Source organism: Citrobacter sp. MGH105 (assembly GCF_001037485.2).
GTDB lineage: Bacteria > Pseudomonadota > Gammaproteobacteria > Enterobacterales > Enterobacteriaceae > Citrobacter > Citrobacter portucalensis.
Map to the genome: position 1 here is coordinate 3,960,029 of NZ_CP073048.1, position 57,671 is coordinate 4,017,699.

At 52.7% G+C, this 57,671-nt stretch carries 49 protein-coding genes (2 of these 49 running past the window's edge); 23 read left to right on the forward strand and 26 right to left on the reverse strand.

The window, feature by feature from the left end:
• The 6 genes from SK35_RS19150 to fbpC all read left to right on the forward strand — a co-directional run.
• Positions 1-164: the end of a response regulator transcription factor gene (locus tag SK35_RS19150; RefSeq protein WP_048214815.1), read on the forward strand. Its footprint begins 466 nt before the window's first position; only the last 164 of its 630 coding nucleotides appear in the window; the start codon falls outside the window, past its left edge; it ends in the stop codon at positions 162-164.
• Positions 164-1,705 carry an MASE1 domain-containing sensor histidine kinase gene (locus SK35_RS19155; RefSeq protein WP_048214816.1) on the forward strand — a complete coding sequence of 514 codons (1,542 nt, stop codon included), beginning with the start codon at positions 164-166 and terminating at the stop codon, positions 1,703-1,705. The genes SK35_RS19150 and SK35_RS19155 overlap by 1 nt, the downstream gene beginning before the upstream one ends.
• Positions 1,706-1,790: 85 nt before the next feature.
• Entirely contained in the window at positions 1,791-3,095 is a 1,305-nt protein-coding gene (gene uhpC / locus SK35_RS19160) for an MFS transporter family glucose-6-phosphate receptor UhpC (protein WP_003830933.1), read from the forward strand.
• Positions 3,092-4,123, forward strand: coding sequence for an ABC transporter substrate-binding protein (locus SK35_RS19165; RefSeq protein ID WP_003830932.1), 1,032 nt, complete (start codon positions 3,092-3,094; stop codon positions 4,121-4,123). The genes uhpC and SK35_RS19165 overlap by 4 nt, the downstream gene beginning before the upstream one ends.
• A gap of 68 nt (positions 4,124-4,191) precedes the next feature.
• Complete coding sequence (locus SK35_RS19170; protein WP_032942495.1) at positions 4,192-6,270, forward strand: ABC transporter permease; 2,079 nt, start codon at positions 4,192-4,194, stop codon at positions 6,268-6,270.
• Positions 6,271-6,281: 11 nt separating this feature from the next.
• Positions 6,282-7,328, forward strand: coding sequence for a ferric ABC transporter ATP-binding protein (gene fbpC, locus SK35_RS19175; RefSeq protein ID WP_048214817.1), 1,047 nt, complete (start codon positions 6,282-6,284; stop codon positions 7,326-7,328).
• A gap of 108 nt (positions 7,329-7,436) precedes the next feature.
• Here fbpC and mmuM read toward each other — a convergent pair whose 3' ends face one another.
• The 9 genes from mmuM to SK35_RS19220 all read right to left on the reverse strand — a co-directional run bounded on the left by mmuM (position 7,437) and on the right by SK35_RS19220 (position 17,596).
• Positions 7,437-8,369, reverse strand: a complete 933-nt coding sequence (gene mmuM / locus SK35_RS19180) for a homocysteine S-methyltransferase (RefSeq protein ID WP_048214818.1) — start codon at positions 8,367-8,369, stop codon at positions 7,437-7,439.
• On the reverse strand, positions 8,356-9,759 hold the full coding sequence (gene mmuP / locus SK35_RS19185) for an S-methylmethionine permease (RefSeq protein ID WP_048216352.1): 1,404 nt from the start codon (positions 9,757-9,759) through the stop codon (positions 8,356-8,358). Before mmuP ends, mmuM begins: the two co-directional genes overlap by 14 nt.
• 274 nt (positions 9,760-10,033) lie before the next feature.
• On the reverse strand, positions 10,034-11,245 hold the full coding sequence (gene mhpT / locus SK35_RS19190; protein ID WP_048214819.1) for a 3-(3-hydroxy-phenyl)propionate transporter MhpT: 1,212 nt from the start codon (positions 11,243-11,245) through the stop codon (positions 10,034-10,036).
• 69 nt (positions 11,246-11,314) lie between these two features.
• Complete coding sequence (gene mhpE / locus SK35_RS19195) at positions 11,315-12,328, reverse strand: 4-hydroxy-2-oxovalerate aldolase (RefSeq protein ID WP_001013515.1); 1,014 nt, start codon at positions 12,326-12,328, stop codon at positions 11,315-11,317.
• A complete protein-coding gene (gene mhpF, locus SK35_RS19200) occupies positions 12,325-13,275 on the reverse strand; it encodes an acetaldehyde dehydrogenase (RefSeq protein ID WP_048214820.1) in 951 nt (316 codons plus the stop codon). The genes mhpE and mhpF overlap by 4 nt, the downstream gene beginning before the upstream one ends.
• The gene (gene mhpD / locus SK35_RS19205; protein ID WP_048214821.1) at positions 13,272-14,081 is read right to left on the reverse strand and encodes a 2-keto-4-pentenoate hydratase; all 810 of its coding nucleotides are present in this window, start codon (positions 14,079-14,081) and stop codon (positions 13,272-13,274) included. Before mhpD ends, mhpF begins: the two co-directional genes overlap by 4 nt.
• Positions 14,082-14,090: 9 nt before the next feature.
• The gene (gene mhpC / locus SK35_RS19210; protein ID WP_048214822.1) at positions 14,091-14,957 is read right to left on the reverse strand and encodes a 2-hydroxy-6-oxonona-2,4-dienedioate hydrolase; all 867 of its coding nucleotides are present in this window, start codon (positions 14,955-14,957) and stop codon (positions 14,091-14,093) included.
• Between the two features lie 28 nt (positions 14,958-14,985).
• Complete coding sequence (gene mhpB, locus SK35_RS19215) at positions 14,986-15,930, reverse strand: 2,3-dihydroxyphenylpropionate/2,3-dihydroxicinnamic acid 1,2-dioxygenase (RefSeq protein WP_048214823.1); 945 nt, start codon at positions 15,928-15,930, stop codon at positions 14,986-14,988.
• A gap of 1 nt (position 15,931) precedes the next feature.
• A complete protein-coding gene (locus SK35_RS19220; protein WP_048214824.1) occupies positions 15,932-17,596 on the reverse strand; it encodes a bifunctional 3-(3-hydroxy-phenyl)propionate/3-hydroxycinnamic acid hydroxylase in 1,665 nt (554 codons plus the stop codon).
• Positions 17,597-17,787: 191 nt separating this feature from the next.
• On the opposite strand from SK35_RS19220, the gene SK35_RS19225 reads away from it, so the two are divergent.
• Entirely contained in the window at positions 17,788-18,600 is an 813-nt protein-coding gene (locus tag SK35_RS19225; protein ID WP_003838640.1) for a DNA-binding transcriptional regulator, read from the forward strand.
• Positions 18,601-18,735: 135 nt separating this feature from the next.
• Entirely contained in the window at positions 18,736-19,038 is a 303-nt protein-coding gene (locus tag SK35_RS19230) for a putative quinol monooxygenase (RefSeq protein ID WP_003830918.1), read from the forward strand.
• Between the two features lie 235 nt (positions 19,039-19,273).
• Here the strand turns inward: SK35_RS19230 and SK35_RS19235 are convergent, their stop codons facing one another.
• The 3 genes from SK35_RS19235 to SK35_RS19245 form a co-directional block, all read right to left on the reverse strand.
• Positions 19,274-19,831: a hypothetical protein gene (locus SK35_RS19235; protein ID WP_251365181.1), complete on the reverse strand. Its 558-nt coding sequence runs from the start codon at positions 19,829-19,831 to the stop codon at positions 19,274-19,276.
• A gap of 239 nt (positions 19,832-20,070) precedes the next feature.
• The gene (locus tag SK35_RS19240) at positions 20,071-20,547 is read right to left on the reverse strand and encodes a cold-shock protein (protein WP_003830914.1); all 477 of its coding nucleotides are present in this window, start codon (positions 20,545-20,547) and stop codon (positions 20,071-20,073) included.
• A gap of 86 nt (positions 20,548-20,633) precedes the next feature.
• Positions 20,634-20,879 carry a YmjA family protein gene (locus SK35_RS19245; RefSeq protein ID WP_003021350.1) on the reverse strand — a complete coding sequence of 82 codons (246 nt, stop codon included), beginning with the start codon at positions 20,877-20,879 and terminating at the stop codon, positions 20,634-20,636.
• A gap of 383 nt (positions 20,880-21,262) precedes the next feature.
• On the opposite strand from SK35_RS19245, the gene SK35_RS19250 reads away from it, so the two are divergent.
• Positions 21,263-22,039 (forward strand): MBL fold metallo-hydrolase, encoded by a 777-nt coding sequence (locus SK35_RS19250; RefSeq protein WP_048214825.1) that lies wholly within the window; start codon positions 21,263-21,265, stop codon positions 22,037-22,039.
• Positions 22,040-22,057: 18 nt separating this feature from the next.
• On the forward strand, positions 22,058-23,008 hold the full coding sequence (locus SK35_RS19255; protein WP_048214826.1) for a GlxA family transcriptional regulator: 951 nt from the start codon (positions 22,058-22,060) through the stop codon (positions 23,006-23,008).
• Here SK35_RS19255 and SK35_RS19260 read toward each other — a convergent pair.
• Complete coding sequence (locus SK35_RS19260; RefSeq protein ID WP_231912267.1) at positions 23,005-23,613, reverse strand: class I SAM-dependent DNA methyltransferase; 609 nt, start codon at positions 23,611-23,613, stop codon at positions 23,005-23,007. The genes SK35_RS19255 and SK35_RS19260 overlap by 4 nt on opposite strands.
• A 165-nt stretch (positions 23,614-23,778) precedes the next feature.
• On the opposite strand from SK35_RS19260, the gene SK35_RS19265 reads away from it, so the two are divergent.
• From SK35_RS19265 to SK35_RS19275, 3 genes are all read left to right on the forward strand, one after another.
• Positions 23,779-24,861 carry a LacI family DNA-binding transcriptional regulator gene (locus SK35_RS19265; RefSeq protein WP_048214828.1) on the forward strand — a complete coding sequence of 361 codons (1,083 nt, stop codon included), beginning with the start codon at positions 23,779-23,781 and terminating at the stop codon, positions 24,859-24,861.
• A gap of 121 nt (positions 24,862-24,982) precedes the next feature.
• On the forward strand, positions 24,983-28,069 hold the full coding sequence (locus SK35_RS19270; protein ID WP_048214829.1) for a beta-galactosidase: 3,087 nt from the start codon (positions 24,983-24,985) through the stop codon (positions 28,067-28,069).
• Positions 28,070-28,117: 48 nt separating this feature from the next.
• Positions 28,118-29,371 carry an MFS transporter gene (locus SK35_RS19275; RefSeq protein WP_048214830.1) on the forward strand — a complete coding sequence of 418 codons (1,254 nt, stop codon included), beginning with the start codon at positions 28,118-28,120 and terminating at the stop codon, positions 29,369-29,371.
• A gap of 94 nt (positions 29,372-29,465) precedes the next feature.
• Here SK35_RS19275 and prpE read toward each other — a convergent pair whose 3' ends face one another.
• The 4 genes from prpE to prpB all read right to left on the reverse strand — a co-directional run bounded on the left by prpE (position 29,466) and on the right by prpB (position 35,015).
• Positions 29,466-31,352 (reverse strand): propionate--CoA ligase, encoded by a 1,887-nt coding sequence (prpE, locus tag SK35_RS19280; protein ID WP_048214831.1) that lies wholly within the window; start codon positions 31,350-31,352, stop codon positions 29,466-29,468.
• Positions 31,353-31,392: 40 nt separating this feature from the next.
• The gene (locus SK35_RS19285) at positions 31,393-32,844 is read right to left on the reverse strand and encodes a bifunctional 2-methylcitrate dehydratase/aconitate hydratase (RefSeq protein WP_048214832.1); all 1,452 of its coding nucleotides are present in this window, start codon (positions 32,842-32,844) and stop codon (positions 31,393-31,395) included.
• Positions 32,845-32,883: 39 nt separating this feature from the next.
• A complete protein-coding gene (gene prpC, locus SK35_RS19290; RefSeq protein ID WP_048214833.1) occupies positions 32,884-34,053 on the reverse strand; it encodes a bifunctional 2-methylcitrate synthase/citrate synthase in 1,170 nt (389 codons plus the stop codon).
• Positions 34,054-34,133: 80 nt separating this feature from the next.
• Positions 34,134-35,015 (reverse strand): methylisocitrate lyase, encoded by an 882-nt coding sequence (gene prpB / locus SK35_RS19295; RefSeq protein ID WP_048214834.1) that lies wholly within the window; start codon positions 35,013-35,015, stop codon positions 34,134-34,136.
• A 253-nt stretch (positions 35,016-35,268) separates the two neighbouring features.
• Between prpB and prpR the strand changes: the two genes are divergently transcribed.
• Positions 35,269-36,879, forward strand: a complete 1,611-nt coding sequence (gene prpR / locus SK35_RS19300) for a propionate catabolism operon regulatory protein PrpR (protein ID WP_048214835.1) — start codon at positions 35,269-35,271, stop codon at positions 36,877-36,879.
• A 32-nt stretch (positions 36,880-36,911) separates the two neighbouring features.
• Here the strand turns inward: prpR and yahO are convergent, their stop codons facing one another.
• Positions 36,912-37,187 carry a DUF1471 family periplasmic protein YahO gene (gene yahO, locus SK35_RS19305; RefSeq protein WP_048214836.1) on the reverse strand — a complete coding sequence of 92 codons (276 nt, stop codon included), beginning with the start codon at positions 37,185-37,187 and terminating at the stop codon, positions 36,912-36,914.
• 325 nt (positions 37,188-37,512) lie between these two features.
• On the opposite strand from yahO, the gene SK35_RS19310 reads away from it, so the two are divergent.
• The 4 genes from SK35_RS19310 to SK35_RS19325 all read left to right on the forward strand — a co-directional run bounded on the left by SK35_RS19310 (position 37,513) and on the right by SK35_RS19325 (position 41,621).
• Positions 37,513-38,145: a LysE family transporter gene (locus SK35_RS19310; RefSeq protein ID WP_048214837.1), complete on the forward strand. Its 633-nt coding sequence runs from the start codon at positions 37,513-37,515 to the stop codon at positions 38,143-38,145.
• A gap of 79 nt (positions 38,146-38,224) precedes the next feature.
• Positions 38,225-39,613, forward strand: a complete 1,389-nt coding sequence (locus SK35_RS19315; protein WP_048214838.1) for a diguanylate cyclase — start codon at positions 38,225-38,227, stop codon at positions 39,611-39,613.
• 220 nt (positions 39,614-39,833) lie between these two features.
• On the forward strand, positions 39,834-40,928 hold the full coding sequence (locus SK35_RS19320) for a 4Fe-4S binding protein (RefSeq protein WP_048214839.1): 1,095 nt from the start codon (positions 39,834-39,836) through the stop codon (positions 40,926-40,928).
• Positions 40,929-41,111: 183 nt separating this feature from the next.
• Positions 41,112-41,621 carry a hypothetical protein gene (locus SK35_RS19325; RefSeq protein WP_230319986.1) on the forward strand — a complete coding sequence of 170 codons (510 nt, stop codon included), beginning with the start codon at positions 41,112-41,114 and terminating at the stop codon, positions 41,619-41,621.
• Positions 41,622-42,416: 795 nt separating this feature from the next.
• Here the strand turns inward: SK35_RS19325 and foxA are convergent.
• The 3 genes from foxA to SK35_RS19340 all read right to left on the reverse strand — a co-directional run bounded on the left by foxA (position 42,417) and on the right by SK35_RS19340 (position 46,659).
• Positions 42,417-44,525: a ferrioxamine B receptor FoxA gene (gene foxA, locus SK35_RS19330; RefSeq protein WP_156174771.1), complete on the reverse strand. Its 2,109-nt coding sequence runs from the start codon at positions 44,523-44,525 to the stop codon at positions 42,417-42,419.
• Positions 44,526-44,646: 121 nt separating this feature from the next.
• Positions 44,647-45,630 carry a helix-turn-helix transcriptional regulator gene (locus SK35_RS19335; RefSeq protein WP_048214842.1) on the reverse strand — a complete coding sequence of 328 codons (984 nt, stop codon included), beginning with the start codon at positions 45,628-45,630 and terminating at the stop codon, positions 44,647-44,649.
• A gap of 123 nt (positions 45,631-45,753) precedes the next feature.
• A complete protein-coding gene (locus SK35_RS19340) occupies positions 45,754-46,659 on the reverse strand; it encodes a LysR substrate-binding domain-containing protein (RefSeq protein WP_048214843.1) in 906 nt (301 codons plus the stop codon).
• 109 nt (positions 46,660-46,768) lie between these two features.
• On the opposite strand from SK35_RS19340, the gene SK35_RS19345 reads away from it, so the two are divergent.
• A complete protein-coding gene (locus SK35_RS19345) occupies positions 46,769-47,398 on the forward strand; it encodes a LysE family translocator (protein WP_048214844.1) in 630 nt (209 codons plus the stop codon).
• Between the two features lie 101 nt (positions 47,399-47,499).
• Here the strand turns inward: SK35_RS19345 and SK35_RS19350 are convergent, their stop codons facing one another.
• The 4 genes from SK35_RS19350 to pepT all read right to left on the reverse strand — a co-directional run bounded on the left by SK35_RS19350 (position 47,500) and on the right by pepT (position 51,401).
• Complete coding sequence (locus SK35_RS19350; protein ID WP_020996594.1) at positions 47,500-47,736, reverse strand: hypothetical protein; 237 nt, start codon at positions 47,734-47,736, stop codon at positions 47,500-47,502.
• Positions 47,737-47,834: 98 nt separating this feature from the next.
• On the reverse strand, positions 47,835-48,338 hold the full coding sequence (locus SK35_RS19355) for a DUF2913 family protein (RefSeq protein ID WP_048214845.1): 504 nt from the start codon (positions 48,336-48,338) through the stop codon (positions 47,835-47,837).
• A gap of 448 nt (positions 48,339-48,786) precedes the next feature.
• Positions 48,787-50,148 (reverse strand): C4-dicarboxylate transporter DcuC, encoded by a 1,362-nt coding sequence (gene dcuC, locus SK35_RS19360; RefSeq protein ID WP_003830889.1) that lies wholly within the window; start codon positions 50,146-50,148, stop codon positions 48,787-48,789.
• Positions 50,145-51,401 (reverse strand): peptidase T, encoded by a 1,257-nt coding sequence (gene pepT, locus SK35_RS19365; protein WP_048214846.1) that lies wholly within the window; start codon positions 51,399-51,401, stop codon positions 50,145-50,147. Before pepT ends, dcuC begins: the two co-directional genes overlap by 4 nt.
• Before the next feature lie 1,321 nt (positions 51,402-52,722).
• Here pepT and SK35_RS19370 point away from each other — a divergent pair.
• On the forward strand, positions 52,723-52,980 hold the full coding sequence (locus SK35_RS19370; protein ID WP_003021255.1) for a YjhX family toxin: 258 nt from the start codon (positions 52,723-52,725) through the stop codon (positions 52,978-52,980).
• Between the two features lie 10 nt (positions 52,981-52,990).
• Positions 52,991-53,737, forward strand: a complete 747-nt coding sequence (locus SK35_RS19375) for an SAM-dependent methyltransferase (protein WP_048214847.1) — start codon at positions 52,991-52,993, stop codon at positions 53,735-53,737.
• Between the two features lie 56 nt (positions 53,738-53,793).
• On the opposite strand, the gene SK35_RS19380 is transcribed toward SK35_RS19375, so the two are convergent.
• Entirely contained in the window at positions 53,794-54,357 is a 564-nt protein-coding gene (locus SK35_RS19380; RefSeq protein WP_048214848.1) for a DJ-1/PfpI family protein, read from the reverse strand.
• A gap of 402 nt (positions 54,358-54,759) precedes the next feature.
• On the opposite strand from SK35_RS19380, the gene SK35_RS19385 reads away from it, so the two are divergent.
• On the forward strand, positions 54,760-55,872 hold the full coding sequence (locus SK35_RS19385; RefSeq protein WP_048214849.1) for an agmatine deiminase family protein: 1,113 nt from the start codon (positions 54,760-54,762) through the stop codon (positions 55,870-55,872).
• A gap of 504 nt (positions 55,873-56,376) precedes the next feature.
• Positions 56,377-57,671 carry the 5' portion of an EAL domain-containing protein gene (locus SK35_RS19390; protein WP_048214850.1) on the forward strand. 928 nt of this gene lie beyond the right edge of the window, so only the first 1,295 of its 2,223 coding nucleotides appear in the window; it begins with the start codon at positions 56,377-56,379; its stop codon lies beyond the right edge, outside the window.

A 57,671-nucleotide genomic window follows, 5' to 3' on the forward strand; every position in this document is an offset into this window, starting at 1 on the left:
TGTTGGTCAAAGGCGACAGCGTAAAAGAGATCGCCTTCAAGCTCGACCTCAGCCACAAGACGGTGCACGTTCATCGAGCGAACGTGCTGGGCAAACTGCAATGCCACAGCACCATCGATCTGGTGCATTTTGCCCTCGACCACCAGCTATTGACGGGGCATTAATGTCGCGTAACCTTCGGCATTGGGTTATTTCTCTGTTTATTCTGCTGGCCTGGGGATCGGGCTGGCTGATGCTGTGGACGCTGGGGTTTTACCTGACCCACAACGGCCAGCAGGCGGCGCTATTTCTGCCACACGGCGTCTATCTCGCGCTGTTAATTCTGCTTTCTCGCCGTTACTGGCCCGCGCTGATACTACCGCCGGTACTGATGCTGTTCTGGCTGCACAGCGAGCAATTATTGAATGGCTATATCCTGCTGGCTGCGCCGTTAATTAGCCTGATTCCAGCGAGCATCGGCCAGTCATACTGGCACCGCTTTCCCCTTTACTGGCAACGCTTAACGCTGCTGCTGGCCGCCGTAACGCTCACCTCATTGCTCAATACTGCCCTGCTTTCACCGTTTATCCAGAGCCCGGCAACGCTGATTGGCCTGGCGTCGTTTACCGGCGGCGTGTTGCTGACGCCGTTTGTCTATCTGATCTATGAATTTCTGCGCCAACAGCACCGCTATCATCTGCTCGGGCTGGATACCACCAATCCCCCGCTGCGCACTTCGCTTATCATCTGGTGTAGCCTGTTTTTTATTATTGGCATCGGTACTCAGATGGTGCTGTCGCCAGAGATCGAGCGCTTGTTGCTGATCGTGGTGTTCTTACCGAACGTGGTGATGGCGTGGAAATTTGGCTGGCAGGGCGGCGTGTTGTCCGGATTGCTCGGCAGTATGATGATCACCATCGCCCGGCAAATCGGTGTCGGGTTCAGTAATTTACTGGAGCTGGAGATTTTCCTCGCCACCCAGGCTCTGCTGGGTATAGGGCTGGGGATCGCCATCAGCCGCCAGCAGCATTTGGCGCAAAACCTGCACCATTATCGCCAGCGTCTGGAAACCGAATTGGCGGCGCGTCGCGCGCTGACCGAACAGCTGATCCGCACCGAAGAAAACACGCGCAAAAGCCTGGCGCGGGAACTGCACGACGAAATTGGTCAGAACATCACCGCCATTCAAATTCAGTCGCAACTGGTCAAACGCGCACCGGGTCGTGAGCAAACGCTTGATGCTGCGAATCAAATCAACGACCTGGCCCGGCGTATTCATCACTCCACCCGTCAGTTGCTGCGCCAACTGCGCCCCCCCGCGCTCGATGAACTGTCTTTTAAAGATGCACTACATCATCTGGTGAATGAATTTGCTTTTGCTGAACGGGGTATTCGCTGCCGCTTTGATTATCAGCTAGAAAATACGCCAGAAAACGAAACGGTGCGCTTCACGCTGTATCGCCTGTTGCAGGAGTTACTCAATAACGTCTGTAAACATGCCGATGCCAGCGATGTGTCGATTACGCTGCGCCAGCGGGAACATTGCTTGTTTCTGGACGTCACTGACAACGGCGTTGGTATTCTGCCAGAAAAAATTCCCGGTTTCGGTATCCAGGGGATGCGTGAGCGGGTGAGCGCCCTTGGCGGTGAACTGACGCTCGAATCAAACAACGGCACGCGAGTAATTGTTAACCTGCCCACAAATTTGCAACAAACCAGTCGCTAACCAGGAAAAAGTCTTAGTCACTGCGGACTTTCTCTCATCCCCTTTTGCTTTCACTTTCCTATAGTCAGCACAAACGGAGACTGCCATGCATACACGCTCAGCCAGCGAAACAGACCAACAATACCGGGCGCTACGCCCCAGGCTGCTGATGTGTATGGTAATTGGTTACGCCGCGTTTTATCTGACGCGCAAAAGCGTTAACTATGTCCTCCCGGCGCTGCAAACGGATCTGGGTCTGGATAAAGGCGATATCGGCCTGCTTGGGTCACTGTTTTATCTGACCTATGGTCTGTCGAAATTCACCGCCGGGCTGTGGCACGACAGCCACGGACAGCGCGCGTTTATGGGGATTGGTCTGTTTGCCACCGGCGTTTTAAACGTGCTGTTTGCCTTTGGTGAATCGCTGACGCTGCTGCTGGTGGTCTGGACGCTGAACGGATTTTTTCAGGGCTGGGGCTGGCCACCCTGTGCCCGACTACTGACCCACTGGTACTCGCGCAACGAACGTGGCTTCTGGTGGGGCTGCTGGAATATGTCGATCAACATCGGTGGCGCCATTATCCCGCTGATTAGCGCTTTTGCCGCCCACTGGTGGGGCTGGCAGGCGGCCATGCTGGCACCGGGGATAATCAGTATGGCACTGGGAATCTGGCTCACCCTTCAATTGAAAGGTACGCCCCAGGAAGAAGGGTTACCCACGGTAGGGGAATGGCGGCATGACCCGCTGGAGCTACGTCAGGAACAGCAAAGCCCGCCGATGGGGCTGTGGCAAATGTTACGTACCACCATGCTGAAAAACCCGATGATCTGGCTGCTCGGCGTGTCGTATGTATTGGTCTACTTGATCCGCATTGCGCTCAACGACTGGGGCAACATCTGGCTGACGGAAAGCCACGGCGTGAATCTGCTCAGCGCCAATGCCACGGTGATGCTGTTTGAAGTTGGCGGCTTGCTGGGGGCGCTGTTTGCCGGATGGGGATCGGATCTGCTGTTCAGCGGTCAGCGTGCGCCGATGATTTTGCTGTTCACGCTGGGGCTGATGGTTTCCGTCGCCGCACTGTGGCTGGCACCAGTGCACCACTACGCGCTACTGGCAGTGTGTTTCTTTACCGTGGGCTTTTTCGTTTTTGGCCCGCAGATGTTGATTGGCCTCGCAGCCGTTGAATGCGGACACAAAGCGGCGGCAGGTTCAATTACCGGTTTTCTCGGGCTGTTCGCCTATCTGGGGGCCGCGCTGGCGGGTTGGCCGCTGTCGTTGGTCATAGAACATTACGGCTGGTCGGGAATGTTCAGTTTGCTCTCGGTTGCCGCTGTCTTTATGGGTTTATTGCTGATGCCGTTGCTCATTGCGGGCATTACCCCTTCTCTCAGTCAAAGGATAAAACAATGAAACTGACGCTTACCTCTACCCTGATTGCTTCCGCTCTGACGCTGGCGGCCTTCAGCAACGCAGCCCAGGCGCAGGGCCGTCTGGTGGTGTATTGCAGCGCCACCAACGAGATGTGCGAAACCGAAACCAAAGCCTTCGGTGAAAAATATGATGTGAAAACCTCATTCATTCGCAACGGCTCGGGCAGTACGCTGGCGAAAGTGGATGCCGAGAAGAAAAACCCGCAGGCGGATGTGTGGTACGGCGGTACGCTGGATCCGCAATCCCAGGCCGGTGAAATGGGTCTGCTGCAGCCGTATAAATCACCAAACCTCGAACAGATCATGGAGAAATTCCGCGATCCCGCGAAGGTCAAAGGTAACCTCTCTTCGGCGGTTTACGTCGGTATTCTGGGCTTTGGCGTCAACACCCAGCGCCTGAAAGAGAAAAACCTGCCGGTGCCAAAATGCTGGAAGGATCTGACCAAACCGGAATACAAAGGCGAAATCCAGATTGCTGACCCGCAAAGCTCCGGTACCGCCTACACCGCGCTGGCGACCTTTGCTCAACTGTGGGGTGAAGATCAGGCCTTTGATTACCTGAAACAGCTCAATGCCAACGTCTCTCAATACACCAAATCCGGCATTGCCCCGGCGCGTAACGCCGCTCGCGGCGAAACGGCTATCGGCATTGGCTTCCTGCACGACTACTCGCTGGAAAAAGAACAGGGCGCACCGCTGGAGCTGATTTCCCCCTGCGAAGGCACCGGGTATGAAATCGGCGGCGTCAGCATCCTGAAAGGCGCGCGCAACGTCGACAACGCCAAACTGTTCGTTGACTGGGTGCTGTCGAAAGACGCGCAGGAGCTGGCGTGGAAGAAAGGCAAATCCTATCAGATCCTGACCAACACCACCGCCGAGACCTCTCCTAACTCGCTGAAGCTCGACGACCTGAAGCTTATCAATTACGACATGGATAAGTACGGCTCGACTGACGTACGTAAGGCGTTGATCAATAAGTGGGTTAGCGAAGTTAAGATGGGTAAATAAGCCCACGTTGCGTTCATTTGCCGGGTGCGGTGTAAACGCCTTACCCGGCCTACATTACCGGAAACGCTATGTCACACACACTTGCACTCCATCCCGTGAAAAAACGGGATGCGATATTTCTTTGGGTTTTGCTCGGCTGGCTGGCGTTTGCCCTGCTGCCGAGCTGGAGCCTGGACTACGGTCTGCTGGAGTCAACGCGGGAGGAAATACTCACCGCCTACGGCTGGTCGCAGTTTAATATCAGTTGGCTGTGGTATCTGCTGCCAAGCCTGCTGCTGGTGCGCCCATTCCATGAAGCCAGGCGCGAACAGCGCAGCCGCCATTATCTTGACGCGGGTTGGGCATTTTTCTGTATGGCCTTTATTGTCGCCAGCGCCACCCTTGAGGGTCGCGGCTTAGGCTATGCCACCATCGTGCTGTTTGTCGCGCTTGGCGCAATCATGACCCTGGCACTCACCCGCCTCGAATGGCTGGGCGGTGACCGTTTCGTCATCGGCTCACTTACCGCGATTGTCGCGCTGATCGGTATTTTTATCGTTTGGCCAAGCATCGCCATTTTCATTCCGATGTTCACCAACGACGCCGGGGAATTTGCCCCGCTGGCGTTTATGAATGTGCTGTCGCAGGCGCATATCATTCAGGTGATCCTCAACTCGATTATGCTGTCGATTGCCGTCGGCGTCGGCTGTACCTTCTTTGGTCTGGTACTGGCTATCTACACCACCCGTATCGCCAGGCGCAGCGCCATAATCGGACGTATCTTCTCGATTTTGCCGATCGTCACTCCGCCGTTTGTCGTCGGTTTAGGCGTCACGCTGATGATGGGACGCTCCGGTTACATCACCGAGTTTATGGTCGAATGGTTTGGTTTAACCAACACCAACTGGCTGTATGGCTTTACCGGCATCTGGCTGGCGCAGGTTCTGGCCTTTACGCCGATGGCGTTTATGATCCTCGACGGAGCAATCAAAACCATTCATCCGTCGCTGGAAGAAGCGTCATACACCCTGCGTGCCAGCCGCTGGCAGACCTTTAACGGCGTGTTTGTCCCGCTGCTGAAACCAGCACTGGCTAACGCCTTTTTGATTGTGGTCGTGCAGTCGCTGGCCGACTTTAGTAACCCGCTGGTGCTCGGCGGTAACTTCGACGTGCTGGCAACGCAAATCTACTTCTACATCACCGGTTCGCAGCTTGACTACCAGGCCGCCAGTACGCTGGGTGCCTTCCTGCTGCTGTTCTCGCTGCTGGTGTTTTGCGTGCAGTATATGTGGATTGGTAAACGCTCATACGTCACCGTTTCCGGCAAATCCTACCGGGGCGACGTACAGCCGCTGCCGGTAACGCTGGTATGGAGTGTGGTCGCGCTGCTGGCAGTGTGGATTGCCTTTAACGCCCTGCTCTACGGCAGCATTTTCTACGGTAGCTTCACCGTCAACTGGGGCGTGGACTACACCCTGACGCTGGCGAACTTTACCAAACTGTTCGGTCAGGGGATGAGCGATGGCGCGTGGCCTTCACTGCTCGACACCCTGCTCTACGCCGGGATTGCCGCGCCGATCACCGCGATCTTCGGCCTGCTGATCGCGTGGATCGTGGTGCGCCAGCAGTTTAAAGGCAAGAAGACCATCGAGTTCACCACCATGCTGTGCTTTGCCGTTCCGGGCACCGTCGCGGGCGTGTCGTACATTCTGGCCTTTAACAGCGCCCCGGTGTACCTCACTGGTACGGCGGCGATTGTCATTATCTCGATGGTAATGCGTAACGTCCCGGTCGGCATTCGCGCGGGCATCGCGGGCTTGGGCCAAATCGATAAATCGCTCGATGAAGCCTCACTCAGCCTGCGCGCCGGTTCCCTGCGTACCATTACGCACATCCTGCTGCCGCTGCTGCGCCCGGCGATCCTCTCGGCGCTGATTTACAGCTTTGTGCGCGCCATTACCACCGTCAGCGCCATTGTGTTCCTCGTCACGCCGGATACCCGCGTAGCGACGGCTTACATCCTCAACCGCGTGGAAGATGGCGAATACGGTGTAGCGATTGCCTACGGTTCCATTCTGATCGTGGTGATGCTGGCGATTATTTTCATCTTTGACTGGCTGATCGGTGAATCACGTACCTCCCGTTCAAAAGCCAAAAACCAGGCGTAATGGAGCGCACTATGACTCAGAAAAATTTCGTTGAACTGCGCAACGTCACTAAACGATTTGGCAGTAATACGGTAATCGACAATATCAACCTCACCATCCCGCAGGGGCAAATGGTGACGCTGCTCGGCCCGTCCGGCTGCGGCAAAACCACTATTTTGCGCCTGGTTGCCGGGCTGGAAAAACCGAGCGAAGGGCAAATTTTCATTGATGGCGAAGACGTCACCCATCGCTCTATTCAGCAGCGCGATATCTGTATGGTGTTTCAGTCCTATGCCCTGTTCCCGCATATGTCGCTGGGAGAGAATGTCGGTTATGGCCTGAAAATGCTCGGCGTACCGCGCGCAGAGCTGAAAGCCCGCGTCAAAGAGGCGTTGGCGATGGTGGATCTGGAAGGATTCGAAGACCGCTTTGTCGATCAGATCTCCGGCGGGCAGCAGCAGCGCGTGGCGCTGGCCCGCGCGCTGATCCTCAAGCCGAAAGTGCTGCTGTTTGATGAGCCGTTGAGTAACCTCGACGCCAACCTGCGTCGCAGCATGCGCGACAAGATCCGCGAGTTGCAAAAGCAGTTTGATATCACCTCGCTGTACGTTACCCACGATCAGAGCGAAGCCTTTGCGGTTTCTGATACTGTGCTGGTGATGAACAAGGGACACATCATGCAGATCGGCTCACCGCAGGATCTTTACCGCCAGCCCGCCTCCCGCTTTATGGCGAGCTTTATGGGCGATGCCAACCTGTTCCCGGCAACCTTCAGCGACGGATACGTTGATATCTACGGCTATCATCTGCCGCGCCCGCTGCACTTTGGTACACAGGGTGAAGGGATGGTCGGTGTGCGCCCGGAAGCGATCACGCTCAGCGATCGCGGCCAAGAGAGCCAGCGCTGCGTGATCCGCCATGTCGCCTATATGGGGCCGCAGTATGAAGTGACGGTGGAATGGCACGGGCAGGAGATATTATTGCAGGTCAACGCTACGCGTCTGCAACCGGACGTCGGCGAGCAGTATTATCTTGAAATCCATCCGTACGGCATGTTTGTTCTGGCGGATGCGGCATAACGTTTTGTGGTTTTGTAGGCCGGATAAGGCGCTTGCGCCGCCATCCGGCAATGCCTGATGCGCTGCGCTTATCAGGCCTACAATGAACGATGTAGACCCGATAAACCCTCAGCTTCGCGCTTTTAACGCGGCGATATCCGCAGGCGTGGTGCGACAGCACCCGCCAATTAACCGTGCGCCAGCGGCCTGCCACTGCGGCAGATAATCCGCCAGCTGCGCGCAATGTTCACCGTGATGATGCCAGGTTTTGCTCACCGCATCGTAATGCTCGCCCGAGTTCGGATACACCACAAGCGGCAGCACCGTTAAACCCTGTAAATGCTGCAACGCAGCGGTGGTGTTTTCCAGCGCAATACAGTTAATGCCTAGCGCCACCACCTGCGGATAACCCGCCAGCAACGCAACCACGTCACGCAGCGGCGTACCGTCGCTCAGGTGCTCGCTGTCGCGCAGGGTAAATGAGAACCACGCCCGCGCACGCGGATATGCGGTCAACAGCTCAGCCAACGCCTCAATCTCGGCAAAATTCGGCAGGGTTTCGCAGGCCAGCAGATCGGCCCCGGCATCCAGCAAGGCTTCCACGCGCGGGCGATGAAACGCCTGAAATGCCTCAACGCTACAATGATAATCGCCACGGTATTCAGAGCCATCCGCCAGATACGCGCCGTAAGGCCCGACGGATCCCGCCACCAGAAGCGTTCCCGCCTGCGGGTTCTCTGCCAGATACGCTTCACGGGCTTTACGCGCCAGCTCCACGCTTTTGCCAATCAGCGCTTTCGACTGCGCTTCATCCAGACCTCGCGCGGCGAAGCCCGCCGGCGTCGCCTGATAGCTGGCAGTGATCGCGCATTGCGCCCCCGCCCGGTAGTAATCAAGATGCACTTCGCGGATAAGCTCCGGGTTTTCTACCAGCACTTTGGCTGACCACAGGCTGTCGGCTAAGTTACACCCTCGCGCTTCCAGCTCCGTCGCCATCGCGCCATCCAGCAGCAGGATATCCTGTTTATCAAGGAGAGCGCGTAACGGATTATTCTGCGACATGTTCTGGCTCCTGTTTTGCGTTTCGGGGTTGAGTAAGGAAATAAGCACCATAGCACAACGCAACAAACGGTAACCCGCACCACAACGCAATTCTCTGCGCTGGATCGAATGCCAGTCCTACACAGGCCACCAGGCACAGCATAAAACCTAATACTGGCACCAGCGGATACCACGGCGCGCGATAATGTAATTCACTCAATGCCTTACCTTGTTGCAGATGACGGCGACGAAAAACAAAATGCGAGGCGCAGATACTCAGCCACACCGCCACCACCGCAAACCCGGAGATTGCCGACAGCGCAACAAATACCGTGTCCGGGGCCACCACGCTGGAAAACAGCGCCAGCACACCACCGAGCATACTGACCGACAGCGCCGTCAGTGGCACGCCGTTTTTCGTTACTCGCGCAAAACAGGCCGGTAGCGTACGTTCATTCGACAACGACCACAGCATGCGCCCGGAGGCATATAACCCGGAGTTCGCTGCAGAAAGAATAGCCGTCAGGATCACGAAGTTAAAAATATCAGCGGCGTACGGGATCCCTACTTTCTCAAATACCAGCACAAACGGGCTTTTCTCCACGCCCGCCTGCTGCATCGGGATCAGCGCTGCCAGCACAAACACGGTGCCGATAAAGAAAATAATCAGTCGCGCGATGGTAGTACGAATCGCTACCGGGATAACTTTGCGCGGGTTTTCCGTTTCACCGGCGGCAATGCCGATAAGCTCGGTACCCGAAAAAGCAAAGTTCACTGCCACCATAGTCATCAAAATCGGTAAGCCACCGTGCGGGAACCAGCCTTCTGCCGTGATATTACTCAGCCCCGGCGCGGGCGAGCCATCCTGCATCGGAATAAAGCCGAAAATCGCCGCCCCACCGAGGATGATAAAGGCGATGATAGTGACCACTTTGACCAGCGAGAACCAGAACTCCCCTTCGGCAAAAAAGCGCGTGGAGATAACATTCAGACCAAAAATAATCGCGCAGAACACCACGCACCAGACCCATACCGGCACCTGTGGAAACCAGTACTGCATACAGAATCCAGCGGCGGTAAAGCTCGAACCCAGCGCCACGGTCCAGGTCAGCCAGTAGAGCCAGGCCACGGTATACCCGGTAGCCGGACCAAGATAGCGCGCGGCATAAACGTGAAACGCTCCGGTCTCCGGCATCGCGACCGACAGCTCGCCCAGACACTGCATAACCAGCCAGACCACCAGCGCGCCAATCAGATAGGCCAGCAGCGTTCCCGCCGCTCCAGTGGTGGAAATGATGTACCCGGTATTGAAGAATAATCCTGTGCCAATCACGCCGCCCAAGGAAAGCATAATCAGGTGACGCGTTTTCATTGTGCGCTTCAGTGGCGCATTTTGTTGTGTTGTTTGCATATAACCTTCTAAACGTATGGACATCTAAACATCCAAAGAAGGTTTGTTATACCGCGTTTGTTAACAGAATGCAAAGTCAACCCTGCACCAGACGCAGATGCCCGCGCCGGGCGCTTAATAGCGGGTGGGGATTAATAATCAGATACAAAAAGGGCCGCCAGCTCATAACGCCTCCGTTGCCATGTTTTATCTAAACTTTGGCAACACAGTTGACTGACGGCGTTCACCCGGAAGTGGGAATCAAATCTCCCCACTCCCACAACCGGATGAATGCTTAAGCACCGCTGGCCGGGATCGGCATCTGCGATTTGCGGCTCATCAGAATAAATACCGCCAGGCCTGCCAGCAAAATGCCCGGCGCAGAAGCCGCCATCACCCCTACCGTTCCGGTACCGAGCGCTAACATTTTCCCTGCCAGCAGCGGACCGCTCATCGCCCCCAGACGCCCGACTGCGACGGCGGTTCCCACGCCTGTGGCGCGGATCTGCGTGCTGTAAAACAGCGGCGCCAGAGCATACAACACGCTTTGCCCGCCGGTGGCGAACATCCCCGCCACAAATCCCGCCATTAGCATGCCGCTCAATGACGACACCGTACCCAGCGCCAGCAGTGAAGCCAACATCCCGGTGTAGATCAGCAGCGACATCACCACCGGGCGCAGTTTATCCATTAACGCCCCGAGAATTAACGTGCCGCTGGCCGCGCCAATTTGCAGAGCAAACATTACGCCTGCCGCCTGCGATGGCCGAAAGCCCTGCTCCACCAGCAGCATCGGCAGCCAGTTGATCAGCATATACACCACCAGCAGGGTGAAGAAATAGCACAACCACAGCAGCAGCGTGGCACTCGCCGTCGCTGGCGCAAACAGGGCGCGCAACGGTGCGGCGGCCACCTGCGTTTGTTGGGTATAAACCTGAGATTCCGGCAGCCAGCGCATCAACAGCGGCACCAGCAGCAGCGGGATCACCCCGCCTACCCAGAACACCGTTTGCCAGGCGGAGGCCAGGCCGCTAAACCCGAGCGCTGCCGCCAGCGCCGCGCCAATCGGCACACCGCAGTACATCAGGCTCACCGCCGTACCGCGAAAACGCGGGCCCGCCGCCTCGGAAGTCAGCGCGATCAGATTCGGCAACGCCGCGCCCAGCCCGACGCCGGTCATCAGACGGGCAAACACCAGCGATGAGAAATCCCAGGAAATCGCCGTCGCCAGCGAGAACAGGCCGAACAGCGCCACAGAGGCAATGAGAATACGCTTGCGGCCATAGCGGTCGGCCAGCATGCCGCCCACCATCGCGCCGGGCAGCAGCCCGAGAATGCCCGCACTGAAGATCCAGCCCATCTGCATTTTATCCAGCGCAAACGCGTGGGCGATACCGACGGCAGCGATACCGGCGGCCTGTAAATCCAGCCCTTCCATCAGGGCAACTAAAAAGCAAAGCCCAACGGTCAACGTCAGGCGGTAAGATGCGGGGGTACGGGTCGTCATAAGATGTCCCTCTGAGGTCACGATGCAGGTGAATCGCGGCTGATACGTTGCCAGCCGCGTAATCATTTTTTATTTGCGGTTGCGCAGGTCCAGCGCTACGTCGACGATCATATCTTCCTGGCCGCCCACCATTCGACGTTTGCCCAGTTCCACCAGAATATCTACTGCGCTCAGGCCATAACGTGCTGCCGCCACTTCGCAATGACGCAGAAAACTGGAGTACACCCCGGCATAGCCCAGCGCCAGCGTTTCACGATCCACCCGCACCGGGCGGTCTTGTAGTGGACGCACTAAATCGTCGGCGGCGTCCATCAGTGCGTAGAGATCGGTTCCGTGCTGCCAACCAAGCTTATCCGCAGCGGCGATAAATACCTCCAATGGTGCGTTGCCCGCGCCTGCGCCCATCCCTGCCAGGCTGGCGTCTACACGGTCACACCCCTCTTCTACTGCGGCAATCGAGTTCGCCACCCCAAGACTCAGGTTGTGGTGCGCATGCATTCCGGTTTCTGTTTCCGGCTTCAGCACCGCTTTCAGTGCGCGGAAGCGGGCGCGAATATCGCTCATGTTCATTGCGCCGCCGGAATCGACCACATAAATACAGGTCGCGCCGTAGTTTTCCATCAGCTTCGCCTGCTGTGCCAGGTTCTCCGGTGTGGTCATATGGCTCATCATCAGAAAACCGACGGTATCCATGCCAAGCTCACGCGCATACTGAATATGCTGGGCCGACACATCCGCTTCAGTGCAGTGGGTCGCCACGCGCACTACCCGTGCGCCGGCCTGATATGCATTTTTCAGGTCATGAATAGTGCCGATACCCGGCAGCAACAGCGTGGCAATTTTGGCATGCTTCACCACGTCCGCCGCCGCTTCAATCCACTCCAGGTCGCTGTGCGCACCAAAGCCGTAGTTAAAGCTGGAACCTTGTAAACCGTCGCCGTGGGCCACTTCAATAGAATCAACCCGTGCGTCGTCCAGCGCTTTGGCTATCTGGCGCACATTCTCCAGCGAATATTGATGACGAATAGCGTGCATACCGTCGCGCAGGGTCACGTCAGAGATATAGAGTTTTTTACCGTTCATGCTGCTTCTCCTGCCTGACGAGCGAGGGACTGCGCCATCTTCTCAGCGGTCGCCAGCGCGCTGGAGGTCATAATGTCGAGGTTGCCCGCGTAGGCGGGTAAATAGTGCGCCGCGCCTTCCACTTCCAGATACACCGCGGTTTTCAGCCCAGAGAACTGGCCGATACCCGGCAGATTCACCGGTTTATCTTCCGGGATGACTTCAAACTGGACACGCTGTTTCAGGCGATAGCCCGGCACGTAGGCCTGTACCGCCACCGCCATCTCATTAATCGACGCTTCAACTTCAACCTCAGAGGCCGCTTCGCTCAGCACATACACCGTGTCACGCATCATCAGCGGCGGTTCGGCCGGGTTAAGGACAATAATGGCTTTGCCTTTTGCCGCGCCGCCGACCACTTCAATCGCCTTCGAGGTAGTTTCGGTAAACTCGTCGATATTGGCGCGGGTACCCGGCCCCGCCGATTTACTGGCGATCGAGGCGATAATCTCGGCGTAATGGACTTTTGCCACGCGAGAAACTGCCGCCACCATTGGGATGGTCGCCTGTCCGCCGCAGGTCACCATATTGACGTTCTGCTGATCAACGTTGGCTGCCAGATTCACCACCGGCACGCAGTAAGGACCGATTGCCGCGGGCGTCAGGTCGATCAGGCGGATGCCAGGTTTAACGGCACGTAGCGCGGCGTCGTTCTTCACATGCGCGCCTGCGCTGGTGGCGTCAAACACGATGTCGATATCGGCGAATTCCGGCATGGCGATAAGCCCTGTCACCCCTTCATGGGTGGTGGCAACGCCCATGCGTCGAGCACGCGCCAGGCCATCAGATTCTGGATCGATACCGACCATCACAGCCATTTCCAGATGCACGCCGTGACGCAGAATTTTTATCATCAAATCGGTACCGATGTTGCCGGAGCCGATAATGGCGACTTTACGCTTACTCATGACTGACTTCCTTTTGTAACCGCCGCTGAAAAGGTGGCGGCGACTGAACCAATACCGTCGATATGGGCTTCGAAACGCTCGCCCGCATTCACCGCCACCATCGGACCTAACGCTCCGGTGAGAATAATGTCTCCGGCACGCAGCGGCTCGCCGAGGCTGGCCATTTTGCGCGCCAGCCAGACGGCGGCGTTGATCGGATGTCCCAGGCATTCGCTGCCGCGCCCGCTGGAGACCTCTTCGTTGTTGCGCGTCATTTTCATCGCGCAGTTTTTCAGATCTAATCCTGCCGGACGCTGTGCCGGACCGCCGACCACATACACGCCACAGGAGGCGTTATCCGCCACGGTATCAACAAATTTGATCGACCAGTCGCGGATACGGCTGCCGACCACTTCCAGCGCGGGAAGTACCCACTCTATGGCGTTGTAAAGCTCGTCAAAAGTGGTGTCGGTATTGGGCAGATCGCGGTTCAGCACCAGCGCAATTTCGGCTTCAATACGCGGTTGCAGCACACGGGAAAACGGGATGGTTTCGTTATCGCCATAACACATATCAGCAAACAGCGTACCGAAGTCCGGTTGATCGACACCCAGCTGTTGCTGCACTTTCGGGTGCGTCAGCCCCACTTTGCGCCCGACCACGCGACGGCCGCGCGCCACGTCGTACTGCACGTTGATGCGCTGAATGGCGTAGGCCGCTTCGGCGTTATCCACACCAATCAATTCACGCAGTGGGGCGATGGCTTCCCCTTTTTCTTCAGCCTGACGTAAATCGGCGGCTAGCTGCTCAAGATTACGATTCGTCATGTCCGTTCCTTAAGGGCGTGTGAGGAAATTCAGCACCAGTTGGTTAAAGGCATCCGCATGTTCCCACTGCGCCCAGTGCCCGCAGTCGCGGTAGATGTGCAGTTCAGAACCGGCAATCCCGGAAAGCAGGCGCAGACCGGCATCCATCGGCACAAAGCGGTCATTGCGTCCCCAGACAATCAGGGTCTGGGCTTTGATTTCACCCAGACGCGGGCTGAAATCCGGGAACTGTTTCGGGTTGGCCTCCAGACTCTGGACAAAGTTTTCCAGGTGATCGCGGCGCGACAGCATGTTATTCAGGCGCGCCTCAAACAACGCCTCGGTCAGGTCGCTGGTGTCGAAGACAAAGATCTCCATCATCAGCTTCAGGTTCTCGATGGTCGGCTCACGATACAGCTGATTCAGGCGCTTGATACCTTCGGTCGGCATCGGGGTAAACAGGCTCATGCCGCCCGTTCCGCCGCCCATTAATACCAGTTTACCCACGCGCTCCGGCCAGCTCAGGGTAAACGCCACAGCACTGTGACCGCCCATCGAGTTACCCAACAGGTGGACTGTTTGAATATCCAATTGATCGACCACGCTTTTCAGGATGCGGGCATTGAGATCGGATCGCGAACCGCGGTTAACGATCCCATCGCTTTTGCCCCAGCCAGGACAATCCAGCAGGATCACCCGGTATCCGGCCTGTACCAACGGATCGATATTACGGCTGAAGTTTGCCCAGCCCGTTGCACCTGGACCGGATCCGTGCAGCAGCACGACGGTCTCATCGCCCTGCCCACAGTCATTGAAATGCACGCGTAGGGTTTCGCCTGCTTCCTGCACCTCCAGAAAACGACTGGTAGCGGCTTCGGTTTGCGGTTGGTAAGTCATGATGTTCTCCTGCATATTCAGTTCTGTTTTAGTTCTGCGTAGTGGCGCTCAGGGAGCCGAATCCGGCGATCCACTCCGGGATCGGGCGGTAATAACGGCCTTCGCTGCGCCAGTTGCCAAAAGCAGAAATAGCGGCAAAGGCAGCAACCCAGGTTTTCACTTCGTGCGTTGATTTGCCCGCCATTGCGGACAGCTCTTCGTTACTGAGCGCGTCCAGCTCCTGCAAACGCCCCTGCTCAAGCAGGGTCATAAAACGGTTATCCCAGACAGGGTTAAGCGGGTGTAGCGTGTTTTGATCGACCACAAACTTCTCGGCGGCGGTGATCACCCGCTGCTGGCGCAGCTCGCGCTCGTTTTCAGGTAACTGTTTGCCGCTGCCGAGCAGGCGGTCACGCATATGGGCATCAGCCTTCGCCAGCTCCGGTACCGGCGGCTGATGCGACAGACCACCGGAGCCTAAAAACAGCACGCGCTTATTCAGCGAGCTGGCGAAACGGCCAATCGCTTCACCGAGCATGCGGGTACGCTGAAAGCCCGGCAGCGGCGTGGCGACGCCGTTAATAAACACTGGCAGCACCGGCACCTTATCCAGGCCGCCGAGCAAAAACTCCAGCGGCTGCGCGAAGCCATGATCGACCTGCATGTTGTAGGACACGGCGAGATCGATACCGCTTTTCATTACCGCGTGGGCGCAGGCTTCAGCCAGATCTGTCGGCACCGGCAGTTCCCCCGCCGCGCTACCAAAATCGCCGATCGCCGTAGCTCCAACGCCTAAACAGAACGGCGGCATCACGTCGTAGAAAAATCCGTTGTAGTGATCGGGGGCAAACAGCACGACCAGTTCAGGTTCGAACGCCGCAATACGTGCCCGAGCGCTGGCGATCACGCCGTTAACCTCGTCGAGCACAGCCTGTGCCGGGTCGACATAGCCCACCAGCGGCGAGTGGGAAAGACAGTGAAGATAAGCGTGCATATCAGGCAACCTTTTCAACAGGAATGTCGGCAGTAGCGCGAGTGAGCGTCATCACCGACGCCAGTTTATTCAGGGTGCTGCCCAGGGTTTGCGGAATGGCGATGGCGGCCACGAAGCGGTCCGGGCGCATGACTACCAGCGCGGCGTTGTGCTGGGCAAACCACGCGCGCAGGCGGTTTTGCGTATCGCCTATGCGGGTAACGCCGTCGTGGTTATCCTGATCGGTATGTATCTGCGTATCCGGCACGACCTGGATAAAACGCGTCCCCAGCGCCTGCCATTGTTGGATCTGCGCCTCGCTCATGCCCCATAGTGGGTTACAGCCCCAGCCAATCACCGCGAAATTCGGTCCGATGACGTTGTCGAGCAACGTCACTTCGCCCGATTCCAGCGTCACCTTCGGCTGGATAAACATCTTGCCGACCGGTGAAGTTTTCGCGTCGCCTTCACGCACCAGCGCCCCGGCGTGGTACTGCGGCATCGGCTTAAACCGCATTTCAAGGAAGTAGCGTTTGACCGGCGGAATATAGTTCAACAGCCAGGAAACCCCATCGCGTACCGCGCCGTGCCAGCGTTTGGGCGGCGCAAGTACGTTGCCAGCGGTCACGGAGAGGTCGATCATGGCTTTGGCGTGGTCGCGGCGTTCCTGCTGGTAGGTATCCAACAGCGCATCGTCGGCTTTACCGTTAATCACCAGCGCCAGTTTCCATGCCAGGTTGAAAGCATCGCGCATGCCGCTGTTGTATCCCTGACCCTGCCAGACCGGCATAATGTGCGCCGCATCGCCCGCCAGCAGCACGCGGTCAATACGAAAACGTTCGGCCAGACGAGCATTATGGGTATACACGCGCTGGCGGATCAGCTCGACGTTGTCCGGGTTCGGCAGCACTTTGCTCAGTAACTGGCGCATATTCTGCGGCTCGCTAAGCTGCGCTTCGGTTTCCCCCGGCATAACCATAAACTCAAAACGGCGCACCGCGTGCGGCAGCGCGGCAGAGACATACGGGCGCACCGGATCGCAGCATAAATACACATGCGGCATGCTGAGCGGATCGTTGGCGATATCCACCACAATCCACTGATTCGGCGCGGTTTTACCTTCAAACGGCACGTTCAGAGAACGTCTGACGTTGCTGCCGCCGCCGTCGCAGGCCACCAGCCACTGAGCCTTCACCGTTTCACGTTGACCGTCTGGCGCTTTCAGATTTAGCGTCACTTCGCCGTTTTGTTGGCTGAAGGCCTCCAGCTCGCGGGAGAACAGGCAGCGCACGTTGGGAAAACGCGACAACCCTTCCAACATCACCGCGTCCACCTGCGGCTGAATAAACGCATTACGACGCGACCAGCCAAATTCGTCGGTCATCGGCTGGATATCAGCAAAGCAACGGCCTTTTGGGGTGAGAAAGCGCATTGCGTGCCACGGTGTGGTGTGCGGCAAAACGTTCTCGACCAGCCCCACAGACTGCATAGTGCGCAGCGCTTCATCGTCAATGCCGATGGCGCGAGGATAGTCGATCAGCGTGTCGAGCTTCTCCACTACCAACACCTCAATGCCCATCTGCCCAAGATAGTTGGCCATCATCAGCCCTACCGGACCAGCACCGGCAATCGCCACCTGCGCGGTATGCTGCACAGCGGGTTGGATATCCGGGTTTATTGTTGTCATTTCAGAACCTCACGACTCGGACAAAACGCAATTGCGGACCCTGGTGAGGCGCAATCTGTTTTGTTAAAAATATGTGAATAATTTTTTGTTGTGCGGTCAGTATAGAAGCGAGTTTTTGCGCTACAATCAAAACATGCCAGGATGTGCACTAAGTGCACAACGTTGTTTTACCTGTAGATTTGTCAATGAATATGAAAAATGACGAGAGCACTGAGTACAAAACCGTACGCGGATTAACGCGCGGATTAATGTTATTAAATATGTTAAACCGGCTCGATGGTGGGGCCAGTGTTGGCTTACTTGCTGAGTTAAGCGGCCTGCATCGCACCACGGTCAGACGGCTGCTGGAAACCCTGCAGGATGAGGGTTACGTCCGGCGCAGCCTGTCCGATGACAGCTTTCGCTTAACCATTAAAGTCCGCCAGCTCAGCGAGGGGTTTCGTGACGAGCAGTGGATTTCTGCACTCGCCGCCCCGCTGCTGGGAGATTTGCTGCGCGAGGTCATCTGGCCGACCGACGTTTCCACGCTGGATGTGGACGCGATGGTGGTACGTGAAACTACCCACCGTTTCAGCCGTCTGTCGTTTCACCGGGCGATGGTAGGGCGTCGTTTGCCATTGCTGAAAACCGCATCCGGCCTGACCTGGCTGGCATTTTGCCCGGAGAATGAACGGCAGGAACTGATTGAAATGCTGGCCTCCCGACCGGGAGAAGAGTTCCAGCTTGCGCGCGAACCGCTGAAGCTCAATGCCATTTTGACCCGCGCGCGAAAAGACGGTTTTGGCCAGAACTTTCGCGGTTGGGATCAGGAAGAGAAAATCGCTTCTATCGCCGTCCCCATCCGCAGCGAACAGCGGGTGATCGGCTGCCTGAATTTGGTGTATATGGCCAGCGCCATGACCATCGAACAAGCCGCGGAAAAGCATCTTCCGGCCTTACAAAAGGTGGCGAAACAGATAGAGGACGGCGTCGAATCGCAGGAGATTTTGGTTGCCGGGAGGTGAGATGGATCACAGTTATGCGGATTATCTGATTGATAGCTGGCATAACTCACTAACCGGCCGATAAAACTCTGTGACCTCTTGCCCAAAAAATATCTTCATTACATAGTGTGCATTCGTTTTCTGCCAGGAGGCTGCATGTTAAAGGTCATTGCTGAGGATTTCATCAAACCTGAGTATATTGAAACTGTTCTCCCGTTGTATCGGGAGCTAATATCGGCAACGAAGAAAGAACCGCACTGCATTGCTTACGACCTCTATATTGATGAAAAAGATCCGGGCCATTTTATTTTTATCGAAGAATGGCCAAACCACGCGGCTCTCGATGAACATTGTGCCAGCGAGCATTTCCAGCGACTTGTACCATTAATCGATCAATACACTCGCCAGGAAGCACGTTACATACTGATGGATGACGTGGTAAATCCGGCTGTCTCGTGATAATGAAGAAAGTACTGGGATTACTGTTAATTATGTTTTTGGCAGGATGCTCAACACCTGGAAAGAAAGTCTTTTACTTCACTGGTCGCTGAGGGCTTAAAGCCTCTTCGAAAGAGGCTTTAAGCTTTGCAACAATGCATCACACTGATTACAAAGCGGAATCATCACTGTTCCAGCTGTATTATTATTTAGAGTTTATACTCCATTATTACTGTTTCAGATATTAAGCGCATTTTTACGAGGCCATTTTCATCGCGGCACCAATAACTGCCATACACATACTGCTCGCAAGTAAAACAATAAACCAATATATATAATTATTAAACTTTGTAAATAACCAGATAAACCTAAATAATGACAATGCAGCAATAGAAATAGAAGACACAAACATTGTAAATATATAAATACCAGAAATTATCCATCCTGCTTCTTCGTAAATACTCTTCATTGTAAAAATAAGGATAGATAAGTAAAATGCTGATAAAGCAAGCCCGCTCAGAAAATCATAATAATCTATGTATGTGATGTTTTTATCTTTCTGCGGAAGAGCTATAAACTTTTCAAGTTTCTCATTGTCTACTCGTGACAAAAACCGATTAATTAGCGGAGTAAACATCACTAAAATCATCACCAAATGAATGAATAGTAAAGAAAGTTTAATTCTGTCATCAACCGATTCATTCTGTGGCCAGATAGATATTATTTCATAATCCATTTTTGCAAGGAGAAAAAAGCAAATGGCCGATGGTACATATTCAGAAGATATAGCTTTCCATATTTTTTTAAAAATCACTTATATTACCCCATTAGTTATATCGGTGAATCACTATTAGTTAACCGTGCTACTAATCTGCAAATAGTTGGCGATCATATTTATTTAATACGGATAATATATACCTATTCAGAAACGGATTGCTACCTACTAATTTTATCACTACATACCTGAATCACGTAAATTACACATATCAAAAAAAAACCGAAACCCGCTCCTGAAAAGAGCAGCGTTCCGGTTTTTATTCAGTCCGAAGGGTTTCAGACTTTAAGCAGTTTCACCGTCGCGTCGATGTCGATTTCATCTTCCGAGAAGATCAGCGTCGTGCCCTGGAAGGTAGTGATGGCCAGCTTTTTCAGCGTGCGCATTTCACCAGGCTTCACGTCTGATTTCGGTCGGATGCTGTTCATCAGCACGCCGACAGACAGCACAGCATTTTCTTTGTCGATACGGGTCTCTACAGGGACTTCTTCGCTGTAGACCAGGAATGACTTGATCGAGGTGAGCTTCAGACGCTCGCCTGCGATATAGATGTACTTGCTGTCTGGTATGACTTTTACCGCGTAGGCAGACAAGCCTTTGTTGTTGGTGGTGGGCTCAAAAGTCACCGCCGCGTCTTTCTTGATCAGCTCAGGATTAGCAACCTTAATCACATGAAAATAGCGGTTGTCGCCGTTTTCATCTTTGATAAATCCAAAGCCTTTATCTTTAAACCACGTTGTGATTGTTCCGTTCATTGCTGTTTCCGCCTGATTAAACCTATTACTCGTAGAGTATACCTACTCAATTTGCGCGCAGTGTAAAACACAGGCCATGTCTTTGGCTACTCGTTACCCCAACGATTGAGGAACTCCGCAATATCATCGATACGCTGAGCGTCGACTCCTGCCACGGTAGCCATCTCCTGCTGCGCTTCTTCGCTGATCTCTTCGTTGTTCATCAAACGGGTGATCAGCTGCTGGAAGTAGTGCGCCAGCGCGTCACGTTCTGTGTCGCTCACCGGCTTTGCGGCCTCGGTCGCGTACTCGTCGGCAATATCATAATATTTTAGCGGAATGTCGTTGTTCATCAGTTGCTCCGGGGTAAATGCATGTGCCAGCAGTTGCCTGCCGCGTCTGGTGTGAATGATAGCATTCTTATTTCATGGTTCGCGATCTGTTTTATTGGTCACTATGCATTACATATATCAATAATGTTTTCTGGCACCACTTCGCATTTAATCAACCTTTCCGTATTTAAATAACAGCATTCTTATTCAGCTCGATAAAAACAACTGCGTATTAAATAACGAGCCACCAAGGAAATATTAAATTACTTTAATTCTAATTACATTATCGACATCTGTAATCCGCAGTTGGCCCAATCCCATCGCTAGTCGCCCATTTGCCCGCATTCATCTTCTGGACAACACTCTACGATGACACCACTGACCCAACACGTGGAGCAAACACCATGAACATCACGCAAATCCGTAACGCTACGCAGCACATCACTTTTGGTGGCAAAATCTTTCTGATCGACCCTATGCTGGCGGCAAAAGGTACTTATCCGGGCTTTGCCGGTACGGCACGCGCCGAGATCCGCAACCCGACCGTTGATCTGCCTGTCGATATCGACACCCTGCTCAACGTTGATGCGCTGATCGTGACCCATCTGCATGAAGACCACTGGGATGAAGCCGCGGCTCGTGTCGTGCCGAAAGACAAACCGATTTATGTGCAAAACGATCGCGATGCGCAGGTACTGCGGGAACAAGGTTTCACGCAACTGACCGTACTGACGCAAAACACTGCGCTTGGTGATATCACCCTGCGTAAAACCGGCGGCCAGCACGGTTCGGATCGCGCTTACGCCGTCCCGCAAATGGCTGAACGTCTGGGTGATGCCTGCGGAGTTATCTTCCAGCATCCGGCGGAAAAAACGCTGTATCTGGTCGGGGACACCATCTGGCGCGACGAGGTGGAAACCAACATGCGGACTTTCCAGCCAAGCGTGGTCATTCTGAACGCAGGCTTTGCTCACGTTATCGGGTTTGGCCCAATTATCATGGGCGCGGAAGATGTGCTAAAAACCCACTTCACGCTGCCCGAAGCACAAATTGTGGCGACCCACATGGAGGCGATTAACCACTGTCTGCTGACCCGCGCGGCCTTGAAAGAGTACGCCTGCGACAACCAGATTGCGCAATTTGTTAACGTGCCGGAAGATGGCGAAACCCTGACGTTTTAAACTCCACAGAGGACTCGTATGCAACCGCTTAACGTCGCCATTGTTGCCGTGGAAGATTTCAGCCCGTTTCACTTCTCGGTGCCGTGCATTATTTTCAGTGACAAAGTGACGGCGAAAAAGCGTTTTGAGGTGCAACTGTGCGCCGAACAGCCGGGCATCGTTTCCTCGCAGGATGGCTTCTCCATTCACGCAGCCTACGGCTATGAAGCGGTGGAGGCCGCCGACATCGTGGTGATCCCCTGGTGGGGTACCACGGCACATCGGCCACCACAAAGCCTGCTTGATGCGCTCAATCGTGCGCGACAAAACGGCGCGCAGATTGTTGGGTTATGCCTGGGTGCGTTTGTTCTCGGCTACGCCGGTCTGCTGGATGGCAAACGGGCGGCTACGCACTGGGAGTTCGAGCAGGATTTTCAGGCCCGCTTTCCGGCAGCTCATCTGGATATCAACGCGCTGTACGTGGATGACGACGGTATTATTACCTCGGCAGGCACCGCCGCCGCGCTGGATTGCTGCCTGTACGTCATCCGCCAGCGTTTTGGCAGCACTGTGGCGAATCAGATTGCCCGACGGATGATTGTACCGCCACATCGCGAGGGCGGCCAGGCACAGTTTATCGAGCAACCGGTGGCGAAAAATACCAAAGATCAGCGCATCAACGTCCTGCTCGACTATTTGCGCCAGCATCTCCATGAACCGCATAATCTTGACGAGCTGGCGCAACGGGTGATGATGAGCCGTCGCACCCTCACCCGTCATTTTATGAAGGCCACAGGGTCAAGCGTGGCCGAATGGTTGATTGCCGAGCGCCTGCGCCGTAGCCAGACGTTGCTGGAGTCCAGCCAGTTACCCGTTGAACGCATCGCCGAACAGGTTGGTTTTCAGTCGCCCGTCACCTGGCGCCAGCATTTTAAATCCCACTTTGGCGTTAGCCCGGCTGAATGGCGTAAAACCTTTCGCGGCGATTAGCCTCTTTTTTGCGCCAGCCAGATGGTGTGCCCGGTGCATTGCGGATCTTCCATCACCATCTCGACCACCGCAAAACCGTGTGCTGACAGCAGTGCGCGGTATTCATCCGGCGCGAGGCTGGCGTGAAACAGCGGCTCACCTTCAAATTGCCCCATCGCGATGCCGTTGTCCGTACCGCTGGTAAACATCAGCGCACTACCGGGATGGCTGAGGCGGTCAAAAATCGGGAACATCTTTTGCTGGTCCTGCTGAGTTAAATGGAAAAAGCTGTCCCAGGCGATCAGTCCATCAAAAGTCTCATTGAGTGCCAACTCGCGCATATCCTGTTCCAGCCAGCGCTGTGCGGGAAAAGTGTTTCGGGCCCGCGTCAGCATCGCCGGGGAACCATCAACGCCGGTAAGCTGAAAACCTTGCTGGATAAAATAACCGGCGATCGGCTGACCGTTGCCGCAGCCAATATCCACAATGCTGCCCTGCCCGCCCATCACGGAAATAAATTTATCGAGCCAGCTTTTCTCGAACAAGGTGCGCGAGCGCTGGCTGGCAAAAGCATCCGCATGGCGTCGGTAGATGGACAGAATATTTTTTGCCGCAGAATCGCTCACAATGTCCTCACTTTTTTCTTCTGTTAGGTATAACGCCGATAAATCCTTCAGCACGCTATCCTCAAACCCTGGAATGCGCCTCGCAGAACCCATGCGCAAATACCCCAAAACCGTCCCGCTGTGGCATCATAGCGCACAGATAACGTCATTACAGGGGTGATAAACGTGAAACCGGTAACGCTATACGATGTGGCAGACCATGCAGGTGTCTCTTACCAGACCGTCTCTCGCGTCGTGAACCAGGCCAGCCACGTTTCCGCAAAAACCCGACAGAAAGTTGAGGCCGCGATGGCGGAACTCAATTACATCCCTAACCGCGTTGCACAGCAGCTGGCTGGCAAACAGACGCCACTGATTGGCGTTGTGACGGCAAACCTAGCTCTGCATGCCCCCTCACAAATCGTTGCTGCCATAAAATCCCGCGCCGACCAGTCCGGTGCCAGCGTGGTGATCGCCATGGTCGAGCGCAGCGGCGTTGAGTCCTGTAAAGCCGCGGTCCACAATCTGCTTTCTCAACGCGTAACCGGGCTTATCATCAACTATCCGCTGGATGAAGAAGATGCCATTGTCGTGGCCGCTGCCTGCGGTACGGTGCCGGTGCTGTTTCTCGATGTCTCTGACCTGACGCCAATTAACAGCGTGATTTTCTCTCATGACGACGGCGCGCGCCTTGGCGTTGAACATCTGGTGCAGCACGGACATCAACGGATCGCCCTGCTGAGCGGGCCGCACACTTCCGTTTCGGCAAGGCTTCGGCATGCGGGCTGGCACAAATATCTGGCACATTACCAGCTACAACCCGTTGTGGAGCTGGAAGGCGACTGGAGCGCGATGTCTGGTTTTCAGCAAACGATGCACATGCTGAATAACGGTAACCTCCCTACCGCCATGCTGGTCGCTAACGATCAAATGGCGCTGGGCGCGATGCGGGCAATCAGCGAGTTCGGTCTGCGGGTTGCAGTGGATATATCGGTAATTGGCTACGATGACACCGAAGACAGCGCCTGTTACATCCCACCGCTGACCACCATCAGGCAGGATTTTCCGTTGCTGGGTGAAACCAGCGTCGACAGGCTATTGCAACTCCCCCGTGGCGGCTCCAGCGTGGGTAACCAACTGCTTCCCGTCACCCTGGTCAAGCGCAAAACGGTTCTGCCTCCCGATACGCAAACCACCACTCCCCAGGCGCTGGCTGATTCACTGATCCATCTGGCGCGGCAAGTTTCTCAGCTCCCCCCCAAATTGTGAACGCATAACAATTGTGTGAGTCAGTTCACTTATTGAACGCCCCATCCTTTACAGCAAGGAGCGCCTGTTCGTATTTTGATTGAAATTGTGAGCGAGTAACAAATTCAAACAGGATACCGTTATGAACCTGAACACAGATTCACTCTCCGCTGTTCTGGCCCGCCGCGACTGGGAAAATCCCGGCGTCACGCAGCTCAACCGGCTGGAAGCACATCCGCCGTTCTGTAGCTGGCGCTCAGCGGATGATGCACGTACCAATCAGCGTTCGAGTCAGTTACGCTCGCTGAATGGACAGTGGCAATTTGCCTGGTTTGCCGCGCCGGAGGCTGTGCCAGAAAGCTGGCTGACAAGCGATCTGCCACAGACAGACACCGTCAACGTCCCCTCTAACTGGCAGATGGACGGTTATGATGCGCCAATTTATACCAACGTCACCTACCCAATCCCGGTGAATCCTCCGTACGTTCCGGCACAGAATCCGACAGGATGTTACTCGCTCACATTTAATATCGAAGACGCGTGGTTAGAGGAAGGGCAGACGCGCATTATTTTTGACGGCGTGAACTCCGCGTTTCATCTGTGGTGCAACGGTCGCTGGGTCGGCTACGGTCAGGATAGCCGTCTACCGTCTGAGTTTGATCTTAGCGATTATCTGCTGCGCGGCGAAAACCGTCTGGCTGTGATGGTGCTGCGCTGGAGCGACGGCAGCTATCTGGAAGACCAGGACATGTGGCGCATGAGCGGTATTTTTCGCGATGTCTCCCTGCTGCATAAGCCCACTACGCAAATCCGCGACCTGCGCATTAATACCCGTTTTAATGACGACTTCAGCCGCGCCACGCTGGAAGCGGAAGTCAGAGTGGGTGGCAACGAGAGCGAAGATTTACGCGTCACCCTGCAATTGTGGGAAGGTGAAACGCTCACCCGCGAAACGACCTCGCCGCTCGGCAGTGAGATCATTGATGAACGCGGCGCTTATCATGACCGGGTGACTCTGCGTCTGAACGTCGAAAAACCGGCTCTGTGGAGTGCCGAAACACCCAATCTGTACCGCGCCGTTGTGCAGTTACACACCGCAGGCGGAGTACTGATTGAAGCGGAAGCCTGTGACGTTGGCTTTCGTCAGGTTTGTATCGAAAACGGCCTGTTGCTGTTAAACGGCAAGCCGCTGTTGATTCGCGGTACCAACCGCCATGAGCACCATCCGGTCAACGGCCAGGTGATGGATGAGGCGACGATGGTGCAGGACATCATCCTGATGAAGCAGAATAACTTCAACGCCGTGCGCTGTTCCCATTACCCGAACCATCCGCTGTGGTACACCCTGTGCGATCGTTACGGCCTGTATGTAGTCGACGAAGCCAACATTGAAACCCACGGCATGGTGCCGATGAATCGCCTCACCGACGATCCCGCATGGTTGCCTGCCATGAGCCAGCGCGTCACGCGCATGGTGCAGCGCGATCGCAACCACCCGAGCATTATTATCTGGTCACTGGGCAATGAATCCGGCCATGGCGTCAATCACGACGCGCTCTACCGCTGGATAAAATCAGAAGACCCGTCACGTCCGGTGCAGTACGAGGGCGGTGGAGCTGATACTGCCGCCACCGACATTATTTGCCCGATGTACGCCCGCGTCGATCAGGATCAGCCCTTCCCCGCAGTACCCAAATGGTCGATTAAAAAGTGGCTGTCGATGCCCGGCGAACAGCGTCCGCTGATCCTTTGTGAATACGCCCACGCTATGGGCAACAGCTTTGGCGGCTTCGCCAAATACTGGCAAGCGTTCCGTCAGTATCCGCGCCTGCAGGGCGGATTTGTCTGGGACTGGGTGGATCAGTCGCTGACCAAATATGATGAGAACGGCAAAGCATGGTCAGCCTACGGTGGCGATTTTGGCGACACGCCTAACGATCGTCAGTTTTGCATGAACGGGCTGGTGTTCGCCGATCGCACTCCGCATCCGGCGTTATATGAGGCCAAGCATGAACAGCAGTTTTTCCAGTTCACGTTACTGCCGGGCGCTGAACGCCAGATTGAAGTGACCAGCGAATATCTGTTCCGCCGCAGCGATAACGAAGTTCTGCACTGGTCGATTGCCCTTGACGGCAACCCGCTGGCCGCCGGAGAAATCGTTCTGGATATCGCCCCACAGGGCCGCCAGGTGATTACCCTGCCGAACGTTCCGATGCCGGACACCGCAGGCGAACTGTGGCTGACGGTGCGCGTAGAGCAGCCTCAGGCGACCGCATGGTCAGAAGCCGGGCATATCAGCGCCTGGCAACAGTGGAAGCTGGAAGAGAAGCTCAGCCTGGTACGTCTATCACGCGTCAGCAGCGCACCACAGCTGGATGTTAGTGAGAGCAATTTTACCGTGGTGGCCAACAACACACGCTGGCAATTCGATCGTCAGTCCGGCCTGCTAACACAATACTGGATTAGCGATGAAGCCCAGTTGGTAAGCCCGCTTACTGACCAGTTCACCCGCGCGCCGCTGGACAACGACATCGGCGTGAGCGAGTCAACCCGCATCGACCCTAACGCCTGGGTTGAACGCTGGAAGGCCGCCGGTCACTATCAGGCTGAAGCAACGTTACTGCACTGTGCTGCCGATACGCTGAGCAGCGCGGCACTGATCACCACCGAACATGCGTGGCAGTATCGGGGCGAAACGCTGTTCGTCAGCCGAAAAAGCTATCGTATTGACGGCAATGGTGAAATGCAGATAACGGTGGATGTCGACGTTGCCAGCGGTACGCCGCATCCGGCCCGCATCGGCCTGAGCTGCCAGCTGGCGCAGGTTGCGGAGCGAGTGAACTGGTTAGGTCTTGGCCCGCATGAGAACTACCCGGACCGTCTGGGCGCCGCCTGTTTCGATCGCTGGGATCTGTCGCTTGATGAGATGTACACCCCGTATGTTTTCCCGAGCGAAAACGGTCTGCGCTGCGGCACGCGCGAACTGTACTACGGTGCGCACCAGTGGCGCGGAGACTTCCTGTTCAACATCAGCCGCTTTAGCCAGCAGCAACTGATGGAAACCAGCCACCGCCATCTGCTGCAACCTGAGGCGGGCACCTGGCTCAATATTGATGGCTTCCATATGGGCGTCGGCGGCGATGATTCGTGGAGTCCTTCCGTATCGCCGGAATTCCAGCTGAGCGCCGGACGCTACCACTTCCAGTTCGTCTGGGGCCAAAAAAAATAATATAAGCAGGGCAGGTTGATACCTGCCCGCATTTATAGGAAGTCTGTTATGTATTATTTAAAAAACACTAACTTTTGGATGTTCGGCTTTTTCTTCTTCTTTTACTTTTTTATTATGGGTGCGTATTTCCCCTTCTTCCCTATCTGGTTACACGATGTAAACCATATCAGTAAAGGCGATACCGGCATCATCTTCGCCTGTATCTCACTGTTTTCTTTGTTATTCCAACCAATTTTCGGACTACTGTCCGATAAGCTTGGCCTGCGTAAACATCTGCTGTGGGTAATTACCGGCATGCTGGTAATGTTTGCCCCGTTCTTTATTTACGTATTTGGTCCGTTATTACAGGTTAATATTTTACTGGGTTCAATTGTCGGCGGGATTTACCTTGGCTTTATTTACAATGCCGGTGCCCCAGCGATTGAAGCCTATATTGAAAAAGCCAGCCGCAGAAGCAACTTTGAATTTGGTCGCGCGCGCATGTTTGGCTGCGTGGGCTGGGCGCTGTGCGCCTCGATTGCCGGAATTATGTTCACCATCAATAACCAATTCGTCTTCTGGTTAGGCTCTGGCTGTGCGGTCATTCTGGCATTGCTGCTGTTATTTTCAAAAACAGATGCCCCCTCTTCTGCAAAAGTCGCGGATGCGGTAGGCGCCAATAACTCGGCATTCAGCCTGAAGCTGGCGCTGGAGTTATTTAAACAACCGAAACTTTGGTTCCTCTCCCTGTATGTGGTCGGCGTTTCCTGTACTTACGATGTGTTTGACCAGCAGTTCGCCAGCTTCTTTACCTCATTCTTTGCCACCGGCGAACAGGGTACCCGCGTGTTTGGCTACGTCACGACGATGGGAGAATTACTCAACGCCTCTATCATGTTCTTTGCACCGCTGATTGTGAACCGCATTGGCGGAAAGAACGCCCTGCTGCTGGCCGGTACGATTATGTCGGTAAGGATTATTGGCTCGTCATTCGCCACCACTGCACTGGAGGTCGTTATTCTCAAAACGCTGCATATGTTTGAGATACCGTTCCTGATCGTCGGCTGCTTCAAATACATCACCAGCCAGTTCGAAGTACGTTTCTCGGCCACGATTTATCTGGTGTGTTTCTGTTTCTTCAAACAGTTAGCCATGATTTTCATGTCAGTTCTGGCCGGGAAAATGTATGAGAGTATTGGTTTCCAGGGAGCTTATCTGGTGCTGGGGATTATTGCGCTGAGCTTCACGCTGATTTCCGTATTTACCCTTAGCGGTCCGGGGCCGTTTTCCCTGCTGCGTCGTCGCGAAAGCGTCGCGCTGTAAAAGCCTCTTTGCCGGATGCACCACTCGCGTGGTTTATCCGGCCTACGATACTAAAAGGCCCGGTAAGCATTGCGCCACCGGGCATCACACGATGTTACTCTTCGATCGCCTGACGGATTTGCTGCAACGACGCGGGATCGTCAATGGTCGTTAGATCGCCAGGATCGCGGCCTTCACAGATCGCCTGGATCGTCCGTCTGAGCATTTTGCCAGAGCGCGTTTTCGGCAACTGCGACACAAACCAGACATGCGCCGGGCGGCCAAAATTACCAATCTGACTGTCCACCAGCGCCATAATCGCCTTCTCTTCCGAATGTGCGATGTCGCGATCTTCAAGGCTGTCGCTCTGTTTCGGAATGACAAACGCGACCGCGACCTGCCCCTTCAGCGCGTCCTTCACGCCGACCACAGCCACTTCGGCAACGTTCGGATAGCTGGAAATACTCTCCTCTATCTCACGCGTCCCCAACCGATGCCCGGCCACGTTGATGACATCATCCGTACGGCCAAGGATGAAGTAATAGCCGTCCGCATCGCGAATACCCCAGTCAAAGGTGGCGTACACCTGACGAGAAAACAGCGACCAGTAGGTATTCACAAACCGCGCGTCATCACCCCAGATAGTCTGGATACAGCCCGGCGGCAGCGGCCCTTCAATCACCAGCATGCCCTTTTCATTCGCTTCGCAGGGCTCACCGGTTACCTCATTGAGCAACTGCACGTTATATCCGTACATCGGCACGCCCGGGCTACCCAGCCGCGACGGGCGGTCGTCCAGCCCGCGGGCGATCGCCATAATCGGCCAACCGGATTCAGTCTGCCAGTAGTTGTCGATAACCGGGACGCCCAGCGTTTCCGTTACCCAACTGGCGGTCGGTTCGTCCAGCGGTTCCCCGGCCAGATACAGCACCTCCAGCGAGGAGAGATCGTGATTGCGGATTTGCGCGGTCGGGAATTTCTTCAGCACGCGGATGGCGGTTGGGGCGGAGAACATCCGGCTGACCTGATACTTCTCAACAATTTTCCACCAAACGCCGCAGTCCGGGTACGTTGGCAGCCCTTCGTACACCACCGTCGCCATCCCCGCCAGCAGTGGGGCATACACGATATACGAATGCCCAACCACCCAGCCGATGTCCGACGCGCAGAAGAACACACCGCCCGCTTTACCGCCGAAAATGGTGTCCATCGAGGTCGCCAGCGCGACCGCGTAGCCGCCAACGTCGCGCTGCACGCCTTTCGGTTTACCGGTTGTCCCGGAGGTGTACAGAATGCAGGACGTTTCGTTCGACTCCAGCCAGGCAACCGGCACCCGCGCGCCGAGATGCTGTTGGCGCAGCGCGGCAAAGTCGAGGTCTCGCCCCTCTACCCGCGCCATTTTCGCCAGACCGCGATCGACCAATACCACATGACGCGGCTGGTGCTGCGCCTGATCGATCGCATCATCGAGCAGTTTTTTATACGGCAGGATTTTGCCGCCGCGCGCCCCGGCATCCGCCGACACGATAACCACCGGTCGGGCGTCGTCGATACGCGCCGCTACGCTGTGCGAGGCGAAACCACCGAACACCACCGAATGGATCGCCCCTATACGTGCGCAGGCCAGCAGCGTAATGTGCGCCTCGGCGATCATCGGCATATAAACCAGTACCCGATCGCCACGCTGTACGCCCAGCGACAACAACATCGCCGCCGCGACGTTCACTTCGTCATACAGCTGACGAAAGGTAAACGTGCGTTCTTCTTCAGTTTCTGAAGAAACGGCAATCAGCGCCAACGCGTCAGGCTGTTTCTCCAGCCAGCGGTCAATTGCGTTGTGGCACAAATTGGTCGTACCGCCGCAAAACCAGCGGGCAAACGGCGGGTTGCTGTGATCCAGCACCTGCGTATACGGCTGCTGCCAGTCAATACGCTGGGCCTGTTCGGCCCAAAACGACTCCGGCTGCGTAATAGAACGTTGATAAAACTCGCTATAAGACATAATGCTCTCCTGTTGAACTTACGCCTTGCCGCACGCAGGTTTAGATTACATAAAGGTCCATATACTCATTGACCGGCATCTGCTCCAGGCGGGCTCTGTCCAGGGAGACATCCAGGATGCGCTGCTGCTGACGGGTCGGGAACTGACGCGCCAGGTTAATTTTGAACTTCTCGACCAGCTTCGGCATACCGTCGTTACGACGGCGCGCGTGGCCAATTGGGTATTCCACTACCACTTCTTCAAAGCGTGAGCCGTCGGTGAATTCAAGCGTGATGGCATTCGCGATGGCGCGTTTTTCAGGGTCGTGGTAATCGGCAGTAAAGGCCGGATCTTCGAAGCAGTTAATCTTTTCACGCAGTGCATCAATGCGTTTATCCTGCGCCACGCCGTCTTCGTAATCTGCCGCCGTTAAGCGTCCGAACAGCAGCGGGATAGCCACCATGTACTGGATGCAGTGGTCACGATCCGCCGGGTTATTCAACGGGCCTTTTTTATCGATGATGCGGATACAGGCTTCGTGCGTACGAATGGTCACTTTTTCGATATCGGCAGCGGTCTTACCTGCAGCCTGTAACTGCTCGTACAGCGTCATCGCCGCTTCTACCGCGGTCTGCGAGTGGAACTCTGCCGGGAAGGAAATTTTAAACAACACGTTTTCCATCACGTACGAACCGTACGGGCGCTGGAAGCGGAAAGATTCGCCTTTGAAAGAGACATCATAGAAGCCCCAGGTTTTCGCCGTCAGTGCAGATGGATATCCCATTTCACCGGTTTTCGCCATCAGCGCCAGACGCACAGCACGTGAGGTGGCATCGCCAGCCGCCCAGGATTTACGCGTGCCGGTATTCGGCGCATGACGATAGGTACGCAGCGACTGACCGTCGACCCACGCCAGCGAGACGGCGTTGAGAATTTCATCCCGGTTAAGGCCGAGCATCTCGGCAACCACCGCCGTGGAAGCGACTTTTACCAGCAGGACGTGATCCAGACCGACGCGGTTGAAGGAGTTTTCCAGCGCGATACAGCCCTGAATTTCATGGGCTTTAATCATTCCGGTTAACACTTTTTTCATGGTTAACGGCGCTTTACCCACCGCCACCGCATTGCGCGACAGCCAGTCAGCCGTCGCCAGAATACCGCCGAGGTTATCGGAAGGATGGCCCCATTCTGCGGCCAGCCACGTGTCGTTAAAGTCCAGCCAGCGGATCATCGCACCGATGTTAAACGCCGCCTGCACCGGATCGAGCTGGAACTGGGTACCCGGTACGCGCACACCGTTCGGGACGACGGTACCCGGTACAACCGGCCCCAGCAGTTTTTTACAGGCCGGATATTCCAGCGCTTCCAGGCCACAGCCAAGGGTATCAAGCAGGCAATAATGCGCGGTGTCATACGCCACCTTCGAGGTGATCTCGTAGTTCATGACATAATCAACGATATCAACGATTTCACGGTCAAATTCAGGGCGGACGTTCGAAATATGTGCAGACATAGGATACATTTCCTGTTTTTTATCTTTAGAGGTTTTGCATTAGCAACGTTTTTCAATCGGGACAAATACGCGATCTTCCGGGCCGGTATAGTTGGCGGAAGGACGGATAATTTTGTTGTCCTGGCGCTGTTCGATGATGTGCGCCGCCCAGCCAGTGACGCGGGCGATAACGAACAGCGGTGTGAACATTTCAGTGGGGACGCCCATCATGTTGTAAGAGACTGCCGAGAACCAGTCGAGGTTGGGGAACATCTTTTTCGTTTCCCACATCACCTCTTCCAGACGGTCGGCGATGTTGTACATTTTCAGCGAACCGCCTTCCTGAGAAAGCTGTTTCGCCACGCTCTTGATCACCTGGTGGCGCGGGTCGGCGATGGTGTAAACCGGGTGACCAAAGCCAATCACCACTTCTTTATTTTCAACGCGTTTACGGATATCCGCTTCGGCTTCATCCGGCGTTTCATAGCGTTGCTGGATCTCCAGCGATACTTCATTCGCTCCGCCGTGTTTCGGCCCACGCAGTGCGCCAATCGCACCGATAACCGCGGAGTACATATCAGAGCCAGTTCCCGCAATCACACGCCCCGTGAAGGTAGAAGCGTTAAACTCGTGTTCGGCGTACAGCACCAGCGAAATGTGCATCGCCTTTTCCCAGCTTTGTGATGGCTTTTCACCATGCAGCAAATGCAAGAAGTGACCGCCAATAGAATCATCATCGGTCTCCGGCTGAATGCGCTCGCCGTTATGGCTGTAGTGATACCAGTACAGGAGGATAGAACTGAGCGATGCCAGCAGTTTGTCGGCAATATCGCGTGCGCCGGAGACGGTATGTCCTTCTTTTTCTGGCAGAGTACAACCCAGCGCGGAAACACCAGTGCGCATCACGTCCATCGGATGCGAGGCGGCAGGCAGCGCTTCCAGTACGGTGCGCACGTTAGCGGGCAATCCGCGCAGCGCTTTCAGTTTGCTTTTATAGGCGGTGAGCTCATCGCGGGTGGGTAACTTCCCGTGAATCAGCAGATGCGCAACTTCTTCAAATTCGCACTGTTGTGCCAGGTCAAGAATATCGTAGCCACGATAGTGTAGATCGTTACCGCTTTTACCCACGGTACATAAGGCAGTATTTCCGGCAGCGACGCCTGACAGCGCAACCGATTTTTTGGGTTTAATGACATGGGTACTATTTTGCAGGATCGTTGTGTCGCTCATGTTGTCCTCGTCATTATTGTAATATGTAGGGTACTAATTTATTGCCGGATGGCGGCTACGCCTTATCCGGCCTACGACGGTTACTTTTTTGTGTACAACGCGTCGAGTTTCTCTTCGAACTGGTAGTAATTGATGCTTTCGTACAGCTCGTTGCGCGTCTGCATAATGTCGATAACGTTCTTTTGCGTACCTTCCTGACGCAGCACGTTGTAAACCTTCTCCGCCGCGCGGTTCATGGCGCGGAAAGCTGACAGCGGGTATAGCGCCATCGCAACGTTCGCGCTGCGCAGTTCATCGGTGGTAAACAGCGGTGTGGCGCCAAATTCAGTAATGTTGGCGAGAATTGGTACCTGTACCGCATCGGCAAACTGGCGGTACATCGCAAGTTCGGTAATGGCTTCCGGGAACAGCATGTCAGCGCCCGCTTCGACATACGCCTGGGTACGATCGATGGCAGCCTCTAACCCTTCCACCGCCAGTGCATCGGTTCGCGCCATAATCACAAAGTTGGGATCGGTGCGCGCATCAACGGCTGCGCGGATCCTGTCGACCATCTCTTCTTTCGAGACGATCGCCTTGTTCGGGCGATGACCGCAGCGCTTGGCGCCGATCTGATCTTCAATATGCAGCGCAGCAGCACCCGCTTTGGAAATCGACTTGACGGTACGCGCCACGTTGAATGCAGACGATCCAAAACCAATATCCGCATCTACCAGCAATGGCAGCGGGCAAACATCCGTAATGCGACGAATATCAGTCAGTACATCATCAAGGGTAGAAATACCGAGATCCGGCAGCCCCAGCGAGCCCGCAGCGACGCCACCGCCGGAGAGATAAATCGCCTGATACCCGGCGCGTTGAGCCAGCAGAGCGTGGTTGGCATTGATGGTGCCAACGATTTGTAATGGGTTTTCTTTGGTAAGCGCAGCGCGAAACGCCAGCCCTGGGGAGTGTAGAGACATATCCCGTCCTCTTGTTATCAACTTGTTATCGTTCGTTGATATTTCTAAAGCAAGGGGTATGCCAGGGAGCTTATTTTCTCTTCAATTTAATTTTTTATCTTTTAAAACAATAGATTAAATCCAATGCTTCTATTTTTGTTGCACAAAAGCGTGTCAGCTATCGTTTCATGAAACGTTCCTTCACGTTTCATTGCAACATTTATGAAACACAACTAAACCCTACTACTCGGTTCCTTAATTTTTGGGGTTAGTTATGGCAGATACGCATCTACCGCCGCGAGTGAACGACGATAAACCGGTTATCTGGACAGTCTCGGTCACCCGCCTGTTTGAACTGTTTCGCGACATCAGTCTGGAGTTCGACCACCTGGCGACCATCACCCCCATTCAGCTTGGTTTCGAAAAAGCGGTGGCCTATATCCGTAAGAAGCTGGCTACCGAGCGTTGCGATGCCATCATTGCGGCGGGCTCCAACGGGGCATATCTGAAAAGCCGTTTATCGATTCCGGTGATCCTGATTAAACCCAGCGGATTCGACGTGCTACAGGCGCTGGCAAAAGCGGGAAAACTCACCTCGTCGATTGGCGTCATTACCTATCAGGAAACCATTCCTGCGCTTCTCGCGTTTCAAAAAACCTTCAATTTGCAGCTTGAACAGCGCAGCTATATCACCGAGGAAGATGCCCGTGGGCAAATCAACGAACTGAAGGCCGGCGGTACGCAGGCAGTGGTTGGTGCGGGATTGATTACCGATCTGGCAGAAGAAGCAGGTATGACCGGCATCTTTATCTATTCGGCGGCCACCGTGCGCCAGGCCTTTGTCGATGCGTTGGATATGACCCGCTTGACATTACGCAGAAACGGTCAGTACGCCTCTGGCGATACGTTGCGCACTCGCTACGCGCTCGGAGATATGCGCGGTCACTCTGCGCAGATGGAACAGGTACGGCACACCATTATGCTGTACGCCCGTTCGCGTGCGCCGGTCCTCATTCAGGGCGAAACAGGAACGGGTAAAGAGCTGGCCGCACAGGCCATTCACCGTGAGTTTTTCACCCGTCAGGAGAATCGGCGCGGTAAACCCTCACCGCCGTTTGTTGCCGTCAACTGCGGAGCAATCACCGAGTCATTGCTGGAAGCGGAGCTGTTCGGCTATGAGGACGGCGCCTTTACCGGCTCTCGCCGAGGGGGGCGCGCCGGCCTGTTTGAAATCGCCCACGGCGGAACCCTGTTTCTTGATGAGATAGGCGAGATGCCGCTGCCGTTACAAACCCGACTGCTGCGCGTGCTGGAAGAAAAAGAGGTTACCCGGGTCGGTGGACATCAGCCGATTCCGGTCGATGTCCGGGTGATTAGCGCCACACACTGTAATCTGGAGCAGGAGATGAAACAGGGGGAATTTCGAACCGATCTGTTTTATCGCCTGAGCATTTTACGCCTCAAGCTGCCGCCGCTACGCGAGCGGTTGCCCGATATCCTGCCACTGGCGGAAGGCTTTTTAAAACAGTCGCTGGCGGAACTGGACGTGCCGTTTTCTGAGCCTGTTCGCAAGGGGCTGGGGTTAAGTCAGCCGACGTTGCTGAATTATGGCTGGCCGGGGAATATCCGCGAACTGCGTAATATGATGGAGCGCCTGGCGCTATTTTTAAGCGTCGAGCCGCAGCCAGAGCTGAATGTGGATTTTTTACAACAGCTGTTACCGGAACTGGCCATTGTTGCAGACTCACCGCAAGCATCGTCATTGCTGACGCCGCAACAGGTGTTGGCACAATTTGATGGTGACAAAACTGCCGCCGCGCGGTATCTCGGAATTAGCAGAACCACGTTCTGGCGCAGGCTAAAAGAAAAACCGCCGGTACAATGACCGGCGGGTATCGTGTCTTTTACAGTAGCGCGTTATTTTTTCTTGTAAATATTCGCTGTGTCATGGATTTTGTTATCCGTTTGGCCGGAGGTTAATACCACCACGTCAGCACCTTTCTCTTCAGCTTTCTTCAGAAGGTCTTCTTTAGCATCCGAAGTAGAGACTTCATTACTCGTTGAAATATCACCGATTTTTGTATACTGAGACTCAACCTTTTCAAACTCAACCTTCGTCATAAATTCCGCGGCGTACGCGTTGGTCACAACAAAAGCTAACGCACCAATAAGTACTTTAATTCCAGTTTTCATATAAAAGCTCCAGATTTTGTTATATATGCCATCATCGCCCCCTGAACATTCGACATGCGAGTCAAGGATGATTAATAAGTAGTTCAGCCTGGCAAAAAGATCCAGAGCAGGCGGAAATATAAAGAGATTTTGCGAATCGTTGATAACAGAAAATCTGCGCCGCCGCGTTATCTGACGCGCCAGGTTTGCACAAAATAATCTATGAAGTCATTTGCAAATCTCAGCGCGTTTCACTGCGCAGTGTGAGTGAATACGCAGAATGATGAACACACTAAAATTATAGTGTTAGCTGTCACTTAAGCGCTTACTAATGGAAATGTTGTCTATGGAACCTCTGCACGCCGTCGTTCTTACCATCAGCCTCTTTGTTTTAACCTTTTTTAACCCCGGCGCAAATCTGTTCGTGGTAGTACAAACTAGCCTGGCATCCGGACGACGCGCAGGTGTGATGACCGGTCTGGGTGTTGCCTTGGGTGATGCGTTTTACTCCGGCCTTGGGCTTTTTGGTATGGCAACGCTAATCACCCAGTGTGAAGAGATATTTTCATTGATTAAGATTGTCGGCGGCGCCTATCTGCTGTGGTTTGCCTGGAACAGCATCCGCCATCAGGCCACGCCGCAAATGCCCACGCTACAGCAACCGCTTTCCGCCCCCTGGTATGTGTTTTTCCGCCGTGGATTACTAACGGATTTATCAAACCCGCAAACCGTGCTGTTTTTCATTAGTATCTTCTCGGTCACCTTAAGCGCAGACACACCTACGTGGGCCAGACTGATGGCCTGGGCAGGCATTGTGTTGTCTTCCGTTATCTGGCGTATATTTCTCAGCCAGGCATTTTCTTTGCCTGCCGTGCGACGGGCGTATGGTCGTATCCAACGTGTTGCCAGCCGGGTGATTGGCGCAATAATAGGTATTTTCGCGCTAAGACTTATTTATGAAGGTATTAGCCATCGATAAGAGAGTTTAACTTGACCATTGTGAGGTAATTGTCCGTAATACCGCCTGAATTTTTAATCGCAGGTTGAGTGGCAGTGAGATGGAACAGGTTGAACCGGTAAACGACACATTACTCCTTACAGAATGGCAGGCGCTGATACGACAAACATCGCCTGAAGTTCACATGCTCCTCACATCGTTAAGCGATGAAGAGATCCGCCATTTAGTGACCGTTTTTTATGACTATATGCTCTCCCATGCCCAGAGCGCATTGTTCCTTAATACAGAACAGGTCAGTACCCGCCTCAGTGGTAGTATGTTTGACTGGTTACGCAGCGTGCTCGGCAGCGCGCACGAAGATCTACCGCAGCTGCTGGCCAAACAACGCAAAATTGGCGTGGTGCATGCCCGTATCGGTCTGCCCATCGATCTGGTAAACCGCGGCGCGCGTAAGCTCAAAGATGAGCTGTATCGGGTATTGAAAACCAAAGCTGACGACTCGTCTTCCCTGCTGAGCAATGCTATCTGTTTCAGCAGTCTGGCAATGGATACTGGGCTGGAGGCCATGACCGTCTCTTATTCCCCAAGCCACCAAAACTCCCTGCATACGCAGGAGCAGTATCGCCTGCAGACCATTTACGATGACGTTAACGTCGAACGCGAACGACAAATTCGCTCATTTACCGACTGGGAAAATCAGTTTATCTATAACATCGCCATCGGTATGCCTTTCGGTGAGATGGTATTTCTGGCGAATTCTGATTTTGGTATGTGGTTCTCACATAAAGGAAAACACATTCTCGGCAACAGCAATCTGTTGAAAGAAATGGAATCGCTGATAGCAGAGATCGACAACCGCATGACGACCACCTTTTCGCATCAGCATCAGCCAACAGAACCTGAGAGGATGAGCCTGTTGCAGGATGTCCGCCAGCTATCGGCAAAAATCCATTTCCTGCTCGCCTCAATGTTTGACGCACTGGTGAAACAGGAAAATGGTAAAGACTCGCTGACCCAGTTACTTAACCGCCGCTTTATTCCAACCATCATGCGGCGTGAGATTTCGTTAGCGTTACATGCGCGGAAGCCCTTCACCCTGGCGATGCTGGATATCGACTACTTTAAGCAAATTAACGATAACTTCGGGCATAATACCGGCGATCTGACACTCAAAAACGTCGCAGCGGTCATTTATGATCATATCCGTAGCAGCGATTACGTGTTCCGCTACGGTGGTGAAGAATTTATGATCCTGCTCGTCGAGTCAGACAAGTCGCAGGCCAGTATCATTCTCGAAACGCTGCGTATGAAGATTGCCGGGATGTGCATGGCGGCATCGGCGGCAGAATCATTTTCTATTACCGTCAGCATTGGCATCGCCGAATATGACTATCACCCCGACTATAAACAGTTGGTTGATAAAGCCGATCGCGCGCTTTATCTGGCGAAAAGTAATGGCCGCGATCGCATAGAGGTATATCAGGAATAACCTTCTCCGCCACAGAGAAATAAATACCCCGTTCAGGGTATTTATCTGATCGGCGATAAATACCGAGCTGTTATTTTTATTCAAGTCTATTTGCGTGATAAAAATAACAGCCACATAATAAGATGCAAATCAAATACACCAAATCTGAATAGCGCTAGCATATCCCGGTGATGACGCCTTCTGAATGCAGAAGGGGAAATATGAGGGATAGTATAAAACCATGAACGGGAAGAAGAGAACACGCTGGCAGCGCCGTCCTGGCACGATCGGAGGCAAGCTGCCGTGGAATGACTGGCGCAATGCCAGCAGCTGGCGAAAAGCCACCCAGTTTCTCCTGCTGGCTATTAATATTTATATTGGCGTAACGTTCTATTACTGGGTCCGCTATTTCGAAACCGCCGGCACCAGCGTCTATATTCCAAGGCCTGGTGGTATTGAGGGATGGCTACCAATCGCGGGTTTGATGAATATCCGCTATACGCTGGAGACTGGTTTTCTTCCGCCTATCCATGCCGCCTCCATGCTGCTGTTAGTTGCGTTTATCCTGATTAGTTTGTTGTTAAAAAAAGCCTTCTGTTCGTGGCTATGCCCGGTGGGCACGCTGTCCGAACTGCTCGGCAATCTGGGGAAAAAAGTATTTGGCCGCAACTTCACGCTGCCGCGCTGGCTGGATATCCCGCTGCTCAGTCTGAAGTATCTGTTGCTGAGTTTCTTTTTGTATATCGCCCTGTCGATGCCTGCGCAGGGGATTCAGTATTTTCTAATGTCGGCCTATGGCATGATTATCGACGTGAAAATGCTCGATTTCTTTCGCCATATTGGCCCCGCTACGCTCATCTTTGTTGTCGTTATCAGCGTCCTGAGCCTGTTTATTCGCAATGCCTGGTGCCGCTATCTGTGCCCTTATGGTGCGCTGCTCGGCCTGTTCTCGCTGCTCTCACCGTTTAAAATCCGCCGTAACGCAGACAGCTGCATCGACTGCGGAAAATGCGCGAAAAACTGCCCGTCGAATATCCAGGTCGACAGACTGATTCAGGTGCGTACCGTGGAATGCACTGGCTGCATGACCTGCGTTGAATCCTGCCCGGTGGCCTCAACGCTGAGCTTTTCACTGCAAACACCGCCGGGGGCGCAAGACAACGGTAAACCGTTATGGCGACAGAAGACGCTATCAGGTGTTGCCATGACGCTACTGGTGCTTGGCATTTTGTTTGCCACCATTGGTTATGCCGTTTATGCCAATGTCTGGGATACACCAGTGCCTGATCATATGTATTTCCAGCTGATCCCGAAGGCAAAGATGATCGGCCATTAATTTTTTTATCAGTATGTTCAAAACCCTGCCAATTCTGGCAGGGTTTCCCGCCTGTCCTGCCATTTTAAGACAATTGAACTTGTGCCATCGCGCTCTCGTTTATACAACCTTAAATATCATCTGTAATAATTTTTCTATTTTGTTATGGGCGACTGGGATCAAAATAATGAACGGGATAACATCATGACTAAAATAAAACTGGCACTGCTATTACCTCTGTTTCTGGCAGGTTGTACGATGAATGACGGGGAATTAAGAAACGCTTACGCTCGGCATTATCAGCAACCTACCGCTTATGTAGATGCTTATAAACAGAAAATAGCCAGTATGGATATTCATGCGCTGGCCCAATATGCCGCCGCGGAAGATAAGAAAAAAATGCGTGGGCAGCCAAGACTGAAAATCGACGAATTCATTACCATTGAGAACGTGCAGGCGAAAGGAAATCGGGTGGTCTACGATTACTCACTGTCCGAAAGCTGGCTGGCGCTGTCCGCAGATAAACAACGCGAAAAGCAGACCAATATGAATAAAGACCTGATCTACCGTACCTGCTCGCTGGAAACGGTACGTCTGGCGCAGGCAAAAGGGCTGGAAGAAGAGCATAACTATTACAGCCAGTACCCAGACAAAGTCGCCTTTACGCTGAGAACCAGCGCGCAGATTTGTATGCAAAACGGTTTTACAAAATAATCGCAATCCACTATGCCTGATGCGCTGCGCTTATCAGGCCTACGATTTGCACGCTGCCGTAGGCCGGATAAGGCGCCAGCGCGCAGATTTGTCTGCAGAACGGTTTTACACAATAACCTCAATCCACTATGCCTGATGCGCTGCGCTTATCAGGCCTACGATTTACACGCTGCCGTAGACCGGATAAGGCGCCAGCGTGCAGATTTGTCTGCAGAACGATTTTACAAAATAACCGCAATCCACTATGCCTGATGCGCTGCGCTTATCAGGCATACGATTTGCACGCTGCCGTAGGCCGGATAAGGCGCCAGCGTGCAGATTTGTCTGCAGAACGATTTTACAAAATAACCGCAATCCACTATGCCTGATGCGCTGCGCTTATCAGGCCTACGATTTACACGCTGCCGTAGACCGGATAAGGCGCCAGCGTGCAGATTTGTCTGCAGAACGATTTTACAAAATAACCGCAATCCACTATGCCTGATGCGCTGCGCTTATCAGGCATACGATTTGCACGCTGCCGTAGGCCGGATAAGGCGCCAGCGTGCAGATTTGTCTGCAGAACGATTTTACAAAATAACCGCAATCCACTATGCCTGATGCGCTGCGCTTATCAGGCCTACGATTTACACGCTGCCGTAGACCGGATAAGGCGCCAGCGTGCAGATTTGTCTGCAGAACGATTTTACAAAATAACCGCAATCCACTATGCCTGATGCGCTGCGCTTATCAGGCCTACGATTTGCACGCTGCCGTAGGCCGGATAAGGCGCCAGCGCCGCATCCGGCTAAAACATCAGAATTTCCAGGACACACTGCCGACAATGCTGCGCTCGGCGCCGAAGTAGCAGTATGAGAGCGAGTTACAGGCTGCAACGTAGCGCTTGTCAGTCAGGTTGTTAACGTTTAACTGCGCGCTCAACCCTTTAATGCCGATATTCGTTAAGTCGTAACCAATCACCATATCCACCAGCGTGTAGGACGGCAGGGTGTGAGTATTCAGGCGATCGCTGGTAATACCGTTAACGTAGCGCACGCCTGAACCCAACGTCAGGCCGTCCAGCGGACCGCTTTTCACATCGTAGCTCAGCCAGGTACTGGCCTGGTTACGCGGGGCGTACACTGCGCGCTTGCCCTGCTCCTCCGGGCTGCTTTTCTTATAGCGAATGTCGGTATAGGTATACGCCGCCTGCAAACGGAAGCTATCTGTCAGTTGGCTAATTGCCTCCAGCTCCACCCCTTCAGATTCAATTTCCCCAATCGAGCGGTACGGATCGGTCGGCTCTTCTTTGGTGGCAATATTCGTCTGATTGATACGGAACACCGACGCGCTGAACTGACTGTTAAGTCCTTCCGGCTCATATTTCAGCCCCGCTTCCCACTGCTTGCCTTTCATCGGATCCAGCAGATTGCCGTTCTCATCGGCAAAGCTGGTTGGCGTAAAGGCAGTGGAATAACTCACGTACGGCGCAAAGCCGTTATCGAATAAATAGAGCAGCGCGGCGCGGGTGCTGAAGTTGTTTTTATCCAGATCGCTGCGGGTATCGTTGATCTTATCAATGTTAGAAACGCTGACCTGATCGTAGCGACCACCGAGCGTAATACGCCAGCGATCCCATGACATCTGATCCTGCAAATAGTAACCCGTCTGGCGCAACTTGTGTTTCTCACGCGCATACATGTCGATGTAATCAGGCTTCGCGCCGTACACCGGGTTAAAAGCGTCGATCGGCGGGAATGCGCCGTAGTAACCGGTAGTATTGTTGCTGCGATCCTGATAGTCGATCCCCACCAGCAGACGGTGGTTTACCTGCCAGGTATCAAAGCTGCCGTCGAGCTGGTTATCCAGCGTAATCGCCGACATTTTTTCATCAGAGCCGGAGTAACCGCGATTAAGCTCGGTTTCATTCAGCCAGCCCGCCGCATACACCTGATTCAGCTCAACGTCGGTATGCAGATAGCGCAGCTTTTGCCGCACCGACCAACCGCTATCAAACATATGCTCAATGTTGTAGCCCACCATATTTTCACGGCGATCGTATTTGTCGTAATCATCCTCGCCTTCGTAAAAGGTGTTGGAGATCTTTTGCCCGTAATGCGGAACCACGGTGCCGTCATACGGCAGACCGGAGTGGCTACCGCCTTCCGGGTCACGGTGCAGATAGGCCATCAGATCCAGACGCGTCTGGTCGGTGATACGCCAGGTCAGGCTGGGCATCAGCGCGTAACGCTCTTCCTTCAATGGACCAAACTGCGAGTCCGCGTAACGCGTCATCCCGCTCAGTCGCGCCGCCACGCGATCGTTATCATCCAGTGCCCCGGTGACGTCAAACGCCGCGCCGCGCTGGTTATTGTTGCCGGCAAACAGCTTCACCTCACCGCCCGCATCAAACGACGGCTTACGTGAGGTCAGCGCCACAATGCCACCCGGGGAGGAACGGCCATACAGTACGGAAGCCGGGCCACGTACGACTTCGATATCTTCGAGGAACCACGGATCGACCACCAGCGAGCTGTGTGAGTTGGTGTCGCCCATCATCTTCAGACCATCGAGATAGACGTTATCCAGGCTACCGTCAGAAAAGCCACGCAGCACGATGTAGTCAAAGCGGTTGGAAGCGCCAATCTGATTGCTGTACACCCCCGGCGTATAGCTGACGGCCTGGCGCACGCTGGTTGCGCCCTGCTCTTCAAACTGTTCACGGGTTACGATCGATACCGACTGCGGTGTTTCAATATCCGGCGTGGCAAGCTTCGTGGCCCCGCTCTGCATCTGCGAGGTGACAACCACCGTATCGTTTTTTGTTGTTTCCTGCGCCAGCAGAGGAAAAGCCACGCTGCCGGTAATCCATCCCACCAGCAGCGCCAAGCGAGTCTTCGCGAACATGAATATCTCCAAAGGCATGTCTAATTGTAAGTGAGAATTATTACCTTTTTGCTGGCGGAGATAGCTATGCCGGATGCCAGGTTGCCTATGCGCAGTGCCAAATTGTCAGGAAATCACGTGCGTAAAACGCAAATATGGATTAGCAAAGTTTGAGTAAATCACCGGGTGAAAAGCCGTAACGGCGGCGAAAAGCGGTAGAAAAGTTGGTGGCGTGCTGATAACCCGACATCCAGGCCGCCTGCTGTACGCTATATCCTTCCAGTAGATAGCCGCGCGCACGTTCCAGACGGCAATCGCGCAGGTAGTCGAATACCGAACAGCCATAGGCTGTGCGAAACTTACTGCGCAGGCTACTGGGACTCATCGCTGCGCGTTGGGCCAGTTCATTAAGGGTGTAGTCTTTTTCGGGACTCTGCTCCAGCAGTCGGCGAACGACCTCCAGCCGCTGCTGCTCACCGCTCGCCGCAAGACGTTTACCGCTCTCGACCTGACACACGCTGAGGCCATGACCAAACAGTTGTAATATCAGCCCTTCCAGCATCAGCTGACGAGAAATATGGCTAATCGTACTCTGCTGCGCGTACAGTAGTCCGCTGAGTAAAAACCCCGGCACCTGCCAGATAAGCGTCGGCGTCTGGCATCTTTCCCACTCACGCATCAACGATTCGAGCAACCCCGTGCGACACGCGCCGTCGGGATACAAACCGAGCGATAATGTCCGCAGTTTACAATCAGCATGATGACGGGCACGCATCGTCTGGTGCTCACTCAGGCGTGAGCTAAACGCCATGCCGGAGCGCACCACATGCTCCTGTCCGTTAAGCGTCAGGATCACGCAGCCTTCCAGTACCACCAGCATATACAGAGGGCTGTCGTGACGAGAGGTGGTTTCGTAGGGTTGCAATACCTGTACGTCGGAGTGCGTCACGCACATCCCACATGGGAGAGTCATCTCCTCAATTTCACCTTGCAGAACAGGGCTGCCAGACGGTAAATCCGGCCTTTGTGCCAACTGGGGAAAGCGGTAATCGATCCCGTAGCGCTCACCAAAATCCATAAACTCGCTGACGGAGAAAGTGCGAGCGACGCGTCCGGAGGCATTCAGGGCGGTGGTATTGTTCATGCTGTCTTCTGCACAGGAAATGGGATTAACGGTTTATAACTGAAGCAACATTACCATTACCTGCGCAATACGACAATAATAATGAGAACCATTATCAATATGATAATTAGCAGAATAAACAGCTTAATCCAGCCAGTTTAGATCTGCCGAGGAGACACACGGCGCAGCCTCTTTTAACCAGCGATACAGCAGCTCAATATTTCTGAGCCGTGTTGAAGCCTTTGGCCAGACAAGGTAATACCCCTCGCCAGTCGCCACCGCATCTTTAAACGGTAACGCCAACATCCCTGCCTGAATGGCCGCCAGGCTTAACAGCAGGTCGGCAACGGACACGCCATGACCGCTCATCGCGGCAAGACTGCCCTGCTCCAGGGTGTCGAACACTTTGCCTCGCGCAAGATTCAACGCCGGAAACTTTCCGGTGCGTTGCAGCCACCGACGCCAGTCACGGCGATCCGCTGAGGGATGAATCAGTTCACAGGCAGAAAGATCGCGCTGCGCCTGCACCAGCAGTGCGGTTGAGCACACCGGGATAAGCCACTCCTGAAACAGCAACCGGCTGTCGGTATCGTCACCAAAATGGCCATTCCCTAACAGGATCGCACAGTCATACGGTTCACGACCGAAGGATACCGAATCGGTATCCATCCAGACGCTGGAAATTTCGACAACCGGGGTCGGATGCGCTTCACGGAAATGACGCAGCACGTCCAGAAGCCAGCGCATCGTCAACGTAGACGGCGCTTTCAGCCGTAGCTCATGACTGCTGCTGCGAAAGGCATGACACGCGTGTTCCAGACTCTGAAACCCAGCCGTCAACTGCTGCGCCAGCCCTTGGCCAGAAGGCGTTATCTCGATACGCGGGCCGCTGCGGACAAATAGCTCACAACCAAACCATGCCTCCAGCGTGCGAATATGACGGCTTACCGCGCCCGGCGTCACGTTAAGTTGAATAGCGGCTTTACTGAACGATCCCAGACGGGCTGCGGCTTCAAAAGCCCTCAGGGCATACAACGGAGGTAGCGTCATTCTCAGCTTCTATGTTGAGTTTTACTCACAGTAGAGCGCAGTTTTATTCGTTTTTCAATGCGCCACGCAGGCGGAATACTGATGGAAAATATCATCAGGATAATCAGGTATGAATTTCACTTTACTGGCTACCTATAGCCTCAGCGTAGTAACCCTGCTGTTAACTCCGGGTCCTGTCGTGGCGCTGATTACCACCACCGCGTCGCAGCACGGCTATCGCCGGGCCTTTATCACGCTGATTGGCACTAACGGCGCTTCTTTAGTATTGATTGCTCTGGCTGCACTGATGCTAGCTGGCGTGGTTTCAATCTCTGCGAAATGGCTTGGCGTACTGGGTCTTGTGGGATCGTTGTATATCGGTGTGATGGCGATTAACGGCCTGCGGGCCAGGGACTCAAAACCCGGACTGTGTGCGCCAAAACGCGATAACAGCGGGCTTATCCATGGATTTCTGACAGGGGTCGCTAACCCAAAGGACATTTTGTTTTTCGTAGCGTTTTTTCCCCAGTTCATTGCCATTACGCAAGATTTCACCACCAGCATTGTGACGCTAACGCTGGTATGGGTTATTTTTGATGTTACGGTGCTGTCTTTTTACATCATGGTTTTCAAACGCTGGATGCCAGAGCGGTTTGCCAGACGCAGCGTTTTTATCTCCTCCCTGTTTCTGCTCGCGGTGGCGGTGTTTGGCATTATTTATAATGTACACGCGCTACAAATGCTCTCACCCGCGATGTGATCCCCAACGAATTGTTCAGCCAGACATCTCATCTTGCACCGGGAGGAATAAAATAAGAACAAATCGACATTAATATTATTAATGGATTTATAAACCAAGATTCAGAAAATATAGACGATAACATTTTCCTGGCGTTCAACTGGCACCCTCACCCATGACAATGCATCAACGGCGACAGGTGCCATTTCATTTTCTAAGCGAAGTAGAGGCGTGTTGCCATCTGGCACAACCGTGCTTTCACCGATCTCAAGAACGCCCCGAAAAGAAATGGATACATTGTCTGGCGTATCCGACAACCTTATCCATTCGGTTGTAATCACTAACTTTCGAGTAAACATTCGCTGTCCTTTGCGCGTGGTATATATCCGATAGCTTCACAGGTAGATCAATACACTCTTTGAACAAACAGAAATTTGTCCCCCATATCAGTTAAGCATTACTTAACAGAAAGAAAATTGAAGTAATAAAACTCATTCGAAATATGTTTCACAAATTCAACCGGCAGGTTATGTTTGATGAACGTTAACTTTGCAAACTCAATATCGCCGTACACTCGAATACAGAAAGGTTTGACTATCTCCCCCTGCACGCCAAAGCACTCCTGAAGCCGGGTGTCATCCATAAAAATAAAGTCACCTTTTCTGACCTTAATACTCTCATGAAGGCCTTGCCACTTCTCCGGAGTGAGCAGAAAGCTCTCCCATCCATTATTTCTCAACACTTCAATCGTGTGAGTAAATTTAAAATAGTCGTTTTGCATTGTCACATCACCACTCGATGTGGCGTACAAATATTCTATTTTAAATTTAAGTTGTGCATTGAGGCTTTTTTTCTTCCCCTCATCAATTAACCACTGAAGCTCACTGACAATGCTCTTCGAAAAGATTTTTCTTTTTTTGGCAATAGCCAGCCAATGCATAATGAATAGATGCTCTGACATTTTAGAGTAGATTTTATGATCCTTTATTGCGATACCAATTGCGACTAACGCACTCCAGGTAAAGGCTTCCAGATCATCCTAATAATGATGTCGTAACGTACTAACTCTTCCAGAATCCCTTACCACTTAAACCTGCCCAAATAAATCATCATTGTTATTCCACGTCATTCTTGTATTACTCTATTAAAAAATTACTACAACTAAAATCGCCAAAATATGATCCAGATTAACTTATCCCTATGTAATAAACGTGCAAATATAATACATCATACTTATTAATCATTAATCTGGGGTGGCTCAACAATGACTAATAAGAATAATGCGATAAAGATAAAGGTTAATAATAATCACCAGTAATCAATATCACCTTTTGTGATGAGACCTGTAAACAGAAAAAGCAAACTACCGGGCATTCAGCAACCCGGAAGTTTGCTTATTACAGACGAAGTTAATAGAAAATACCGATGATCAGGGTGTGCGTTACAAAGCCCACAATCAACGGTACGGCGGTACGTTTAACCACATCAAATGGCGTTATTTTCGCCCCACTGGAAACGGCAATCACCACGCCGGAAACCGGTGAAATTGCCCGCCCCATATGTGATGCCTGCTGCATCGGCAGGATCATGGCAACAGCGTTAGCGCCCATACTTGCCGCGATTTGCGGGATCAGCTCAACGAAAGCAAGGAATGGCGCATTACCCGATCCCATAATAATTGCTGCCGCCAGCGTCACCAGCGCAAACACCACCGCCATAGCAAATGGAGGTAATCCCACGTGCTCCGCCATCAGGATTAATTGATCAATGGCACCAATGACTTTAATTCCGTGAGCAAAAACACCTGCCGCAACCAGTAGCCCAACCACCCCGGTAAAGGCGGTGCCCATGCCTTTAAGGAAATGGCTGAATCCTTCGCATACTGACTTTAAATCACGCACCCGCAGCCACTCAATCAACATGCAGACAGCCATCGAAATGAGCACAATGGTGATAATATTCAGGTTAATACCACTGACGAACATTTCCGATGATCCCACCGCCATCAATATCGGAAGCATCGGGAGCAGCGCATAAAAAGCCGGGGCTTTTCCTGAGTCAGTCACCTCAGCGCTACCGATTTCTCGTGGTAGCGTTCCCGCTTTACGGTCGCAATGCCGCTGCCAGAAGAAATGGCAGACGCCGACGACCAGCACGGTTGCCAGCGCTGCGGGTCCCTGGTGGTAAACAACGTATTCCACCACATCCATATTGACCGCTTTAGATCCCCTGATAGCATCGATGGCCGTCGGGGTATACGCCACACCAAGCGAGGTGGCAATAACCCCAGCAGCCGAGGCCGCAGAAAGCCCTAACCCCAGCATAATGGGGAACATCGTCCCCATCAGCAACACGGCAAGCCCGGTAGCGGATGGGATGGCCAACTGCAGGAGGCTGGCGAGCAGATAGGAGAAAAATAGAAGCACATAGGGCGAACGCAGCGCGCGCAAAGGTTTCGTCACGACCCGCACAACCGCTTCATTTGCCCCGATATGATCCATGTAATGCGCAAATCCCATGAGCGCCATAATCATCAGGCCGAGATCGGCAGCACGCGTACTAAAGAGATCGCGCATCACCTCGAAAGGATCGAGAAATGAAATCCCCGTACTGGCAACGCCCTTCGGTAATACAGAACCCCATCCGGTTAACGCCGTACAAATCATCAACACCAGGCCCGCAATGAACAGCACCGGTTCAGCGCGATAACCTTTCAGTATCAGACGCGCGACCACCACGATAACCAGTAGGGCAATTAACACCTGAATCATGACTGAGCTCTCCTCTGCGCGAACTCAGCAAAGGTTTCCTCAATGACCGCTACCACCACATCGCTGGCGGCTCGCAGTGAACGCACCGGTAGATATTCATAAATTGAATGAAAGTTATGAGCACCGGTAAAAATATTCGGGCAAGGCAGTCCTTTCTGCGATAGCACTGCGCCATCATACCCACCACGCATGGCGACAGGTTGCGGGGTAATGCCACACTTCTGATACGCGCGAAACGCAATATCAATCGGGTAGTGTGCATCGCCCTGCAAGCTATTGAACACATTGGCATAGCGATCGGTTAAATGACAGACCACGCTGTTTTCTCCCCACAGCGCGCAGGTGCTGACGGCAAGCTGGCGGATATATGCCATACGCGCCTTATACCCTTCTTCGGTAAAATCCCGGATATCTAGCTTAAGTACCGTACGGGCGCTGTTACCCTGAAGCTGTTTTACCCAGTAATACCCTTCGCGTCCTTCCGTATACTCAGGCGCCTCTCCTCCGGGCAGCATCGCAATAAACTTATGCGCCATCAGCAGCGAGTTCTTCAGCTTACCTTTGGCCGACATAGGGTGCGCGGACTGGCCGGTAAAGATGATTTCCGCATCACCCGCGTTCCAGTTCTCGTAGACAAACTCTCCAATGCCGCAGCAGTCCAGGGTATAGCCAAAATCAGCGCCAAACGCCGCAACATCAAACGCTTTTGCTCCCCGTAATCCCTGCTCTTCATCAGGAACAAAACCGACCTTCACCGGCCCATGCTTAATCTCCGGGTTCGCGATCAGGTACTCCAGAGCATTCATAATCGCGGCGATGGCGGCTTTATCATCAGCCCCTAGCAGACTGGTACCATCCGTCACCAGCAGGTCATCGCCGACATAATTTTTCAGTTCCGGAAATTCACTTTCACGCAGATAAATATTCAGCTCTTGATTCAGACACAAATCCCCACCGCTGTAGTGAAGACGTTGCGCATTTGTGTCCGCGGTCTGTTCCGCGCTGGTATCCAGATGGCCAAAAAAGGAAACGACAGGGATCGTGTCATCGGTATTTCCAGGTAAGGTCGCGGTCACAATAGCGGTATCCCTAACCTCAATGTTTTCCATTCCTAATGATTCAAGTTCTACTGCAAGTAGTTTTGCCAGTTCCATTTGACCAGGTGAAGAAGGCATTATCCCATTAGCACCATTTTCCCTTGAGGTCGTGGTATTGATTTTCGTGTAGTTAATAAAGCGTTCAACAATATCCATTCCAGGAGATCCTTTAATGTATCATTTACGAGGTACTGCAAGAGAAGACCTGCATACAGCGTGGGGTTGAATAATCTGAGAACAAAATAAAATCAGCGCTCATCCCAGAACGCTGATTTTATGGGTGTTACGACAACGATTTATATAAAGGAAGATAAAAAAGGCCAGTAATTACACCAGTGATTAAAAACTCCTTTTGATTGATAAAATCATATTCCCTGTCTGTTTTTACTACATTTTCCATGGTGTTAAGCTAACAGAAGTCATAAACGGCATTCGTATGTCTAAGGGATAATAAAAATCATTTAGATTCTTGCCCCCGATACCGACACAAGACATACCATCGCTATATTTTTTTAATGAACAAATGCTGTAACAGCAACATGCAACCGTTTGCACCTCTCTACAAATAGCCACTTAACGCACTAAAATCCGTGAACAAAATCACAATTACTTCAAAAGCGAAAATTAACATAACGCTTAAAAACAGATAGTTATAAGAAAAACTATATAATACCCATATAAATAAAGATGAAATCACACTATTCACCATGAAATAGATTCATAGCGATACTATTTCAACATTACCGTATGGTTCACAGAACAAAACCTGTCGTCATCACCAATGCAAAACAACAAGAACAATAATATTAAATTATCTATTTATGACGATTATCAAAATTATACACAGGCAAAAAAAACCTCTCCCCTGAGAAGAGATTCAGGGCAGAGGTAATACGGGTGTTAAGGACATTTTTATAGTTTTGATGATAACAGAAGAGCTTCTTGCTGGATTGAGTATACACACCTCACGACGTTAAGAAAATTCCTAAAAAGAATTAAAAGTAAACACCATTAAAAATCCTTTTTATAATAAAGACATGTTTATCAAATAAAACAAAATTAGGATAGGGAAAAATTAAATATCACTAATCTATAGTATGACGCAAGTGGGGCTAACAACACATCATTACGGCCAATACCGCTAATGACAATGTCTGAATATTCAATAAATTTAATATATCCATACACCGCTCAGCTAACGAGAGTTAAAAAATTATAAAATAAGCTAAACGCAATTTTTCGTCATAGATCACATTTTCCCGACAGAACGATTCCCCTACTCGCCCAGGCTGGTATGATTCAGCAGGTAAATACCTATCAACTCAACCCGAGGCTTTGATGCTGGAGAATGTAATCATCAGATAATCAGCTTACCGACCTTTTCAGGCCGGACTGGTTATCAATGCGCCGAAATCGAATGCGGACACCGCTGTGTGTTTGCACGTTTTGCACATGATGATTAAACAGGTTTTCCAGTATGAATTTATCCCGTCAGGAACAACGTACCTTACACGTTCTCGCCAAAGGTGGCCGTATTGCTCACGTCCGCGATGCATCTGGTCGTGTCACTTCCGTCGAATGCTATAGCCGCGAAGGGTTACTGCTCTGCGACTGCACGCTCGACGTATTCAAAAAGCTCAGAACGAAAAAACTGATCAAATCCGTTAATGGTCAGCCCTACCGCATCAATACCACCGGGCTGAACAACGTTCGCGCCCAACTGGATAATCGCTAAGGAGAGAGAGATGGATATCCCGAAGATTTTTACGATCAGCGAAAGCGCACATCGCATTCATAATCCGTTCACCGCGCAAAAATATGCGACGTTAGGTCAGGTTTTACGTATGCCCCCAGGAACCCGCATCCTGGATCTCGGCAGCGGCTCGGGCGAGATGTTGTGCACCTGGGCTCGCGATCATGGAATTTCCGGCGTTGGTATCGATATGAGCCAGTTATTCAGTGAGCAAGCCACCATGCGGGCAAGTGAATTAGGCGTCACTGAGCACGTGCGTTTTATTCATGCCGATGCAACAGGTTATATCGCCGAAGAAAAATTCGATATTGCCGCCTGCGTTGGTGCAACCTGGATTGCCGGCGGCGTTGCCGGAACGATCAAACAGCTGGAACAAAGTCTCAAACCAGGCGGGATCCTGCTCATCGGCGAACCGTACTGGCGTCAGATGCCCGCAACGGAGGAGATCGCTATGGCTTGCGGCGCGGCTTCAGTAGCCGATTTTCTTTCTCTGCCAGAACTCGTTTCGTCTTTCGACCTGCTCGGTTATGACGTGGTGGAAATGGTACTGGCTGACCAGGAAGGTTGGGACAGATACGAGGCGGCAAAATGGTTGACGATGCGCCGGTGGCTGGAGGCAAATCCGGACGATGAGTTTGCCGCCGAAGTCAGAGAGCAACTGAGAAGTTCACCAGTGCGACACGTTGCATTCACCCGGGAATATATTGGGTGGGGCGTATTCGCACTCATGAAGAGATAATAAATGCAGTCGGTATAGCCTGGCAGGTTATACCGACTTTTTCATCGCATCATCGCTTACTTCATTAATACTTCAACAAATTTAGCTAACCATTGCGGATGCGCGGGCCATGCTGGTGCCGTCACCAGATTGCCATCAACGTGGGCCTGATCAATGCCAATATCGGCATAATGTCCACCGCTCAGACGAACCTCGGGCGCACAGGCCGGATAAGCGCTACAGGTCCGGTTTTCTAACACCCCCGCCGCCGCTAACAGTTGGGGCCCATGACAAACTGCGGCGATAGGCTTACCGGCAGTGTTGAAATCTTGCACCAGCTTAATGACATCCGGATTCAGTCGAAGATATTCCGGAGCACGCCCGCCGGGGATCAACAGTGCGTCGTAATCGGCGGCCCGCACCTCGGCAAAATTCGCATTTAACGTAAAACGATGCCCCGGCTTTTCACTGTATGTCTGCGCCCCATCAAAATCGTGAATGGCGGTTTGAACGTAGTCACCCTGACTTTTATCCGGACAGACGGCATCCACACGATGCCCAAGTATTTGCAAAGCCTGAAAAGGCACCATCGTTTCATAATCTTCGACATAATCTCCGACCAGCATCAGTATCTTCTTCATTCACATCCCCCACTCACGGTTATTAATGATGAGAAATAACGGCCATCTTTACTATAGTCCACACGGTTCATGTCATTAATAAATACAACAGAACAATCGGCCAGATCACAATCCACGGCAAGGCCCGTCAGACGGGGCTCAGAGCTAACGGCGTGCCATATGTTCATGCTGATAAATATAAATTATATATAAATATATAGTTGATAAATTTTAATAGTCGCCAGTTTCACTCATTATATAAAACTAAGAGATTGCAACGCATATCTCTTGTGCTATATTTCGCGTGAAATTTACCCGCGATCATTTTATTTATTATTCAATATTTAAAATACGCAGAATATTTATTATCTATTATTATTTTATTCACCTGATATCAGGTAAAAATACGCAAAGGTTAATCCTATGATGACAAGACGTTCATTCGTCAGACAAGGCCTGGTGACTTCAACGAGTATGCTACTCGCCGGTATGACGGGCTTCAGCTTTAGCCAATTTGCCCGCGCAACAGAGAACCGCCGCTGGCAAATGCCTGATGAAGGCGCACCACATACGGCAACCTGGATGGCGTTTGGTGCCAGTGCGGAGATCTGGGAACCTCATCTGCTACCGGTGGTGCAGGAAAACCTGGCGTTAGTTGCCAAAACCATCGCCGCATTTGAACCCGTGAATATGTTAGTACGCGAAGAAGACAGCGAGCTCGCCGCGCGTCTGTGCGGGTCGTCAGTCAATCTTCTGGTTCACCCAATAGACGATCTGTGGATCCGCGACACCGGGCCGGTGTTTGTGAAAAGTGCCAGCGGCGCGCTCGGCGGAGTGGGATTTAATTTCAACGGCTGGGGCAATAAGCAAGAGCACGAACGAGATGCCGATGTGGCTGAATTTATTACTGATTACGTTCATGCCGAGTTTATCCCCTCGGTACTGACTCTGGAAGGTGGCGGTATTGAGGTAGATGGTGAAGGCACAGCAATCATCACCGAGAGCTGCGTGCTTAACTCCAACCGTAATCCTGGCGTCAGCAAAGCCGAATGCGAAGAAGAACTTAAGCGACTGCTAGGTCTGGAGAAAATCATCTGGTTGCCAGGTATTGCCGGCAAGGATATTACCGACGGCCATACAGATTTTTACGCCCGATTCACGCATCCGGGTACGGTGGTGGCGGGTCTTGAGCAGGATCCGTCATCCTTTGATTACGCGATCACCCGACGTCATCTGGACATATTACGGGCCGCCACGGATGCCAAAGGCCGACGGTTGGAGGTAGTCACGCTGGAAGGACCTTCTACCATCCGCCAGACTTATGCGAGCGATGATTTCGCCGCGGGGTATATCAATTTTTATCTGTGTAATGATGCCGTCATTGCACCGCAATTTGGCGATAAGCGCACCGATCGTAATACCCATGCTATTTTGCAGGAGCTGTTTGCCGATCGTGAAATTATTCAGTTGAATATCGACGGTATCGCTGCCGGTGGCGGCGGTATTCACTGCGCGACACAGCAGCAGCCTCGTTAATGATTAACAATTGAGTGTGTTGTGGGAAGGTGGGGAAACTCACTTTCCTGACAATAACAGAATGATTCCCTTAGAAAGATGCCTCCGTAGGTTAAATTTTAATAAACAAAGCACTTAATTAACATTTATGAAATAAATACCATTAAAAGATAACACTTTAATAGCTTTCATCGATCTTTCATGGTATTTATGATCTGCTAAACCTATCGATAAAATCTATCAAAAGATTTATATTGATCGTTATTATCGATCGTATATTCTGTCTTAAATAATGACTAATGACAGAACTTTTATTATCAGTACAGCCACAAAGATTGTTCTCCCCTGCGTTGTGAAACACAGTGAAATTATCGAGGGTTACTTTTAAAAAATTCACATAACATATTTTAGAATGGTTTTCAATTAGCGAAAACATCCAAAAATACACATTTCGAACCTCTAGTCTAACCTGTTTTAAGTAGATGACTTAAATCGAGAACGGTGATAACTCACTGAGAATTGCGAATGATGATATTGCTAAGAAAAGCGGAAAATATAAATTTCATTAATACATTTAGAGACTATTTTTGTGTCGGTATCGCGTTTTTTGCATTACAGCTGGTCGCTGGTCATCTCAGTAAGCAAGAGGATGTTGCGGGTATAACACTGCATTTTTACGATCTCACTTTACCTCTCATTTCTGCATTGCTGGTTTTATACCGGCAAAAGGCGCTGCCAATTTTGGCTGCCTTTTTCTTGTATGCGCTTTACTCTTACTCTTTATCTTCGGTATTCACACTAACGGCTCAGCTACTGGCTGCTCTCATTAGCCAGACACTCTACTTTTTCTCGACAGGCAAACGAGGCGCGGTTAGCTTTGGTCGTAGCCAGCTTACTACCCTGCGTATTGTCTGGCTCGTGTGTTGCAACGCCTTACTATTCATCTCGATTGATCACTGGTTCCAGTCGAACACAGCCTCTGCACCGATCGCAAACCTTTTTACACTACAAACATTAATTAACTTACAGTGGCTGATGAACTCTTGCCTGACTGGCATCCCTTTTTGTTATCTGTTGCTTAGAAGCGTTCAAAATCCTGCATGGTGCATTCTATACATTAGACAAGTAAAGGCGCTGATAAAATCCGGCCCTCCTATTCTGTATCAAGTATTATGGCTGGTGCTGTTACTGTGCATTATGTCCGCTTTGATCGTCATCAGAGAGGATATTCTTATATTTACAGACTATTCATTACTGTGGTTACTTCCAGTAATGCTATGGGGAGTGATCTGTATTGGCCATGCTTTGATATCCCCTGTATGGGTAACAATGCTTATCCTGTTGGGATATTATATAAACAGTTATATTCCACCTGCTAACTATAATAATTATTTACATAGCCTCGTGATTTCCTCCACGATAGTGTTTGTCTTTTCTATTACGATTGTTGTTACCGGTGTACTTGTGGTTCATAACCGAAAATATCTCCGCCGCCTCAAACAACTTTTTAGATCAGAGCCTAACACCGGACTGCCTAACTTTCAGGCCCTGCAAATGGACATCCGTAAACACGCAACAGAGTGCTTGTGTTACATCCGTTGTACAGAGTTGAATACGCTGGAGCAAACTCACGGAATAGAATTCCGTTTTGAATTTGTAAAAGCGCTAAGCGCATATGTACGTAAATTGATTAAGGGTACAGGTGACATTTATTACGCACCAGGTCATGGAATAATTCTTCGCCTTAATGTTGTCCCTGACATTCCTGATCTCTACAAGGACCTAAACTCTTTTCGTTTTATCTGGAAGGACTACCAATT

What these genes read in the sequence shown, in the direction of transcription:
- mhpC (WP_048214822.1), bottom strand. Translation starts at nt 14,957, where the DNA reads ATGACTTACCAACCGCAAACCGAAGCCGCTACCAGTCGTTTTCTGGAG.
- SK35_RS19230 (WP_003830918.1), top strand. Translation starts at nt 18,736, where the DNA reads ATGTTAAAGGTCATTGCTGAGGATTTCATCAAACCTGAGTATATTGAA.
- SK35_RS19355 (WP_048214845.1), bottom strand. Translation starts at nt 48,338, where the DNA reads ATGTCAGAGCATCTATTCATTATGCATTGGCTGGCTATTGCCAAAAAA.
- SK35_RS19350 (WP_020996594.1), bottom strand. Translation starts at nt 47,736, where the DNA reads ATGTTTACTCGAAAGTTAGTGATTACAACCGAATGGATAAGGTTGTCG.
- mmuP (WP_048216352.1), bottom strand. Translation starts at nt 9,759, where the DNA reads ATGCAAACAACACAACAAAATGCGCCACTGAAGCGCACAATGAAAACG.
- SK35_RS19340 (WP_048214843.1), bottom strand. Translation starts at nt 46,659, where the DNA reads ATGACGCTACCTCCGTTGTATGCCCTGAGGGCTTTTGAAGCCGCAGCC.
- mhpF (WP_048214820.1), bottom strand. Translation starts at nt 13,275, where the DNA reads ATGAGTAAGCGTAAAGTCGCCATTATCGGCTCCGGCAACATCGGTACC.
- SK35_RS19335 (WP_048214842.1), bottom strand. Translation starts at nt 45,630, where the DNA reads ATGAACAATACCACCGCCCTGAATGCCTCCGGACGCGTCGCTCGCACT.
- mhpB (WP_048214823.1), bottom strand. Translation starts at nt 15,930, where the DNA reads ATGCACGCTTATCTTCACTGTCTTTCCCACTCGCCGCTGGTGGGCTAT.
- SK35_RS19345 (WP_048214844.1), top strand. Translation starts at nt 46,769, where the DNA reads ATGAATTTCACTTTACTGGCTACCTATAGCCTCAGCGTAGTAACCCTG.
- SK35_RS19220 (WP_048214824.1), bottom strand. Translation starts at nt 17,596, where the DNA reads ATGACAACAATAAACCCGGATATCCAACCCGCTGTGCAGCATACCGCG.
- SK35_RS19310 (WP_048214837.1), top strand. Translation starts at nt 37,513, where the DNA reads ATGGAACCTCTGCACGCCGTCGTTCTTACCATCAGCCTCTTTGTTTTA.
- SK35_RS19170 (WP_032942495.1), top strand. Translation starts at nt 4,192, where the DNA reads ATGTCACACACACTTGCACTCCATCCCGTGAAAAAACGGGATGCGATA.
- SK35_RS19385 (WP_048214849.1), top strand. Translation starts at nt 54,760, where the DNA reads ATGATGACAAGACGTTCATTCGTCAGACAAGGCCTGGTGACTTCAACG.
- mhpE (WP_001013515.1), bottom strand. Translation starts at nt 12,328, where the DNA reads ATGAACGGTAAAAAACTCTATATCTCTGACGTGACCCTGCGCGACGGT.
- SK35_RS19380 (WP_048214848.1), bottom strand. Translation starts at nt 54,357, where the DNA reads ATGAAGAAGATACTGATGCTGGTCGGAGATTATGTCGAAGATTATGAA.
- SK35_RS19285 (WP_048214832.1), bottom strand. Translation starts at nt 32,844, where the DNA reads ATGTCTGCACATATTTCGAACGTCCGCCCTGAATTTGACCGTGAAATC.
- SK35_RS19320 (WP_048214839.1), top strand. Translation starts at nt 39,834, where the DNA reads ATGAACGGGAAGAAGAGAACACGCTGGCAGCGCCGTCCTGGCACGATC.
- dcuC (WP_003830889.1), bottom strand. Translation starts at nt 50,148, where the DNA reads ATGATTCAGGTGTTAATTGCCCTACTGGTTATCGTGGTGGTCGCGCGT.
- SK35_RS19270 (WP_048214829.1), top strand. Translation starts at nt 24,983, where the DNA reads ATGAACCTGAACACAGATTCACTCTCCGCTGTTCTGGCCCGCCGCGAC.
- SK35_RS19275 (WP_048214830.1), top strand. Translation starts at nt 28,118, where the DNA reads ATGTATTATTTAAAAAACACTAACTTTTGGATGTTCGGCTTTTTCTTC.
- mhpT (WP_048214819.1), bottom strand. Translation starts at nt 11,245, where the DNA reads ATGACGACCCGTACCCCCGCATCTTACCGCCTGACGTTGACCGTTGGG.
- SK35_RS19225 (WP_003838640.1), top strand. Translation starts at nt 17,788, where the DNA reads ATGAAAAATGACGAGAGCACTGAGTACAAAACCGTACGCGGATTAACG.
- SK35_RS19325 (WP_230319986.1), top strand. Translation starts at nt 41,112, where the DNA reads ATGACTAAAATAAAACTGGCACTGCTATTACCTCTGTTTCTGGCAGGT.
- SK35_RS19250 (WP_048214825.1), top strand. Translation starts at nt 21,263, where the DNA reads ATGAACATCACGCAAATCCGTAACGCTACGCAGCACATCACTTTTGGT.
- prpR (WP_048214835.1), top strand. Translation starts at nt 35,269, where the DNA reads ATGGCAGATACGCATCTACCGCCGCGAGTGAACGACGATAAACCGGTT.
- SK35_RS19240 (WP_003830914.1), bottom strand. Translation starts at nt 20,547, where the DNA reads ATGAACGGAACAATCACAACGTGGTTTAAAGATAAAGGCTTTGGATTT.
- yahO (WP_048214836.1), bottom strand. Translation starts at nt 37,187, where the DNA reads ATGAAAACTGGAATTAAAGTACTTATTGGTGCGTTAGCTTTTGTTGTG.
- prpE (WP_048214831.1), bottom strand. Translation starts at nt 31,352, where the DNA reads ATGTCTTATAGCGAGTTTTATCAACGTTCTATTACGCAGCCGGAGTCG.
- mhpD (WP_048214821.1), bottom strand. Translation starts at nt 14,081, where the DNA reads ATGACGAATCGTAATCTTGAGCAGCTAGCCGCCGATTTACGTCAGGCT.
- mmuM (WP_048214818.1), bottom strand. Translation starts at nt 8,369, where the DNA reads ATGTCGCAGAATAATCCGTTACGCGCTCTCCTTGATAAACAGGATATC.
- prpC (WP_048214833.1), bottom strand. Translation starts at nt 34,053, where the DNA reads ATGAGCGACACAACGATCCTGCAAAATAGTACCCATGTCATTAAACCC.
- SK35_RS19315 (WP_048214838.1), top strand. Translation starts at nt 38,225, where the DNA reads ATGGAACAGGTTGAACCGGTAAACGACACATTACTCCTTACAGAATGG.
- fbpC (WP_048214817.1), top strand. Translation starts at nt 6,282, where the DNA reads ATGACTCAGAAAAATTTCGTTGAACTGCGCAACGTCACTAAACGATTT.
- SK35_RS19165 (WP_003830932.1), top strand. Translation starts at nt 3,092, where the DNA reads ATGAAACTGACGCTTACCTCTACCCTGATTGCTTCCGCTCTGACGCTG.
- prpB (WP_048214834.1), bottom strand. Translation starts at nt 35,015, where the DNA reads ATGTCTCTACACTCCCCAGGGCTGGCGTTTCGCGCTGCGCTTACCAAA.
- SK35_RS19375 (WP_048214847.1), top strand. Translation starts at nt 52,991, where the DNA reads ATGGATATCCCGAAGATTTTTACGATCAGCGAAAGCGCACATCGCATT.
- foxA (WP_156174771.1), bottom strand. Translation starts at nt 44,525, where the DNA reads ATGCCTTTGGAGATATTCATGTTCGCGAAGACTCGCTTGGCGCTGCTG.
- pepT (WP_048214846.1), bottom strand. Translation starts at nt 51,401, where the DNA reads ATGGATATTGTTGAACGCTTTATTAACTACACGAAAATCAATACCACG.
- SK35_RS19255 (WP_048214826.1), top strand. Translation starts at nt 22,058, where the DNA reads ATGCAACCGCTTAACGTCGCCATTGTTGCCGTGGAAGATTTCAGCCCG.
- uhpC (WP_003830933.1), top strand. Translation starts at nt 1,791, where the DNA reads ATGCATACACGCTCAGCCAGCGAAACAGACCAACAATACCGGGCGCTA.
- SK35_RS19155 (WP_048214816.1), top strand. Translation starts at nt 164, where the DNA reads ATGTCGCGTAACCTTCGGCATTGGGTTATTTCTCTGTTTATTCTGCTG.
- SK35_RS19245 (WP_003021350.1), bottom strand. Translation starts at nt 20,879, where the DNA reads ATGAACAACGACATTCCGCTAAAATATTATGATATTGCCGACGAGTAC.
- SK35_RS19370 (WP_003021255.1), top strand. Translation starts at nt 52,723, where the DNA reads ATGAATTTATCCCGTCAGGAACAACGTACCTTACACGTTCTCGCCAAA.